Raw genomic sequence first — 46,273 nt, forward strand, 5'->3', positions numbered from 1 at the left:
ATAACTCCGCCCGGGGTCAGGGGAAGCTCCCCCTCAATTCATTTGTGCAACAGAGCCGTTTCCGCCCCCGGGGCGAATCAAGCTTCCCGCGGGTCTCCCGCGCGCTCGAGCGCGCTCAGCAAGTCCTGCGGGTGCAGCATCGCCTCGCGCACGCTTCGCGCCGTTTCGTACTGGTGCAGCACCGGGTGCATTCGCGAAGCGGTCGAGAGCGCCTCCCACACCGGGGCGAGCGCCTCGGGGTCCTGTGGGCCGCTGCGCAGGGATTCCCGGGCGAACGCGACGCTCGCGGGTTCGGCGAGCAGCATGGCCTTGCCGGCGGGGCTCAGCAGCGGCACCTGCGGTTCGGGCGGCGCCGTGCAGCAGTAGCCGACCGCTGGCGGCAGCGAATCGCCCGCCCGGGGCTGCAGCCTGCGGAGCGAGGCGCCGGAAAGGTGCACCACGCCCTCCGGGGACGCGAAGGCGTACTCCGCATCGGCATGCGCTTGCGCGAGCCGGTGCAGGCCGCGGACCAGGCGCGGGAAGTCGGACGCGGCGGCCGCCGGGGAGGCCTTGACCTCGGCGAGAAGCACGATCTCGGCCGCGCCGCCCGCCTGCGGCTGCCGCACGATCGCGGCATCCCACTCCTCCTTCGCCTTGTCCGTCGCGCCGGGGAAGCCGCCCGGGGTGCGCAAGCCCTGCACGACGCGGTAGCGGACCGGTACCGACTGCCGGCGGCCCAGCAGCTCGGCCATGGCCTGGAAGGCCTGCACGGTGCATGTCTCGGCGTCGGCGCCCAGCCGGGCTGCGGCGCGTCCCCTGGCGGCGGCGGCCTCGCTGCCCGCGAGCGGTCCGCGGCGCGCGCAGAGCGCGCGGTAGCGCTGCACCGCCTCGCGCGCGAGCAGGGCCTGCCCCCGCTCCAGCCGCTCGAGGCCCGGGCTGGCCCGGAGCGCCTCCAGCGCGGCGCGCAAGCACGCGTCCTCGAGCGACTCCTGCTGCGCAGTCAGCTGTCCGAGCGCCCGCTTCAGCCCGCTCCACGAGCCGGCTGCGGCGAGGGCGTGCAGGCGCGACAGCGCCTCCCGCATGGCGCCAGGCGCCATGCGGTGCAACTTGCCGGGATGGGCGATTGCGTCGATCGCCAGGCGGACGGCGCGCAGGTCGGCGGCGGCCTGCGCGGCCAGCCGTACATGCTCGTCGACCTCGGCCTCCTGCGCCCTCAGCACCAGCGCCTGGAAGGCCGGGTCGCCGCCCGAGGGGCGCAGCGCCGCGCCGATCAGCTGCGCGAGGGCCGCGATGAACAGTTGCCTCACTTCCGCGCCGGCCGGCGCCGCCTGCTGCCGTGCGACGCGCGCGGCCTCGATCGCGAAGGCGAGCGCGGTCTCCGCGTCGCGCGAGCCGGCCGCGCCGATGTCGACGGGCAGGGGCGGCATCCGGTAGCGGCGCGGTGCGGCACGCAGGGCCGCGAGAAGGAGGAGGTCGTCGTGCTGCAAGCCGGTGCGAAGGGATTCGGGAATGCGGTGGAGCGTCCGGCAGATGATAGGCCGGAGCCGCTCCTGCGGGGCAGCGCGGCTCCGGGGGCGAGCCGCCCGGGCGCCATGGCGTCGTCGGCGCCGCCACGGGCGCCGGACCGGCCTGCGGGTCCTCAGGCCACCAGCTTCCTCAGCGCCTCGACGAGGGCGGCCGCCTCGTCGGCCGCGGACGCGTCGATCTCGGACGCGAGCCGGCCCGAGAGGCCGGCGCGGCGGTAGCTCGCCCGGTGGCACAGCATCCCGAGGACGGGGAGCTCGTAGGCGGCCAGCGCCTCCCGCAGCATCGCCTCGTCCTCCCCGGCGTCGATGTCGCAGCCGACGAAGGCCGCGCGCGCCGGGCTGTTGGACTTCACGAAGCGCACGGTGGCCTGCAGGTTGACCAGGTCGCAGAAGGACGCCCTCACGGGAATCACGATCGCGTCGGCTGCAGCGAGCGTGGGCAGGATCGAGGGCTCGATCCCCGGCGGGCAGTCTGCCACCCAGTCCAGGCCGTCGTGCCGGGCAAGCGAATGCAGGGGCTGGCGGCGCCCGAGCCACTGCGTGGCGGTGGCCAGCGGATCGAGGTCGCGCAGCGGGACGCCGAGCAGCACCGAGAGCATCACCGCGACCGTCGTCTTGCCGGCGCCGCCCTTTTCGTTGTAGACCGCGATTCTCATTGCTGCTCCACAGGCCGACCGTGACCTTGGAGGCATTATCCGGCCGCCGCATGGCGATGCCGATCGGGCGTGCCGGGCTCTGCCAGGGGCCTTGCAGAGGGGAGGGGCCCGGAGCCGCCGCGGGGCCTCGCGTGCGTGGCCGAGCCTGCGGCGCGCTGTCGCCGGGCGCCTCAGCCCAGCAGCACGGCGTGCCGCCCGCGCAGCAGGGCAGCCATCTCGGGCGCCGGCACCGGCCGGCCGAACAGGTAGCCCTGGGCCTCGTCGCAGCCCATGGCGCGCAGCATCGCGGCCTGGCCCGGGGTCTCCACGCCCTCGGCCACCACGCTCAGCCCGAGCGCCTGTCCCATCGAGATGATGGCGCGCGCGATCGCCGCGTCGTCGGCGTCCTCCGCGAGGTCGCGCACGAAGGAGCGGTCGATCTTGAGGATGCTGACCGGGAAACGCTTGAGGTAGGCGAGGCTCGAGTAGCCGGTGCCGAAGTCGTCGATCGCGAGGCGCACGCCCATGCCGCGCAGCGCGGCGAGCGTGTCGCGCATCTGCCCGGGGTCCTGCATCATCACGCTCTCCGTGAACTCGATCTCCAGCCGGCGGCCGCTCAGCCCGCGGGACGCCAGGCAGTGGCGCACGTGCGCCAGCAGCCGCGCGGCGTCGCGCATCTGGCGGCCCGAAACGTTGACGGCCACCGGCACCGGCGGCAGCCCGGCGTCCTGCCAGGACCGCGCCTGCCGGCAGGCCTCGGCGATCACCCATTCGCCGATCGGCACGATGAGCCCGTTCTCCTCGGCCGCCGGGATGAAGCGGGCCGGCGGCACGAGTCCCTGCGACGGGGAGCGCCAGCGCAGCAGCGCCTCCATGCCGACGATCTCGCCGGAGGCCAGCGCCAGCCGCGGCTGGTAGTGCAGCTCGAACTCGCCCCGCTCCAGCGCGAGCCGCAGCGCGCCGGCGAGCGCGAGCTGCGTCCGCGCGTGCTCGCTCATGCTGCAGGCGTAGTGGCGGGACAGGTTGCCGCCCTCGTCCTTGGCGCGGTACATCGCGGTGTCGGCGTTCTTCAGCAGGCTGGCGAGGTCCTCGCCGTCGCGCGGGAAGAGGGCGACGCCGACGCTCGCGTTGACGAACAGCGTGTGCCCGTCGACGGTCACCGGCTGCTCGACGCAGCGCAGGATCTTGTCCGCGACGCGGTCCACGTCGGCCGGCCGCTTCAGCCCGCCCAGCAGCACGACGAACTCGTCGCCGCCGAGGCGGGTGACGGTGTCGGTTTCCCGCACCGTGCGGAGCAGCCGTGCCGCGACGACCTTGAGCAGCTCGTCGCCGAGGCCGTGGCCGAAGCTGTCGTTGATGTGCTTGAAGCGGTCGAGGTCGAGGAAGAGCAGGGCCAGCAGTTCGCCCGCGCGACGCGATTGCGCCGCCATGTGCTGCACCTTCTCGGCCAGCAGCACCCGGTTGGGCAGGCCGGTGAGCGCGTCGTGCGTGGCGAGGAACTCGATGCGCGCGGTGTGCTCCTCCAGGCGCTCGCGGTACTCGATGCTCGCCATCGCCTGCCGCGTGAGCGGCGCGAAGCGCTCCAGCGTGGCGACATGGTGCTTGTCGAAGAACGCGCGCCGCGAGTGGGTGAACACCAGCACGGAGCAGCGCGCGCCGGCGTGCAGCGGCACGTGCAGCGCCGAGCGCGGGCGCTGGTCCCCCGCGAGCGGCTGCGCCTGCCATTCCGGCACCGCGGCGACGTCGAACACGGCCACGGTCTTGCCGGACAGCACCCGCTGCAGCATCGCGGCCGGCTGCCAGCGCGTGCCGTCGAAGGCCGGGTGGGTGGACTCGGTGACCTCGAGCCCGCCCCCGGGGCACTCCTGCATTAGGAAGGCCTCCTCGAAGGGCGCGAAGCGCTGCAGCACGGCGGTGAGCGCCGCGAACACCTGGCGCTTGTTCTGCGCCTGCGTGAGCACGCGCAGGCCCTCGAGCAGCGTCTCGGTCTGCAGCCGCATCTGCCGCTCGTGATCGCGGGCGCGGCCGAGGTCGATCAGCGCCTCGCGCAGCTCCTCGGCGGAGCGGTTCTCGCCGGCGAAGGCGCCGCTCATCGCGCCCCCCGCGAGAACACCAGCGAGGAGATCATCAGGTTGCCGTGCACGCTCTGCCGCGAGGCCACGCTGCCCTGCTCGCCGAAGGTGAAGGTGCCGAGGAAGGGCCGACCGTCCAGCGACCGGTTCAGCCCCTCGACGACCCGGGCCATGTCGTCCCGCACGGTCAGCATGCAGCCGCCGCAGTACACCACCAGCGCGCCCTCGAGGTCGCCGCGCGGCAGGCTCTCGAACTCGAGCGCCGCGTCGGTGACCCGTGCGGCGCGCGTCAGCAGGCTGGCCGGCGAGCCCTGCATCAGCACCACCTCCTCGCCCGCCTCGACGCGGGTGAACAGGCTGAGTGCGCCGCCGGGAAGCACGGCGTCCGGGTGCGAGAGCTTGTAGACCGGGATGTGGCCCACGGTGCCCGCGACCCGCCCGAGCGGATACAGCGAGGTCGAGGGCAGGATGACGCCGCCGGCCAGTGCGTCGCGGATCAGGCCGCCGGTCCACTCGTCGTACACCTCGGCCGCGGGCCGCCCGTCGATGCGGTGCAGCACGCGGCCCTGCGCCTCGGTGATGCGGCCGCTGCAGTGCGTCGGCGAGTAGCCGCTCTGGAAGGAGGAGGCGCAGCGCAGTCCGGTGTAGAGGACCGTCACCACCACGCCGCTGCGCAGCCAGGCGTCGCGCGTCAGCAGGCTCCAGCGGCCGGCCACGCCGTTGTCGGCGCAAGTGCCGCCGAGCACCGGCACCGCGTCGCCGAGCACCTGGCGCAGGCCCTCCAGCACCTCCTCCTCCTGTCCCGGCGAGGCGCTGATCCACACCAGGTCCGGCAACTCCCCCGGCCGCCCGGCCTGCGCCAGGGCACGGTCGAGCGCGCCGATCGCGGCCTGCCGGGCGTCGGGCAGCAGCGGCCCGATCCCGACCCCGACCGAGGCCTCGGCATCGGCATCGGCCAGGCCCCACAGGCCGAGCGCGCGGCCGTCGTCGCCGTGGTAGCCCTCCTCGGTCATCACGCCGAGGCAGCTCGAGGCGCCGTGCACGCGCACCGACGCCGGCAAGGCCTCCAGGGCTGCGAGCAAGGCGTCGGGTTCGTAGGCCTCGGTGTGGCAGACGAGCAGCAGGGACGGGTCGGTGCCCAGCCGGGCACGAAGCCGCGCGTAGGCGCCGGCGAAGGCCGGCAGGGCCTGCTCATTGGTGCTCCACGCAGTGGCGATCCTCATCACGCTGTGTCGCGCCGGGCGGGCGCGTCCTTTTTCGTACGACTGATCGGATTTCGGCCCTGCAGATGCCAACTTGAATTTCAGGCACGAGTTTCCAGAATGCGGAATTGATGGATGAATCCGCTAGGGTTTGGCGGGAGGCGTGGTAAAAAAACTGAAATCTAGGAGATTAAGCAGAAAATAATGTGGTTAATGCTTAGGTTTGATTTCTGTCAATGAGGGAATAACCTGAAAGGATCAAGGCTCCGGTTCCCCGCTGAGGCCCGGCTCCATCTCTCCCGAGGGGACGCGTGCGGCTGCCGCCCTGACGCTGCTCGCCCCGCACGACGCGACCCGGCCCGATACTGGGCGTTCCGGGGCGTACCCGGGGGTGCAGCGGGGGTGAATCGATGGAAGCAGTGAAACCGGGTCCGGAGGCCGGCCGCAGGGCGGGCGAAGGAAAGGGGCTCCGTCCGACCGGGCCGCGAGGCCGTGACCCGGTGGCCGGCCATCCCCGGCCGTGCGCTGCGCGCGGCTGCCGGTAAGGCGGCTCGCCAAGCGTCCGATGGTCGCCGGGTTCTCAGTGCGCTTCGCCGGGCCTGCCGACGCCGCACCGATCGCGCGGATGTCCCGCGACTACATCGAGCACGGCCTGCCATGGGGATGGACGCGAGGACGCGTCATGCACGCGATCCGGGATCCGGACACGAACGTGGTGCTCGTCGAGGCGCAGGGGACGGTGGCGGGCTTCGGGATCATGAGCTACCGCGACGAGGAAGCGCACCTGCTGCTGCTCGCCGTGCGCCCGGAATGCCGTCGCCAGGGCATCGCAAGCGCCATCCTCGCCTGGCTCGAGCAGGCGGCGCGCGCCGCCGGTGCGGTGCGGATCCGCGTCGAGGCCCGGTGGCACAACGATGCCGCGCGCAGCTTCTACAGCGAGCACGGCTACCACGAGCGGGCCATCGGCAAGGGGATGTACGGCGCTGCCGTGGACGGCGTGCTGTTGGAGAAGTGGCTGCGCGTCGAGGGCTGAGCCGCTTGCCGGGCGACATTCTTGCTGCCCGGCTGGCAAGCGGCCCGCGGCGGGCCGCACGCGCAAGGAGCGGCAGAACTTGAACGATCACGTCCACGAGCAAGGCGGGGCAGCGCGGCAGCCGGAGGCCGGCCGATGAGCCCCCTGCGGCAGCTGCTGGGCATCGGGCGGCGCGGCGGCGTGCAGGTCTCTCCCTCCGGCGGCGCGGCGCCCGCCGGGGTGGTGCAGGTCTCGGGCATGCGGCTGGAGAGCGTCGAGGATGGACGACTGCGGCTGACGCTGGAGCAGCTCACGCTGCGCAACCTGCGGCTGCATGCCGGCGTCGCCGAGGTCGGCGTCGCGCAGCTCGTGCTTCACGAGGCCGTGGTCACGCTCGCGATGGCCGAGGCCGGCGCCGGCTTCGAGCTGCTCGGCCTCGTGGCCCGGGAAATCCGGCTGCAAGGCCTGCAGGCGGCGCTGTCGAGCGCGGCCGGCTGCCGGGTGCCGGCCGCCGGCGACTGGCGGCTCGACGCGCTCGGCGGCATGGAGGGCCGGCTGCACGCCTTCATCACCGACGCGGCCTGGATCATCGACGCCGGCGTCAACGTGCCGGTGCAGCAGGGGCAGGTGGACTTCAACCGCGTCACCGTCGAGCATGTCGGCCCCGACTCGTCGATGGGCGTGAGCCCGGCCGGCCTCTACGTCGACGCGCGGCACGGCGGCCGCAGCTTCCTGTTCCTTTTCACCGATGGGAAGGTTCCCGGCGCGAGCTTCGAGAAGCGCGCGGGCGGCCGCCCGCGCGGCGCCGTCACCGACCGGGGCCGGATCGACCTGCGGGCCTTCGCCGAGGGCCTGCTCGCCCGCGGCGGGGTGAAGTCGATCGGACGCAGCGCCGACCGGCACGTCGAGTCGACCGTCGACCGCACCCGCCTCGACGGCGAGCTGCGGCTCGGCGACGGCATGCTCGGCGCGGGGCCGCACCACCTGAGGCTGGAAGGGCAGGCGCAGGGCCGCAACCGCGTGCGGCTCTCCGCGGCGGTGCTCGGGCACAAGCTGATGCTGCACATGCCGGAGCTGGCGGCGGCCGACGCGGCCTTCGAGCTGCTCGGCATGGCGGCCCGCACCGGCGCGATCTCGGCCTGCGTCGAAGTGGAGGCGACCGAGCTGCGGGCGGATCCCGGGGCCGGCTGCGGACCGGCACTGCGCATCGACGTGGACGAGCTCACGGTGCGGGACGTGGTGCTCGGCGAGCCGCCGCAAGCGGCCTCCGGGGGATGAGGCGCGGGCCCGGGCGGACCGCGCGAGCGCGCGGTCTAATACCGGCTTTTCGCCGCAGGAGTCTTGCATGTTTCGCCGTTCGTCCCGTTCGCCGCTCCCCCGCTCGTGCGGCGCGGCGCGCTGCCTGGCCTTCGTCGCCGCTGCCGTGCTGGCACAGCCCGCCTCGGCAGGCCGCCCTCTGGTCACCGACGACGCCGGAGTCGTTCCGGCCGGCGCCTGCCAGCTCGAGCTGTTCTCGGAGCGGCTCCGGGACGAGCGCGCGAACTGGGCGGTGCCGGCCTGCAATCCCTTCGGGAACACCGAGATCGGCGTCGGCATCGGGCGCGGGCGGGACGAGGCGGGCGAGAGCCGCCGGCTGAGTTCCTGGCAGCTGAAGACCGTGCTGCGCGAGCACGAGGGCGAGCGCGCCGGGTTCGGGCTGATGCTGCTCGACCGGCGCGACCGCGCGGTTCACCGGGGCCGGCTGGGGGACACCGAGCTGAAGGGGCTCGCGACGCTGCCGCTGCGCGGCGAGGACCTTCTCGTCCATGCCAACCTGGGCTGGCTGCGCGAGCGCGACGGCGAAGCCGCCTCCCGCGGCAATGCCGCCACCTGGGCCACGGCGCTCGACTGGCAGATCGTTCCCGGTGTCCGCGGCTCGCTCGAAGGCTACGGCAGCAGCGGGGAGCGGCCCTCGGCGCAGTTCGGGCTCCGCCACGAGCTCGTTCCCGGTCATGTCCAGATCGATGCCAGCGTCGGTGCCCAATTCGGGCGCAGCCGCGAGAGCCGCTTCCTGACGATCGGCCTGGTGTTCGTCACGCCGTCCTTGCTGCGCTGAAGCAGGAAGGGCGGCGTGCCGCGCTGCGCCGCTGTCTCAGGAGACCTGGCCGGCGCCGCCCGCCTTCTGCGCCGCCTGCACGACGCGGCGCTCGCGCAGCGCGGTGCGCCGGCGCAGCTCGTACTCGTGGTCGACCTGCAGGCTGCCGAGCCCGTCCTCGGGCAGGATGCCGCAGCCGCAGTGCGGACAGGCGGGCGCGAGCTTGCGTCCGCGCCACAGCTGCTCGACCTTGCGCGTCGCCGACAACTGCAGCTCCGCCTCGCGCGCCTTGGCCAGCGCGGCGCGCTCCTGCTCCAGCCCGGCGAGCGCGCGGTTGTACTGCTCCGACAGCATCTCCAGCGCCCAGAACGCGGAGAGCTGGTCGCCGCACTTGACGCACCGCACGACATGGCCGTTGGCGTCGAGGCTGATCTCCGTGTGGTCGCACGCCTTCGGCGCCCTCGCGGTGTTCCTGGCCTGGCGCCGGACGGTCCATTCGCCGATTTGGATGATGTTGCTCATAGAGGTACGTCGGTCTGGTGGAAAGACAAGCGATCTCCTGCGCCGCGGCCCGTCGCGAACCGGTTCCCGCGCGCAGATGCAGTATCGGCGCCGCGCCATGCGCCGCGGCATTGCAGGCACGGTGGCGGCGACAACTACTGTATATCCATACAGTGTACGGCACGCCGGGGCGGCCTGCTTGCGGAAATTGGCGGGGCGCAGAGTCGCCAAGGTAGGTTCGGGTGCACAAATGCAGGCGTAATGTAACCGCCTGAAACCCATGATCGAGGGGGTTCGGCGGACAAAGCGAATACCTTGATCTGGCGCAATCCGGTTCGATTTTCTTGCCGGGGAGGCGCGGATCGTCCGCGCGTCTCCCGGCGCCGCCGGCGCCTCCGCAGCAACGCAGGACGTGCCTCAGTAGTTCTCCCAGAGCCCGGGTGTCGCCAGTTCCACGAGGTGCTGGTCCGGATCGCGGAAGTAGAGGCTGTGACCGCCCTTGGGCCAGCGCACCTCGCCCTCGATCGCGATGCCGTGTGCCGCGAGCCGCGCACGCCAGGGCTCGAGCTGCACGGCGGCGATGGCGAAGGCGTAGTGCAGCCGTCCCGGGCCGTCGTGCGGCGGGATCGTTCCGCCGGGCAGCGGGGCCGGCACCTCCGTCGTGCCGCGCTGGAACAGCAGCAGCACGCTCGCCGGCCCCACCGGATAGGCGGCGAGCCGCGCATCGACGAACATCGGCCGCAGGCCGAGCACGCGCTCGTAGAAGGCGCGCGCGCGCTCCATGTCGTCGACATAGAGCCCGGTCTCCAGGATGCCGCCGAGCGGCGGCGCAGGGGCATCGCTCATGGTCCCGACCTCCATCACGGGCAGGGGACTCGCACCGGGGCGAGCCCGCAGCCGATGGTGCGCCTCGTGCGCCGAGGCGGCAGCCGCGGGGCGAGTTCCCGTCTTCCCGCAAGGGTTCTGTTGACAGCGGCGCCGGGGCAGGGAAAAAGGGATCGATGGACAGTAAAAAGACGCCAGGCCGCCGGCCTTTCCACCTCCCGGGCGCACTTGCCCTTGCGGCGGCACGCCGCCCCGCCGGCTGGGGCCCGCCGTGCGCGCGGGTGCTGCTGCTTGCCGCGGCCCTGCACGCCTGCGGCGCCGCGGCGCAGCCGGGCGGGGAGGAGCTGGTGCGGCGCATCAACGACTACCGCGAGGCGCCGCAGCGCTGCGAGGGCCGGCAGCGCGAGGCGGTGGGCCCGCTCACGGCTGCGCCGCTGCTCTCCCAGGTGGACGCAGACTCGGCCGCGCAGCTCCAGGCGGCCTTGAAGCAGCGCGGCTACCTCGCCTCGCAGCTGCAGGTGGTGCGCCTGTCGGGCCCGGCGGACGCGGCCTCGGTGATGGCGATGCTGGAGGAGCGGCACTGTCGCCTGCTGTCGAGCCCGGCCTTCTCCGAGGTCGGCGTGGCGCGCTCGGGTCGCAGCTGGCGCGTGGTGTTCGCTCAGCCGCTGCTGGCCGCCGAGATCGGCGAGTGGGAGCAGGCCGGACGCCGGGTGCTGGAACTGGTGAACGCGGCGCGCGCCAAGCCGCGCCGCTGCGGTGGCGAAAGCTTCGCCGCGGCGAAGCCGCTCGCCTGGAACGCGCGGCTCGGCGCGGCGGCCCTCGCGCACAGCCGCGACATGGCGCAGAAGAGCTACCTCGGCCACCGCGGCTCCGACGGCAGCCAGGTCGGCGTCCGGGCCGAGCGCCAAGGCTATCGCTGGGGCCGCATCGGCGAGAACGTGGCGTCGGGGCAGGGCGACGCGGAGAAGGCCGTGTCGGGCTGGCTCGCGAGCCCGCCGCACTGCCGCAACATCATGGAACCCGGCTTCACCGAGATGGGCGCAGCCTACGCGGTGAACCCGCGCAGCGACCAGTCGATCTACTGGACCCAGGTGTTCGGCGCCCCGCTCTGACCCTTGGGCCGCGACGCCGAGGGCGCGGGCCGGGCGCGCCTTGCGGCTTGTGCATCCCGAATACCGGCACAGGCTGAAGCCCGGGAGCCTCCGGACTCGTCAGCAATGCACCCGGGGGGCGGCCTCGACCGGCTCCGGCGCGGCCGCGTGCATCGGCAGCGGGGCGTAGATGCGTTCGAGATAGCGCCTGAGGATGGCCTGCTCGGTGCGGACCCTCAGGTTCGGTTCGCAGGTGAAGCGCAGAACCAGGGACGCGCTCTTCGCATCGTTCAGTTCGTACAGCACGCGTGGCCGGGCCGAGGGCAGGTCGACGTGCTCGGACAGCTCCACGGCCTCGAACTGCCGGCTCGCCTCCTCGATCCAGGAGGCGCATTCGGCCTCGGCGGCCTCGAGCAGTTGCCGGGAGTGCTCGAGAACCTCCTCGACCCGGGGAACCTGCACGCGCACGAGGAACATCGAGAAGCGGCCGGTCGCGCTCAGGTTCCGGACAGGCGTGGTCAGGAAGGTGGCGTTCGGTACCGCGGTCAGCCGACCGGTGATCTGGTTGGCTTCCCCGCTTTGCGCGATCACCACCGTGAACGGGTTGATGCCGACGACCTGTCCCCGCAGCCCGCCGTCACCCACCTCGATGAAGTCCCCGATGTTGATGTGCCGGGTCAGGGTCAGGTAGACGGCGCCGAGCAGGCAGCCGACCAGCTCCTTGGACACCACCAGGATGGCGGCCGCGATCGCCGCCACGGACAGCGCGAAGCTCGCGAGCTTGCTGGCCCACAGCGAGAACACCAGCGTGGCGCCCACGGTCCAGCACAGGTTCTTGGCCCAGGCCGACCAGACACGCCGCTGCGGCAGCGACTCCCCGCGCTTCTGGATCTGCCGCTGCAGCAGGAGATTGGTGCCCGTGGCGGCCAGCACCAGGACCAGGGTCAGGAAGACGCGTTCCAGTTCGTTCTCGAGCGAGGCGGGAAGGGAGACAAGGGAATGGAGATCCATCGCCGGTGGGTGGCAGGTTGAAGCGGTTGATCCTGTCGGGAGGCCGGGGCCCCGGGCAGCCGACCTCGGAGCGCGCGTGACGAAGGCCCGCCTCCCGGGTTCGGGCGGCCGGCGAGGGTTGGCCATTCCCGGCATGCGGCAAGGCGCGGCAGCGAGGCCGCGAGCCGGGCTCCCCGGCCGCCGCAGTCGCCGGCACGCTAGTGTACGTAGTGTGCCGGCAAGGGCCTCGGTCGCCACGGCCGGGCTTCGGCCGTGCGCTCATCCCGGAGCCGGAGCCGGAGCCGGGGCAGGAGGTCGTGGGTCCGGGGCAAGGCCCCGGGCCTGCCTGCTTCGGTCCTGAACGGGGTGGCGAAATCCGCCCCACCGCCGCGGCAGGTGCCGCAACAGGGCCTGCGCTCAGGCAGCGTTGGCTACCTTGGCCGGCAGCACGGTCGCAGCGCATTCGCCGAAGCCAATGCGCTTCGCTCCCGGGCGCTCGCACCAGGCGCGCAGGATCAGCGTGTCGCCGTCCTCGATGAAGGTGCGCATCTCGCCGTTGGGCAGCGGGATCGGCTGCTTGCCGCCCTGGCTGAGCTCGAGCAGCGAGCCGCCTTGGCTGGCGTCGGGGCCCGACTGCGTGCCCGAGCCGAGCAGGTCGCCCGGCTGCAGGTTGCAGCCGTTGACGCTGTGGTGCGTGACCATCTGCGCCAGCGTCCAGTAGGCGTCGCGGAAGTTCGAGCTCATCAGCTTGACCGCCTGCTCGCCGGCCTCGCGCATCCTCGCGGTCTGGATCCACACCTCCAGCGTGATCTCCACGCCGCCGTGCGAGCTGTTCTCCGGCGAGCTGAGATAGGGCAGCGGCTGCGGGTCGCCCTCGGGATGCGCGAAGGGCGCGCGGAAGGGCGCGAGCGCCTCCATCGTCACCACCCAGGGCGAGATGGTCGTCGCGAAGTTCTTCGCCAGGAAGGGACCGAGCGGCTGGTACTCCCAGGCCTGCAGGTCGCGCGCCGACCAGTCGTTGAGCAGCGTCACGCCGAAGAGGTGCTCCTCGGCCCGCTCCATCGGGATCGGCTCGCCGAGCTCGTTGCCTGGGCCGACGAAGACGCCCAGCTCCAGCTCGTGATCGAGCCGCTTGCTCGGGCCGAACTCGGGCGTGTCGCCCGCGCCCTTGGTCTGGCCGACCGGGCGGCGGAAGCCGTGACCGCTGACGCGGATCGAGGAGCTGCGGCCGTGGTAGCCGATCGGCACCCACTTGTAGTTCGGCAGCAGCGGGTTGTCGGGGCGGAACAGCTTGCCCACCGTCGTCGCGTGGTGGATGCCGGTGTAGAAATCGGTGTAGTCGCCGATGCGGCAGGGCAGGGCGTATTCGACCTGCGACTGCGGCACGAGGCAGGACTGCAGCGCGGCCTGGGCGGCGCTGCCGCTGCGCAGCGCTTCCGACAGTGCCCGGCGCAGCGCGACGCGGGCGCTGCGGCCCTTGCCCATCAGCGCGTTGAGCGTGCCGTCCCCGGTGCCCTCGAGCGCCGCGGCGGCCTCGCCCGCGAGCACGCCGGCTTCGCGCGCGGCCAGCAGGTCCACCACCTGGTCGCCGATGGCCGCTCCGGGGCGGAAGGCCTCGCTGCTGCCGGCCCGCCTAAAGATGGCCAGCGGCAGGTTCTGGATCGGGAACTCGCTGCCCGGCTCGTTGGCCGAGGCGACCCAGCTCGTCAGCGCGGCGTCGTGGCTGTCGTCGATGCGTGCAAAGGATGCGCTGCTCATGTTCATGCCTTCTTGTTGTTGAAGCGGTCCTGCAGATCCTGCCAGCAGTCGGCGTATTGGGTGTCGAGCGTGCCGCAGCCGAGCGCGAACTCGGTCGGGAGGAAACGGTAGCGGCTCTCGAACATGAAGGCCAGCGTGTTGTCGAGCTTGTGCGGTGCGAGCGGCGCGTTCGTCGCGCGCTCGAAGGCCTCGGCGTCCGGTCCGTGCGGCACCATGCAGTTGTGCAGCGAGGCGCCGCCGGGCTTGAAGCCCTCCGGCTTGGCGTCGTACTGGCCGTAGACGAGCCCCATGAACTCGCTCATCAGGTTGCGGTGGTACCAGGGCGGACGGAAGGTGTCCTCGGCCACCATCCAGCGCGGCGGGAAGATCACGAAGTCGCAGTTCGCCGTCCCCGGCGTGTCGCTCGGCGCGGTCAGCACCGTGAAGATCGACGGATCGGGATGGTCGAAGCTGATCGAGCCGATCGTCATGAAGTGGGCGGTGTCGTACTTGTACGGCGCGAGGTTGCCGTGCCAGGCGACGACGTTGAAGGGCGTCTGCCGTGCCGGCGCGATCCAAAGGCGGCCGCCGTACTTCTTCACCAGCTCGTACTCGCCGGCGTTGGTCTCGTAGGCGGCCACCGGTGCCTGGAAGTCGCGCGCATTGGCGAGACCGTTGGAGCCGATCGGACCCAGCTCGGGCAGGCGGAACATCGCGCCGTAGTTCTCGCAGACGTAGCCGCGCGAGGCGCCGTCGGGCAGCGCGACCTTGAACGCGATGCCGCGCGGCAGCAGCACGAACTCGCCCGGCTTAACGTCGAGCACGCCCATCTCGGTCGTGACGACCAGCCGCCCCTGCTGCGGCAGCACCAGCATCTCGCCGTCGGCGTTGATGAAGGCACGCCGTTCCATCGAGCGGTTGGCCACAAACACGTGTGCGGCCATGCCGGTCTGCGCCTCGGGGTCGCCGTTGACGACCACGGTGCGCAGGCCCTCGACGAAGTCGGTCGGCTCGGTCGGAATCGGGAAGGGGTTCCAGCGCAGCGGCTCGGGCGCCGTGCCGGCCACGCCCTCGCGGGCCCCGGTGCACAGCAGCGGCTGCTCGAGCGGGCGGTAGGCGCCGGCCACGACCGAGGGCCGGGCGCGGTAGAGCCAGCAGCGGCGGTTCTCGGCGCGCGGCGCGGTGAAGGCGGTGCCCGACAGCAGCTCGGGGTAGAGGTCGAGCGGGGCGCGCTGCGGGCTGTTGCGGCCCTGCGGCAAGGCGCCTGCGACGGCCTCGGTCACGTGCTCGTTGCCGAAGCCGCTCATGTAGCGGCGGGGGGTGTCGGTCATGGCAATGGGCTCCTCGGGAATCAGGCGGTGACGGGGCGCAGCGTGGCGGTGTGCAGCGTGTTGGCGCGCGCCAGCTCCAGCGCCTCCTGCAGCACGGCCTGGCGGCCGATGTGATTGGCCAGCAGCAGCACGAGCTTGGCGTTGAGCTCGTGGCTCTGCGCGGTGCTCAGCTCGCGGTGCGCCTCGATCAGCGCCTCGTAGAAGTCGTCGCCGGCCTCGAAGTTCGGCGCAGTGATCAGGGTGGATGGGGTGCTCATGCGCTCACCTTTTCAGTCAGTTCGTGGCCGAGCGCGCGGGCGAGTGCCGTGCGCAGCTCGTCGGCGGTGGGGGCGCGCCAGCGCGCGCAGACATGCTGGTCCGGGCGCAGCAGCACGACCGTGCCGGGCGTGGCGTCGTAGCGCTGCGCGAGCAGGCCCTCCACGTCCTCGAGGACGGTGACGCCGTCGGGCGCCGGGCCGGTCTCTCCGGCAGCGCGCACCAGCAGCGCCTCGACAGGCACCGGGCTGCCGCCTTGCAGCGCAGCCAGCCGTTCGGGCGTCTGCGGGCCGTCGAAGATCACGGCCTGGAAGCGGTTGCCGGTGTGGCGCAGGAACCAGCCGGTGCGGCCCTGCGCGTCACGCACCGGCGCGTCGGCCGCCGGGGCGCCGGGCACCATCAGGCCTTTGAACGCGTCGCGCTCGGGCGTGTTGAGCATCGAGCCGTGCAGGGTCGACGGCACCGACAGGCGCCCGCTGTTGACCAGGCGCCGTGCGAAGTCGAAGTCGCGCGCCAGGTCGAGCGTCGCGTCGCGGAACAGGCGCGAGATCTCGCTCTTCGGCGTGATGAAGTCGGTGGCGCGGGTCGAGTTGCGGATGTTCTCGTCGGCGGCGTACTCGCGCTCGCGGGCATAAGAGTCGATCAGCGCGTCCGGCGCCTGGCCGCGCAGCACCGCGAGCAGCTTCCAGCCGAGGTTGTCGGAATCCTGCACGCCGGAGTTGGCGCCGCGCGCGCCGAAGGGCGAGACGCCGTGCGCCGAGTCGCCGGCGAACAGCACCCGGCCGTGGCGGAAGCTGTCCATGCGCAGGCAGGCAAAGGTGTAGACGCTCGCCCACTCGAGCGTGAACTCGGCGTCGCGGCCGAGCAGCGCCTTCACGCGCGGGATGATGTTCTCCGGGCGCTTCTCCACCTCGGGGTCGGCATCCCAGCCCAGTTGAAAATCGATGCGCCAGACGCCGTCGGGCTGCATGTGCAGCAGCACCGACTGGTTGGGATGGAAGGGCGGGTCGAACCAGAACCAGCGCTCGGCGGGGAAGTCGGCCTTCATCTTCACGTCGGCGATCAGGAAGCGGTCGCGGAAGATGCGGCCCTTGCTCTCCTGGCCGATGAAGTTGCGCACCGGCGAGCGGGCGCCGTCGCAGGCGACGAGCCAGTCGGCGCGCAGCTGGTAGGGACCCTCGGGCGTGTCGATGCTCAGCAGCACGCCGTCGCCGTCCTGCGTCACGCCGCTGACCGCGTTGCGCCAGCGCAGGTCGATGTTCGGCAGCTCCATCGCGCGCTCGGCGAGGTAGCCCTCGGCGTAGTACTGCTGCAGGTTGATGAAGGCCGGGCGCTCGTGGCCGCGCTCGGGCAGCAGGTCGAAGCGGTAGACGAGCTGGTCCTTGAAGTGGACCTTGCCGACCTGCCAGGACACGCCCTTGGCGACGGCGCGCTCGCCGATGCCGAGGCGGTCCCAGATCTCGAGCGTGCGCTTGGCGAAGCAGATCGCGCGCGAGCCGGTCGAGAGCCGGCAGTCGTTGTCGAGCAGCACCACGCGCTGGCCCTGCTGTGCGAGGTCGATCGCGAGGCTCAGGCCGACCGGGCCGGCGCCGACGATCACGACCGGGTGGCGCGCCGGCCCGGCGGCGTCCTGGTCGGGATGGCGGGTGTAGGGGAATTCGATGGCCTGGTAATCGCGATCGGGGTTCGCGCGGTCGGGCGCCGCGCCGGCGGGAAGGTCGCTGGGTTTCATCTGCTCATGTCTCCTGATGGCTGGACTGCTGCCATCCCGGCAACGCTGGGCACCCGGCCGACGGGCCGGGGCTGCCCTGTTCTTTGAGGGCCGCGGTGCCGATGAACACCGCGGCTTGTGCTCCGGCCCCGCCGTCGTCAGCGCGGGTCCGGGCGGGCGGGGCGGCTCAGCCCTCCAGCGCATCCCACATCTGGCGGTCGCGCTCGGCGGTCCAGATGCGCGGGTCCGGGTACTGCGTCGCCTCGTCGTAGGCACGCGTCACGTCGAAGGGCATGCAGTGGTTGAAGATCACCCACTGGCCGTACTTCGGCTGCAGCGTCTTGAAGGTTTCCTCATAGACGGCGCGCAGCTCCTTGCCCTCGGCGGCGCCCTTCTTGACGCTCTCGAACAGCTCGCTCACGAACGCCTTCGTGCCGGCCAGGCCCTCCGCGACCTGCTCCGCACCCTGAAGCGCGGGGCCGCGCCCCGGCACCAGGGCCTGGGGCTTGAGCGCGGCGATGTTGTCCAGCGTCTGCGGCCAGTCCTGGAAGTAGGCGTCGCCGGCGTAGGGCGTGGCGTCGAACTCGACCAGGTCGCCCGAGAACAGCACCTTGTCCTGCGGCAGCCACACGACGGTGTCGCCCTTGGTGTGGCCGCGGCCGAGCTGGATCAGCTGGACCTCGAGCTTGCCGAGCCACAGCGTCATCTTGCCGGTGAAGGTGAGGGTGGGCCAGGTGAGGCCGGGCGGCACCGACTCGACGTTGCGGAACAGGCGCGGGAAGCGGCCGATCTCGCTGGCCTTGTCCTGCTCGCCGCGCTCGACGATCAGGTCGTAGGTGTCCTGGCTGGCGATGATGTGCTCCGGCTGGTAGGCCGAGGCGCCGAGCACGCGCACCGCGTGGTAGTGGCTGAGCGTGACGTACTTGATCGGCTTGTCGGTGACCTCGCGGATGCGGCGGATCACGTCCTGCGCCATCACGGGCGTGGCCTGCGTGTCGATCACCATCACCGCGTCGTCGCCGATCACGATGCCGGTGTTGGGGTCGCCTTCGGCGGTGTAGGCCCAGGCGTGCTCGGACAGCTGGGTGAAGCTGACCTTCTTCTCTTCGAGGTCCGCGGCGGAGGCGAAGACTTTGGGCTGCTGGCTCATGGTGGAAGCGTCCTGTCAGTGGGAAATGGATGGAGGCATTCTAGGAGCTGGGTTCGCGTCTTGCAAATTAATTAGCGTATTGCAAATCTCGGCGGAAGGGTTGTCGCCCTCTCGACAGCCGGAACCGGGGGGGGGGAGGAGGGAACTGGCGGGTGGCGGTCATCACTGCCCGGCGCTCCGGGCAGTCGACCTTCCCTCCGGCCGGACTCCTGCGAGGGTCAGGGCGCTTCCGGGGAGGTTCTTTCGCGACGAGGAGGGTGCTCCCGGGAGGGCGCAGCGCTTGTGGCCACGCGGCGGGGAGCCCGCGAATCGAAGCGGGCCGCCGGGGACGCGGCCCGGTCTCCGGGGCAGGCCGGCTGCGCCCCGGGGAATCGGGGACAGCGTTTCGATGCCGGCGAGGGGGCTTCGCTCAGAAGGCGGTGGCCAGGCGCAGCTGGACGCCCTCGGTCGCCGGGCCCGAACGAACCTGGATGTCCTTGGCGTACTGCGCCTGAATCTGCCACGCGTCCGTCATCTGCCAGGCCCAGGTCAGCATCAGGTTGGTGTCGTTCCGCGAGCGCAGGGTGACCGCGCCGTCGACCGTCTCTTTCATGCCGGCGGTCTGGCGCACGCTGAACGCCAGCCGGCTCGCGTCGGACAGGTGGTAGCTCAGGTGGGCGAAACCCCGCGCCATCGGCTCGCGCCTGGCGCCGGTGCTGTCGTCACGCGTGTAGGCCTCGAACTGCCCGATGAGGTCCAGGGACCAGCGGGGTGCCAGCCTGCGCACATGTCCGAACTCCAGGTCCAGCGCATAGCGGTCTTCGCTGACGAAGAGCCCCTCGGCCTGCTTGCGTCCGCTGGGCAGCGACAGGTAGGCGGCGACGCCGGTGTGGACGCCGCTTGCGTCGTCGGACTGCGGCCACAGCGTGGCGCCCAGTGCGAGGTTGCCGATGCCGGATTCCCGATAGGCGGCGGAGCTCACGCGCTGGCGGCCGGACGGAACGATGAGTTCGAGGTCCGCAGGCATGCCGTTCCAGCGGAAGTAATGCATGCCGCGCAGCACCGCCACGTCGAGACGCAGCCCCAGGTCGTCCTGCACCCGCTCATTGCCGTCGTAGACCTTGTCGCCCTTGAAGTGCTGGGCATAGAGGGCCAGCACGGTGGTGCCGGCTGGCGCGGGGATGTAGTCGCCCGGGTCCGGCATCCCGGCGGCGTGGCTCAGGGCGGCGGTGGTGAGGGCTGCTGCGGCGGTCGCGATGCGCAGCCAGGCAATGGAGTGGTGGGTGTTCATGGAGGCAGAAAGGAGAAGCGCATGAAGGGGGAGGCGGCGGACGCCGGGGGGCGGCCTTCCCTGCGATTTCCGCCGGGTCGTGCCGGCCCCCCGGTCGGAACCCGCATCGGTTCCATGGAGCCTGCCCGGCGCGCTGCGGCGAGCAGCGCGCCGGGCACTCGGCAGGGGACTCAGTCGCCCATCGGGACCCGGCGCAGCGAAGGCGTCGAGTCGAAGAAGTTCCAGGGCTTGAGCAGCACGTGGACCCATTCCGTGGGCATGATCGGCCACTCCTCGGCACGGGCCACGTGCGTGGTGCCGGTCGTCAGCCACACCACGTTGTCGACGTTGACGATCGACTGGTCGTCCTGCGTGAACTGCCCGAGGCCCGTGTCCTTGCTGGAGCGGTTCGGGTACTTGCCCTCGGGGAACTGCTCCTCGGCGTTGTAGCGGGTGACCCAGAGCTGGCGGTCCATGAAGCTCAGCCGGTTGTAGATCCACTCGTCCTTGCTGAAGTTGGCCCCCTTGGCGATCGGGTGCGTGCCTCCGGCATACGGGATGACTTGGTAGGACACCGGGTTGCCCATCCGGTTGAGCTTGCTCGGATTGCTCAGCAGCCGGATCGTCGAGGGGTCGAACTTCTGGGCCGCCTGCTTCTCCGTCTTCACCGTGCGCTCCACCGTCTGCATGGTGCTGGTGCGGGGGCCGCCGCGGGTGTTGGGCGCCACCACCGGGTCGATCTCGGTCAGCGAGTTCGCCTCGCCGTCGACGTCGAGGTCGAGCCGGAAGTTGTAGATGTGCTGGTGCGTGGTGCCGACGATGTTGTGGTCGATCAGCGTGCCGTAGCGGGTGTCCTCGGCCGCCGTGGCGTCCTGCATCGTGCGCGTCTTCACGCCCTTGACCGCCTCGATCCCGGTGGCGCCGGCGTTGATGCCGATGGTGCCGTTCTCCGAGAACACCCAGTCGAAGATGTAGTCGTAGTTGCCGACGGTGCTGATCCAGCGCACCACCAATTCCCGCCGCTCGGTGCTGACGTTGGGCTTGCCCATCTCCTGGTGCTTGTACTCGGGCCCGGCGTAGCGCTCGAACACCGCGATCGCGTTCGGGATCTTCGTCGGCTTGCCGGCGTAGTCGGCGAGCACCGCGTCCAGCATCACCGCGTTCGCCGGCGCGTCCGTCCCGCGCTCGATGGGGGAGGTCAGCGTTCCCATGCCGTACTCGCCGGAGTCGAGATAGGCCTTGAAGTACCAGCCCGCGTCGGGGTCGCCGTAGGGAACGATCATGCCGCCCAGAGAGCCTTCGTACATTACCTTGCGCTTCGTGCCCTTGTCGTTGTAGGTGACGGTGGACAGGACCAGGCCGACGCGCGAGTCGAGCCTCAGGTGGAAGTTCCAGTGGCCCCAGCGCAGGGTGTTGCCGCTGATCGTGTAGTTCTTGCCCTCCGGTTCGCTGATCTCCAGCGGCTTGGGCGCCGGGCGCTCGGCCAGCTCGCGCCCGTCGTAGGAATTGGGCTTCATCGGGATCGGGACCACGCCGTGATCCTCGACGCGGACGACCTTCTTCTGCACCAGGTCGACCACCGCGACCAGGTTCTCGATCGGGTGCGCCCAGTAGCTGCCGTCGCCGACGTCGAGGTAGCTCACCACCTTCAGCAGGCGGTCCTCCTGGCGCAGCTCGTCCTTGCCGTCGAAGTAGCCGACGGTCAGCGGCGTGGCGACCACCTTCCTGACGTCGGTGATGCCGCGCTTGGCCAGCGCGCCCGCGAACTCGGGGCTCGCCTCGATGGCCTCCTGCACCGAGGCGAAGTCGTCCACGAGCACCATGCCGTGCGCGCCCTCGATCGCCTTCCAGCTGGCGACGGTGCGGGTCCCGAGGTCCACCGTGCCCTCGACGACCGACTTGCCGTCGAGGATGACGAAGGAGGCCTGCCGGGGGGCCGCGACCGGCTGCCCGGTCATGGCGAAGTTCCAGACCTGTTCCTTGGGCGGCGTCTTCAGCGAGATCTCGGTGAAGCGGTAGCCCGGCCGGTAGCGGCCGCTGGCCTTGAGCACGTCCACCGTGGCCTGGATCTCCTCGGCGGTGAGGGGGTTCAGGGGACTGGGCGTGCGCTCGATGACGAAGGTCTTGTCCAGTCCGGACTGGAAGACCTGGTTGATGAACTGCTCGGACACGAAGGGCTGGCCGCTGCGCATCGTCACCGGGACGTCGAGTTGCAGCGGCTGGCCGTTGACCAGCGCGGACCGGGAGCCGGGCTTCACGCGCACCAGCGTGCTGTTGCGCGAGATCGTGTAGACCTGCGAGAAGGCGTCCCAGCGCAGGCTGGCGCCGAAGTCCTCCAGTGTCTTCTTCATCGGCACCATCTTCGCGGGCGCCCCGTGCGCCAGGGCGGCAGGAGCGGTCAAGCCGAGGGCGGCACCGACGGCGAGGGCCAGGGCGGTGTTGCGGAGGCGCTGCGCGGAGCGCCGGGTACGGGGAGTCTTCGGGGACATCGGATCTCTCGGTGGATGAGGCGGGAAGCGGTGGGGTATGGGTTTCCGGATGCCGGGCAGGCCCTGCCTGCGCCGTGATCTGGAAGCCTGCAAACCTTGCGGAGTTGCTGCGGGTGCGGCCGGTCTCAGGCCTTCTTCACGCTGATGACCTGGGGGCGGGTGACGGCCTTGAGCCCGTCGATGCCGAACTCCAGGCCCCAGCCCGAGCCCTTGACGCCGCCGAAGGGCACCATCGGATGGATGGCTCCGTGCTGGTTGATCCACACCGTGCCGGCCTGGATCCGCGTGGCGACGGCGCGTGCCGCCTCCACGTCGCTGCCCCACACGGAAGCGCCCAGCCCGGTGTCGAGCCGGTTGGCGGCCGCGATGGCCTCCTCGACCTCGCGGTAGCGGACGATCGGCAGCACCGGGCCGAACTGCTCCTCGTCGACCAGCGATGCGCCGTCCCGGATGTCCGTCACCAGCGTGACCGGGTAGAAGTGGCCCGGGCCGCCGGGGGGCGTGCCGCCGCAGACGATCGTCGCGCCTGCCGCGCGGGCCTCGTCGACCAGCCGGCGGACCTTGTCGAACTGCATGCGGTTCTGGATCGGGCCCATGACCGTGCCGGGCTGCATGCCGTCGCCCATCGGCATGGCCTCGGCCAGCGCCTTGAGCTCGGCCACGACCGCGTCGTGCAGGGCGTCCGGCACGTACAGCCGCTTGGCGCAGGCGCAGGTCTGGCCCATGTTGAGGAAAGCACCCCAGAACAGGCCCATGGCGATTGCCTTGGGATCCGCATCGGGCAGCACGATCGCGGCGTCGTTGCCCCCCAGCTCCATCGTCGTGGGCGTCAGGTGACGGGCCGCCGTGGCGGCGATGCGCGCGCCGGTGGTGCTCGACCCGGTGAAGCTGATCTTGTCCACCCGCGGGTCGTCCACCAGCCAGCCGCCCACCTCGCCGCCACCGCTGACGGTGTTGAGCACTCCGGGCGGCAGGATCTCGGCGATCAGGCGCACCATCTCCAGCGTCCCGATGCTGGTGTATTCGGAAGGCTTGAGCACCACCGTGTTGCCCACGCGCAGGGACGGGATGATCTTCCAGATGGCGATCAGCAGCGGCCAGTTCCAGGGCGTGATCGCCGCCACGACGCCGCAGGGCCGGCGGTGCACCTCGTCGCGGCGCGTCTCGTCCTCGAAGGCGAGCTCGACGGGCAGGTCCAGGCTCGCGGGCACCCGCGTCCAGACCTCGCAGCCCCAGAGCTCGAAGCGCGAGCCCGGCACCTGGTCCGGCCCGATGCCGCCCAGCGGCTTGCCCTGCTCGCGCGTGACCCAGGTGGCCAGGTACTCGGCGTTGGCCTTGAGCACGTCGGCCACCTGCATCAGCAAGTCCTTGCGCTCGGCGTCCGGCCGTGCCGCCCATGCGGGCTGGGCGGCCTTCGCTGCAGCGACGGCCCGGGCCACCTCCTCGGCGCTGGAGTTCGGCACCCGGCCCAGCACTTCGCCGGTGGCCGGGTTGCGGGACTCGAAGCTGGTGGCCGACGACACGGCGCGGCCGTCGCAGGTGTTGGTGAAGGTCTGCATCGCGAGAGTCTCCTGACGGGTTCTGGAAGGGAGATGCCGCAGCGGTGAATGCCTCGCCCCCGGCCTTCGGCGGCGGGGGACGGCGTGCGGCAGTGAACGCAATCTAGGAGGGCTGCAGGGCGGACCGTTATCCGGATTCTGCAAATCGTCGCGAGGCCTGCAGGCGTCGGTGGGGGCATGACGCGAGCGGTCCGACCGCCGCGGTCTCTCGACTCAATTGATCAGGGTTAACTCGCTGGCATGCCACGCGTGGTAGCGGCATGCTGCGACGCCGTCGTGGCATGGAAGGTGCATCCGGGCCGCGGCTCCGTCTCCGCAGACGTTTTCTGCCCATGTTCACCCCCCTCTTCGACGAACTGAACTCCAACCCGGGGCGCCAAGGCTCGTGTGTGGTGCGCTACACGCGCACCGGCGACCTCGAGGAGCACACCCAGCAGCTGCTCGACTGGCAGCTCGAGTACGACCAACTCGATTGCGGCCGCTTCGAGGGCGACTTTCTCGACGTCCGGCTGCCTGGCATGCAGTTGTTCATGGAGCGCACCAGCCGCTGCCTGCTCCAGCATGGCGTGCTCGGCGCGGGTTCGGTGGGCATGGCGGTCATGCTGGGCGGGCAGGGCAGCCTGATCATCAACGGCGTGCGTCCCGGGCATCACGGCCTGGCCGCCGTCTACGATGGCGAGCTGGTGATGACGACGCCCGCGCAGTGCTCGCTCGCTGGCGTGGTCCTGGACGAGCAGCTGTTGCAGGAGGCGGCGCACGAGCTGCTGGGCCGGCCGCTGGACATCCGCCGCGGTCAGGTGACGGGACTGCTGGCCGACGGCGAGCATGTGGAACGGATGCTGGCGACGCTGCGTTCCGGCATCCTGCAGGCCCTCACGCGGCCGGACGCGTTCGAGGTCGACGTCCAGGCGCGTTCCGACATGCGCGACGAGCTGCTGGCGCACCTGGTGGGCATGCTCGCCGACGCCCGGGACACCGATGCCGAAGGTCGCGCCAGCCAGCGCAAGTGGCTGGTGGACCGGGCCTGCGCGCTGATGATGTCCCGCCCCCACGAGCCGCCCTCGCTCGAGGAGGTCTGCACCGAGATCGGCGTGAGCCTTCGCAAGCTCAACTATTGCTTCCAGGACGTGCTGGGCCTGTCCCCCCATCGCTACGCCCGCACGGTCCGGCTCAATGCGGCGCGGCGCGAGCTGCGCCGCTGCGGGGACGAGCGCCGCAGCGTTCATGACGTTGCGGCCCGCTGGGGCTTCTGGCATCTGGGGCACTTCTCCACCGACTACAAGCGCCACTTCTGCGAGCTGCCGTCGCAAAGCCTGGATCGTGCACGCATGACGTCGCGGGCGGCGCAAGCTCGGCACATGAGCGTGCCGGGAGAGGCGCTGCTTTCATAGGAGGTGGACCGCGCGCGTTCCGTCACGCGCTCGCCGCCTGGGGACCCCCCGTCGAGCGGCGGCGGATCCTTCCTCGCTTCGCCCGGCCTGCGGGCCCGCTGCCGGGAATCCTGGGTTGAACGCTCCGGGCCTGCTGCTGTTAGCATGCGCGCCATGATTTCCCTGTCCCGCGCTTGCCAGTATTACGCCTACCGCACCTCGCGGCGGTAGGGCTTGCGCGCAACCCGGTCCGCCTGAGGCGGACCGGCTCACCTGTTCCGGCGGTCACCTCGGGCGTTCCTCACATCGAAGGAGACCCCGATGTCCCAGTCCCATGTGTCCGACCTCCTCCACCTGCTGGAAGAGCGAGGCTTCGTCCATCAATGCACCGACCCCGATGGCCTGCGCCAGGCACTGGCCGCCGGGGCGCTGACGGCCTACCTCGGCTTCGACGCGACCGCTGACAGCCTGCATGTCGGCCATCTGCAAGGGCTGATGCTGATGCGCTGGCTCCAGCGCGCGGGCCACCGGCCGCTGCTGCTGATCGGGGGCGCGACCACCCGCATCGGCGACCCGAGCTTCCGCGACAGCAGCCGGCCCGTGCTCGACCAGGGGACGATCGACGCGAACATCGCCGGCATCCGCAGCGCGTTCGACCGCTACCTCGGCAGCGGCGAGCACGGCCCGGCGGCCCTGGTGGTCGACAACGCGCAGTGGCTGGACGGTCTCGGCTACCTGGAGTTCCTCGACCGCGTCGGCCGCCATTTCAGCGTCAAGCGGCTGCTGACCTACGACGCGATCCGCACCCGGCTCGAGCATTCGCTGTCCTTCCTGGAGTTCGGCTACACGCTGCTGCAGGCCTTCGACTTCGTCGAGCTCGCGCGCCGACACGGCTGCACGCTGCAGGTCGGCGGCGCCGACCAGTGGGCCAACATCATCAACGGGGTGGATCTGGGGCGCCGGGAGGGATCGCAACTCTTCGGCCTGACGATGCCGCTGCTGGCCACCAGCGACGGACGCAAGATGGGCAAGTCGGCCTCCGGGGCCGTGTGGCTGAACGCCGACCGGCTCGCGCCCTTCGACTTCTGGCAGTTCTGGCGCAACGTGGACGACCGCGACGTGGGGCGCTTTCTCGCGCTGTTCACCGAGCTGCCCATGGAGGAGATTCGCCGCCTGGACGCGCTCGAAGGGGCGGAGCGCAACGAGGCCAAGCAAGTTCTCGCGCACGAGGCGACCCGCCTCGCCCATGGAGAAGAGGCCGCCCGCATGGCTGCGCAGGCGGCGCGGGGCCTCTTCGGCAGCGAAGGCCATACCGATGCGCTGCCTGCGTTCATGCTGAGCAACGAGCGTCTTCTCGCCGGCGTCACCCTTGCGGAACTCGCCGTGGAGTGCGGGCTGGCGACGTCCCGCAGTGCCGCTCGCCGACTGGCGCAGGGCGGCGGGCTGCGACTCGACGGCAAGCCGGTGGACACAGCGGACCAGCCGCTGCCGGCCGGCGCGGGCGAGTGGTTGCTGTCGGCGGGGCGCAAGCAGCATGCGCGGATTGCCTTGGCCGATCCGGAGGGACGGGGCTGAGGAAGCCGGGAAGGGCGGGACGGCGAAGCCGCGGTTCCTGTGACGCCGGATGCCTTGCGGGAGCGCGGCCGGCAAGGCAGCGAAAGCCCGAACGGGTCCTTCCTTCGTCACGGCGCCCGGTCGGAGCGGGCGCCGGCACCGGGGAGAATGCCGGGTGTAAGTTCGCATAAGGCGAATTGGTTAGCAAAGTGCAAACCGGCGGCCCCGGATCTCGTCCCCTGTTAAGCTCCGCCGACTCCACTGCCCTTCGCTGCCATGTCCGTCTCCCGCCCCGATCCTGCAACGACCGTTGCCCCGAACGAAGACCGCGCGCAGCGCGCGATCCAGTCCGTCGAGGTGGGCGGGCGGCTGCTGCTGGTGCTCGGCGAGCGCTCGGCGCCGATGACGCTGAAGGACCTGGCCGAGGCGGCGGGCCTGCCGGCTTCGCGTGCGCACCCCTACCTGGTGAGCTTCGGGCGTCTCGGGCTCGTCGCCCAGGACCCCGGCACCGGGCGCTACGCGCTGGGCCCGGCGGCGCTGCAACTGGGGCTCGCCTGCCTGCGCCAGCTCGATCCGCTGAAGGTGGCGTCCCCGATTGCCGAGGCGCTGGCCGAGCGCATCGACCAGACGGTGGCGCTCGCCGTGTGGGCCAACTTCGGCCCGACGGTGGTGCGCATCATCGAGTCGACCCAGCCGGTGCACGTCAACATGCGCGTCGGCACCGTGATGGACCTGGAGAAGACGGCCACCGGCCAGGTCTTCGCCGCCTTCCTGCCGGCGCGCAAGCTCGTGCAGCTCGCGGCCGGGCCGCTGGGCGGGCAGGGCGGGGCGCTCCTGCCGGGCGCGGTCGGCATGCCGGACGAGGAGCGGGCCGCCGCGCTGGAAGAGGTGCGCCAGCGCGGCCTCGCGCGCGCGGTCGGGCAGCCGATCCCCGGCGTCAACGCCTTCTCCGCGCCGGTGTTCGACCATGCGGGCGACGTGGAGCTGGTGCTGACCGCGCTGGGACCAGCGGTCAACTTCCCGTCGGCGTGGAATTCTCCGATCGCGAGGGCGGTCGGCGACGCGGCGCGCAGCATCTCGGAAAGGCTCGGCTGGCGGGCCTGATCGCCACGCCGCGCGGGCGGCCGGCTCCCTGACGCCGGCCAAGCCCGGCGCGTTTCAGCCTGCCGGACCCTCCGGCAGGCCGGCGGCGCGCTCCGCCTGTCGCTGCTGCTGGAAGCGTTCCAGCACCGGGCCCCAGGCGTGGCGCAGCACGATGCGGTCCAACCCGTCGAGCCGCAGCAGTCCGGCGCGGCGCTGCACCTCGGTGGGCGCGACGCCCTGCTCGATCCAGGCCAGCAGCGCGGTGTTGCGCAGCAGGCTCGGGCCGTGCTCGGCCGGCATCGTGCGCAGGTGCCCGGCGTCGACGGCGTCCCTGATCGCGGCGCGCACGATGCGGAAGGCCGCATGCCGACCCAGCGGCATCGTCCAGCGCCTGCTGCGCAGGTCGGTCAGCAGCGGCTGCTCGTGCGGGCGCGCGAGCTCCATCGCGCCGGCCGCCGCGCGCAGCCAGGCCTGCAGCGCGGCGACGGTGCGCGCATCGAGCTCCAGCTCGCGCGTCTGGTTGCGGCGCTCGCCGCGGACCGAGAGGCGTTCCGGCTGCTGCGGCGAGGGCAGCACGTCGGCGAGCGTCAGCGCGATCGTCTCCGCGACGCTCAGCCCCTCGAGGACCAGCAGCAGCAGCAGGGCACGGTCGCGCAGCGGCCCCGGCTCGCTGCCGGCGGGCAGGCCGGCGACGAAGCGGTCGCGCTCGTCGATGTGCAGTGCCGCGGACTGGGGCTGCTCGTGCTGGGGCAGGCCGGGCTGCGGTGCGGCCGGGTTCTGCGCGATCCACTCCATGCGCAGCGCATGGGCGTAGACCTCGTCGAGCACGCGCCTGTAGCGGGCCTGCGTCACCGGCCGCAGCCCGCCGGCAAGGAAGGCAGCGACATGGCGCGGCTCGGCGTCGTTCCAGCGCAGCTCGATGCCGGCCAGATGGCGCCCCCAGCTCAGCCAGTAGCTTTCGTACAGAGCCACCGATTCGTCGTTCAAGGGCCGGCGTTGCAGGGCGCGCCACGTCGCCCAGCCGTCGAAGGCGGACTGCAGATCGGGAGGGGAAGCTTCGGTTTTCATGTTAGTCAACATACATGAAAGCAGTTAAAACCACAACCGAAACGCTCCCTCCTCTCCACATCAAACCCACCTTACATCCCCTTGAACCCCAGGGCGCCGAGGAAAACGCCAGCGGCCCGCCGAGCGCAGCACAGGAGGGGAGAGACGAGAATCGATGCCATTCCACCTGCCCCCTGTATGTTGAGGATGGATCGGCTGCTCGAGCCCTCTCCTGCCGACTCCGCCTCCCCGCCCGCGTGAGCACCGCCTTGCCGGAACCGCCGGGCAGCGGCGACACGGTCGGGCGGCGCACCGCGGTCCCTCCTGCCGACCGCCCCCGGGAACCGGTGCGAAGCCGCACCCGTGGGCGACGGGTCGACTCAAGCGCCGACGAGCTCAGCCGCGGGCGGCCTCGGTGTCCGGCTCGATCAGGCCGAGGAAGTGATCGAGGACATGGAAATGGTCGTCGAGAAAGCGGTCCTCCAGCGCCGCCAGCTCCTGCAGCGGCACCCACAGGGCCGCGGCGGCGTCGTCGCCGCCCTGCACCTCGGGCAGCGGCCGATCGCCCAGATCGAGGTAGTGCGCATGCGTGATCGTGCGCCCGCGCTGGCTGCGGTCCGGGTGGTCGAACACCTGCGCGCGCCGCAGCGCCTGCTGCAGCACCTCGTCGGGCAGCACGAGCTGCGTCTCCTCGCGCAACTCGCGCAGTGCCGACTGCCAAGCGGTCTCACGCTGCTCGATGAAGCCGCCCGGCAGGGCCAGCAGCCCCTTGCCCGGCGCCCGGCCCCGCTTCACGAGCAGCACGTGGTCCGCGCAGCGCAGCACCGTGTCCACCGTGACGAACACCGGCGGGTAGGGCGCGGCCGCCCATTCCTCGCGGTAGCGCTTGAGCATGCGCCACTCCTGCACCAGCTCGGCATGGAAGGGCAGCGCGGCCCAGGCGCGCAGGAAGCCGCGCGTGCTCGCGGGCACTTGGTCAACCAGCGCCGCGAGCACCGCGTCGATATCCGCCGCGCCCTGGAACAGCACGTCGCGCAGCCGCGTCCCGTCCGCGCCGGGCACCTGCTCGACCGCGCAGCCGCTCCAGCCGGCGGCGCGGCGAAGCTCGTTCCAGCCCTCGTCCTCCGGCCGGCCGACCAGCACCCGGGTCGCCTCCGGCGCCAGGCCCTCGTCCGCAAGGCACGCCGCGACGCCATGGCGCACCGCTCGGCTCCAGCGCGACAGCTCGTAGTGGTCGCGCACCGGCACGAAGCGCAGCCTCTCGCGCTCCTTCGGCGGCAGCGCGAGGCCGATCATCTCGGCGCGCTCGCGCCAGGTGAAGGGGTTGCGCGGCGTGCGGGCCTGCTGGGCCGAGCCGAGCACGACGATGCAGCGCGGCGCGAGCGACAGCGCATGGCGCAGCAGCGCCAGGTGGCCGTTGTGGAAGGGCTGGAAGCGGCCGATGCAGACCGCGGCGTCGGGAGTGGCGGGAAGGGTCATCGCGGAAGACTCGAAGGTGGGATGCGGGCCGTCGGCCTTGCCCGCCGGCGCGGTCACGCCGGACGCTCGGGGAGACAGGCCGGGAAGCCCGTATCGTCGCAGATCGTCCCGCCGGGCGGCCGCAGCGCCCGGCCCCCGGCAGGGCCGCACGCAAGCGGCACGACAGGCCGTCCGCGAAACCGGCAGCCGCCCGGTCGGGACCCGAAGCCGGCCCGGTTCAGCGGCGGGCCGAAAGCGCGTTGTCGGGCGCGGTCGGCCAGAGGCCGCGTTCGACGACGCGGCCCTGCTGGAACCGAAGCCAGCTCTCCCCTGCGTAGTGGGGCAGGGGACGGATCAGCGACTCGAGCGCCCCGGGGTCCTGCGCCGCCACCACGACCGTCGGCGCATGGGCCCCGGGCGCTGCCCAGACGACGGCGGATGCCGTCCCCGGCGGCCATTGCGGGGCCGGCAGGCCGAGCGCGGCAGCGACCGCCTGCGGCGTGCCGATGCCGATCGCGAGGGCCGGCGACTCCCGCTGCCAGGCATCGACGGGAACCGGCGCCGCTGCGGACTGCAGCAGTTGCCGCGCAAGCCGGCGGGCCGGCTCGCCGGCCTCCTGCGGCAGCTCGACGAGAACGGTCTGCGCTTGCGGCAGCAGGGTCAGGTCGCGCAGGACCGGCACCGTCTCGCCGGCGACCAGGCGCCGGAAAAGATGGTGCTCCGGATCGACCTGGAGCCCCACCGGCCTCGCCGAGGTTCGCAGCTGCACCGATCGTGCCGCCTCGGCGAGCTCGAGGACTCGCGTTTCACGCCCCTGCGCCGTGTCGATCGCGACCGGAACCCGCAGCCGATAGGGCGCTCCTTTCTGGACAAGCGTCAGGCGCACCCCATCCTCCTCGAAGGCGACTTCCCCCAGAGCCAGCTCGGCCGCCCCCGCCCGGTCGACCCATTGCCCGAAGAAGCCCTCCAGCCTCTCGCCGACGGCCTCCTCGAAGGCCCGCCGCAAGTCGTCCCAGCCCGCGGCCTGGCCGCGTCGGGAGGCGTAGAAGCGCCGGAGGCCGGACTCGAACGCGCGCTCGCCGAGCCGCTGCTCCAGCATGTGGAAGACGAAAGCCCCCTTGCCGTAGCCGACGACCTGGTCGCGCGCATGGAGCTTGCCGACGAAGCGCGACAGCGCCTGGTCGTCCGCCGCGGGCAAGGCCGCGTGGTCGCGCAGCCATTCGCGGCGCATGCGCTCGCGCTCCGCCGGGCCGGACAGCCGGTAGTCGCTCATGTAGGTCGTCAGGCCCTCGGCCCAGTTGCCGCTGCCCCCGGCGACACGCACCGCGTTGCCCCACCAGGCATGCAGGATCTCGTGGGGCAGCGAGCGGGCGCGCATGAAGGGCAGGGGCAGGATCTTTCGCGACACGTAGGTCAGCCCGGGATAGCCGAGGCCGACCGGGTGCGGGGCCGAGACCACCGCGAAGCCCCGGTAGGGGTAGGGGCCGATGATCGAGGCGAAGCGGTCGACGTGGACCGCGACATCGTCGAGGTAGGCCGGCGCCAGCCGGCGCTCCTCCTCGTGGAAGTAGGCGCGCAGGCGCAGGCCGCGGTGGATGCGCTCCTCCACGACATAGGGGCCGGCGAAGAGCGACGGCGGCTCGTCGGGATAGGCGCGGAAGGTCGCGCGCACACCGTCCTCGCCGATGCGCTCGTGCACCAGCTCGCCGGTGAGCACCGGCAGCTGCCCGCGGGGCGCGAGCACGGTGACCTCGAGCCGGTCGGCCTCGCCGAACCTCGGATACCACGCGAACTCGCCCGGCAGCCAGCTGCCTTCGGGTTTCAGCCGCGGCGGCTCGGAACCGTCGAGCCGCCCCCCGTAGTGCAGCTCCAGCCGCGTCGCGCCCGCGGGCAGCTCCACGCTCAGCCGCTCGCCCTCGCGCATGAAGCGCAGCGGAGCCCCGTTCGCGGTGAGGCGCTCGACCTGCAGGCCCTCGCCCAGCTCGAGCTGCACCCGGCCGCGCTGGCCCGGGGGCAGCACGATGCGGTCCCTCCCGTGCAGATCGCCCCGCTGCGGGTCGATCGTCAGCAGCAGCTCGTGCGTGGCCGGGGCGGCATGCGCCGCGGCAGCCAGGAGCAGCGCGGCAAGAACGAGGATGAGCCGTGGCAGCCGATGGATCACCGTGTCTCCTTGCTGTGCGTCACGTGCGCCGGGCGGCAAGCCGGCGGCCGGGAAACCGCGCCGGGCGCGTCGCGGCACGCCCGCGGCCCATGCTCCCAGCCGCGGCCCCGGATTGTCAACGCCCCTCGGCTCCCCCGCCCGCGCTACGATGGGGCCGGTCTTCAGGAGGAATCCGTGGACGGCTCGACCGCACCGCCCCCCACGATCGCCCCGCACTTGCACCGCGCCCGCATCCTCGACATCGCGCTCGAACTGGGGGAGCTGCGCGGCTGGGATGCGGTGCATCTGCACGACGTCGCGAGGGCAATGGGCGTCACCTTGAGCGACATCCATCGTCATTACCTCCAGAAGGACGCCCTTGCGGAGGCCTGGTTCGACCGTGCCGACCGGGCCTTGCTCGAGGCCTGCGAGGCGCCGGGCTGGGGTGCGCTGGACGTCCGGGAGCGCCTGCACGGCGCCCTGTTCGCGTGGCTGGACGCGCTGGCGCCCCACCGCAGGCTCACGAGCGAGATGCTGCGCTACAAGCTGCAGCCGGAGCACCTGCACCTGCAGGCCCTCGGCGCGCTGCGGGTCAGCCGCACCGTGCAGTGGTGGCGGGAGGCGGCATGGCTGCCCTCCACCGGCTGGCGCCGCGAACTGGAAGAGGCGGCGCTGACGGTGACGTACCTGTCCACGTTCGCCTCCTGGCTTCGCGACGAGACCCGCGGCGCCGAGCGGACCCGGGCCCGGCTGCATCGACAGTTGACGGTGGCGGAGTGGGCCGCGGTGCGGCTTGCGTTTCGCCGCTGAGCCTCGTGGACCTGTTCACCCATGCCTTGCTGGGCGCGAAGCTGGCCCATGTCGCCGCGCCGGCACGTCCTTGCCTGACGACGCGCGAGCGTCTGCTGCTCGCAGCGGTGGCGGCGGCCTTTCCCGACATCGACTTCGCCTGCTTCCTGATCGACCCACTGGTTTTCCTGGCTGACTGGCATCAGGGCCCGACGCACTCGGTGCTGCTGCTGCCCCTGTGGGCGGCACTGATCGCGATCCTGTTCGCGGGGTGGGTGAAGCGAAGGAATGTCCTTTCCGAGGCGGTGCTGGTCAGCGGCCTCGGCCTGGCATCGCACATCGCCGCCGACCTGCTCACGGTGTACGGCACGATGGTGCTGTACCCGCTGTCGCGCCGGCGGATGAGCCTCGGCACCACCTTCGTCATCGACCCGGTCTTCACCGGCATCGTCCTGGCGGGACTGGCCGGCAGCCTGTGGAGCGGGCATCGCCGGGTGGCCGCTGCCGGCCTGGTGCTCCTGGCCGGCTACGTGGCAGCCCAGATGGGACTGCAGCAGCGCGCGCTGGAGGTTGCCCGGGTCTCGCTGCGGGCAAGCGGGCTCGAGGCAACAAGGCTGTCTGCGCTGCCGCAACCCTTCTCGCCCTTCAACTGGAAGCTCATCGCCAGCGACGAGACGCTGCACCGGCAAGCCTACGTGAATCTCGTCGGTCATCCGCCCTTGCTGCCGTCGATGCCGGGGCTGCAGCGCTTGCACGACATCGCCGCCGCCTTCCAGCCGCCGCAAGGGCTGGACTGGCACGTCCGCCACCGCCACGGAAGCCGCCCGGAACTGCAGCCGGCCATCAGGCAGCTTTGGGACGACCCGCGTTTCGCACCCTTCCGGCGCTTCGCCACCCACCCGAGCGTCTCCGGCGTCGAGCAGGGGGGTGGCGAGACCTGCGTCTGGTTCACCGACCTGCGCTACGACCTGCCGGCCTTGCCCGACACCTTCCGCTACGGATTCTGTCGCGACGGCACCCGCGGGCCCTGGCGGCTGTATCGCTTGAGGTACTTCTCGGCGCAGGACAGGCAGCGGCTCGGGTGAGCCCCGAACGAGGGGCGTCCGCGTCGCCGGCTCCGCGCCGGACCCTGCCCGCCCCGCGCTCCCGTCGTGCCGGATGCCGCGCGCCGCACGCGCCTTCCTGCAGGTGCAGCCCGGAAGCCGGCGCTGCATGGTCGGGCGCACCGGGCGCCGGCAGCGTTCTGTCCTGAAGCAAGCCGTGACGGCATTCCGCTTCCCTGCGTGACGAAGGCCACGAAACCCGCCGCCACCCCTGTCGGCCGCCGTGCCTTGCGGTGGTAGATTGAAACTCCATGCAACCGCAAACCGGGCGAAAGCCCGGGACGCAAAGCCTCCGGCCTACAGCGCCTCATGCGCGCCACGGTAGCGGGGCTGCCGGTGAAGGGGCCGTCCTCCCCTTGCCGGCCTCTCATGAAACGACAGAGGCCTTCCATGTTCCTTCTCACGCCGACCCGCGCCAGCCGACGCTCCCTCTTCAGGTTCTCCGGCGTGTGCGCTGCCACCGTGCTGGCCCTTGCCGCCTGCGGCGGCGGCGGGAGCACGGCCGAGGGCAGCGCGACCGGTTCGCTTCAGCTCGGCGGCGTCGTCATCGACGGTCCGATCGAGGGGGCCCGCGTCTTCCTCGACCTGAACCACAACCAGACCCACGACAGCGGCGAGCCGATCTCCGCGCCCACCGATGCCGCCGGCGCCTTCACGCTGGTGACCGAGCGCCTCACCCGGGCCCAGGCGGCGACGGCGATGCTCGTCACCCATGTGCCGGACACGGCGAAGGACTCGGACGACGGGGGCCTGACGCTCGCGGCCGCCGGGCGCCGCGGCTTCGCGCTGATGACGCCCGTCACGGCCTACCTGCAGGTGGCCGAGGGCGGCGCCAACTCGGCGCAGCCCGCCGTCCTCAGCCCGCTGACGACGCTGGTGGCCGGCGAGATGGCCTTCAACGGCCTCACGCTCGCAGAGGCCAAGGCCACGGTGCAGGAGCGCCTCGCGCTGCAGGGCAAGGACCCGCTGGGCAACTTCGTGGCCGCCCGGGACCGGGGCCTGGGCGATCTGGCGCGCGCTGCGGCCATCGCGCTCGGCGAGGCGGGCCGCTCGATCGCCGAGGCCGCCCGGCAGGGCGAGGGCCTGGCGGTGCACGAGCAGGTCGAGGCCGCCGTGCGGACCGTGACGGAGCAGCTCCCCGCGCTGGCGACCGACCTCGCGCTGGCCGGCTCCGGAGCGGGCGGCCTGCCGGTCTCCGCCGTGGTCGCCGAGCTGGAGAAGCCGGCCGCCGTCGCCGCGCTGCGGAAGGCGGTGCAGGGCAAGGGCGGCAGCGCCCAGACCTTCCGCGACTACGTCGTCGTGTTCCGCCCGAACGTCGGCAACCCGGCCACGGAAGCGGCCAACCTGGCGCGCGGCCATGCCGGCCAGGTCCGCTTCACCTATTCCACCGCGCTCAAGGGCTTCGCGGTGCGCTTGCCCGACGCGGCCGCCGATGCCTTCCTGGCCGCCATGGCGCGCAACCCGAACGTCGACCGCGTCGAGGTCGACCAGCCGATCACGCTGTCGCAGACGACCCAGTCGAGCGCGACCTGGGGCCTGGACCGCTCCGACCAGCGCGATCTGCCGCTGTCGGGCAGCTACAGCTATTCGACCAACGGCACCAGCGTGCGCGCCTACGTCGTCGACTCCGGCATCCTGGCCGGCCACGCGGATTTCGGCGGCCGCGTGAGCGGCGGCTACACCGCGATCAACGACGGCTACGGCACGAGCGACTGCAACGGCCACGGCACCCATGTCGCGGGCACGATCGGCGGCGGCACCTGGGGCATTGCCAAGGGCGTGTCGCTGGTCCCGGTGCGGGTGCTCGACTGCGCGGGCTCCGGCACGCTCAGCGGCGTCATCGCCGGCCTCGACTGGATCGCGGCCAACGCCACGCGCCCGGCCGTCGTCAACATGTCGCTCGGCGGCGGGGCCTCGTCCACGCTGGACGCGGCGGTCGCGAACACAGTGGCCCGGGGCATCGCGGTGGTGGTGGCTGCCGGCAACGACGGCGCCAACGCCTGCAACTACTCGCCGGCGCGCGAGCCCTCCGCGCTGACGGTGGGCGCCACGACCAGCAGCGACGCGCGGGCCTCCTACTCGAACTTCGGCACCTGCCTGGACCTGTTCGCGCCGGGCAGCTCGATCAAGTCGGCCTGGTACACCTCGACCACGGCCACCGCCACGAGCAGCGGCACGTCGATGGCCGCGCCCCACGTGGCCGGCCTCGCGGCGCAACTGCTGCAGGCGACGCCGAGCGCCACCCCCGCGCAGCTCGCCGACACGATCAAGTCGGCCGCGACGACCGGCAAGGTGACGAGTGCCGGCTCGGGCTCGCCCAACCTGCTGATCTACACGGGCGCCGCCTCGGCCAGCCAGCCCCCTGCGTCGAGCTCGACCCTGGTCTCGGTGGCCGCGCTGAGCGGCAGCGCGGCATTGGTGCGCAATGGCTGGCGTGCGACGGTCACGATCGCCGTCAAGGACGCCAACGGCGCGCCGGTCCCCGGCGCCGTCGTCAGCGGCGGCTTCACGTTCGGCGGCTCGTCGGTCAACTGCACCACGGCGTCGAACGGCAACTGCAGCATCGGCAGCGGCAACCTGTCGAAGTCCACCCTGGAGACGAAGTTCACCGTCAGCGGCATCACCGGCACCAACATGAGCTACGACCCGGGCAAGAACGCCGCGAGCTCGATCACCGTGAGGAAGCCCTGATCCGGCAGTCCCCAGACGAGCGACGACCCATGAAAACCTCAAGACTTGCGTTCATCTGCACGGGCAGCCTGCTCGTCCTGGCCGGCTGCGGCGGAGGATCCCCGCACGGCGCCGCCGACCTGGAGGCGGCGCGCTCGAACAGGGTCACGGAACGGGTTGCCTTCGAGAGCATCAAGGCCACCAGCACCACTTCCTTCGTTGATGAAATGCTTTCCTTCGACTCCTCCCGATGGCAGGCGGCCCACTGGAACAACGGCGGCTACTTCCTGAACGGCTGGCACCCGAACCAGCTCTCGTTCCAGGACGGGCATCTGAGAATCACGCTGGAAGCGGACTCGCAGAACCTCACGGGCAAGAGTTGCGTCTCGGGCGAATACCGCACCCAGGACTCCTACGGATACGGCTTGTACAAGGCCCGGCTCATCGCCTCCAACGTGCCGGGCACCATCACCGCCTTCTTCACCTACACCGGTCCGGCAGAAGGCACGCGGCATGACGAGATCGATGTCGAGATCAAGGGGGACGACCCGCGCAAGCTGAGCGTGAACTACTGGACGGATGGCGTCGAGCACCCGACCGTCATCGACCTCGGCTTCGACGCCTCCGCCGATTACCACGACTACGCCTTCCGCTGGACGCCGAGCTCCATCCAATGGTTCGTCGACGACAGGCTCGTCCACGAGGAAAAGGGCGCACGGGGGCCGCTGCCGGAGGTCCCGGGGCGCATCATGCTCAGCCTCTGGGGCGCGACGGGCGCCGAGCCCTGGAGCAGCACCTATCAGGTGACGGGCACACCTTCCCTGGCATCGGCGGAGCGGGTCGGGTTCAGCGCCGAGGAAGCCTCGCCGCAGAGGCCGGTTTCCGTCGCCGCACTCTCGGGAAGCTCCCACACCTCGGGGAAGGGCTGGCGCGCGGTCGCGACCATCACGGTGCGCGATGCGAACGGCCTGGCGGTGCCCGACGCGGTCGTCACCGGTGGGTTCACGGTAGGCGGCTCTCCATTGAACTGCACCACCGGCAGCAGCGGCGTCTGCAGCATCACCAGCGGCACCATCGCCAGGACGAGAAGCAGCACCAGCTTCTCCGTGAGCGGCATCTCCGGGACGAACCTGAGCTACAACGCAGCTGCGAACCTGGTGGAATCGGTCGCGATCGCGCGGCCCTGAAGGACAGCAGGCCCGGAGGCACCGCGCGCGGTGCTGCCGGGCCTGCTGGGGCCTGCGCCGCCGATCAGGGCTCCACGCCTGCCTCGCCGAAACGCAGCCGGCGCGTGCCGAGCGCGTCCGCGATGCCCTCGTCGTGGGTGACGAGCAGCAATGCCGCCTCCGTCGCCTCGACCGCGTCCAGCAGCGCGGCCAGCGCCTCCTGCTGCGTCAGGGGGTCGAGCCGCGAGGTCGGCTCGTCGGCGAACAGCAGCGCGGGCCGCACCGTCAGCACCCGCGCGAGCGCCACGCGCTGCAACTCGCCGCCCGAGACCTCGCCGGGCCGGCGCGCGAGCAGCGCCTCGGGCACGCGCAGCCGCGCGAGCACCTCCTGCACCTCGCGCCACGCGCCGCGGTGCAGGCGCACCACGTCGCGCAGCGAACGCTCCAGCGGGACGTGCGGCGCGAACGAGGCCACCGGGTCCTGGTAGAGCTTCTGCAGCGCCTGCGGCCCGAGCTCCCGCGCCCGCCGGAGCTCGCCCCGGTCGGCCGGCAGCAGGCCGAGCAGCACGTTGCCGAGCGTGCTCTTGCCGCTGCCGCTCGGGCCCTGCAGCACGAGCCGCTCGCCGCGCCGCACGTCGAGATCCAGCCCCTCGAACAGCGTGCGTCCGCCGAAGCCCTTGCTCAGGCCGCGCGCCTGCAGCAGCGGCGGGCCGGCGGGCGCCGGCACGGCCTCGCGGCGCGGCCATCGCGAGGGCTCGGCGGCGATCAGCCGGCGCGTGAAGTCGTGGCGCGGCGCGGCCAGCACCTGCGCGGTGTCGCCCTGCTCGACCACCTCGCCGTCGCGCAGCACGATCAGCCGCCCGCCGAGCGCCTGCGCGACGCGCAGGTCGTGCGTGATCGTCACGACGCAGCCCCCTTCGCGCAGCACCGCCTGCAGCATCGCGACGATGCGCCCGCACCAGCGGGCGTCCAGTCCCTTGGTCGGCTCGTCCACCAGCAGCACCCTCGCGCCGCCGGCCAGTGCGATCGTCGCCGCGGCGCGCTGCGCCATGCCGCCCGAGATCTGCCAGGGATACTGGCGTACCGCGGCCGACAGGCCCACGCCGTCGAGTTCCCGCAGCGCGGCGGCGCCGGCCTCGGCCGGGGGCACGCCACCCACCAGGGCATGCACTTCGGCGAGTTGCGGCGCGACGCGCCGCAGCGGATCCAGCGCCAGCGCCGGCTCCTGCGGCAGCAGCGCCAGCCCGCTGCCCCATAGCGGGCGTCGTGCGCGCGCATCGTCGGCGCGGCTCGCACGGCCGGCCACCGTCACACTGCCGCCCGCACGCAGCGCCGGGGACAGGTTGCCCATCACCGCTTGCGCCAGCAGCGACTTGCCGGCGCCACTCTCGCCCAGCAGCGTCAGGGCCTCGCCGGCGCGAAGCGCGAAGGACAGTTCGCGCAGCAGCGGTCGCGAACCGACGTGCACGGCGAGGCCGTCCACGCCGAGCAGGATGTCGTCGCTCATGTTTCCTCCCGGTCGCCGGCGATCAGCATCATGCCCAGCACCACCAGCATCAGCAGCACGACGGGCGCCGCGATCAGCCAGGGCGCTTCCTCGTAGTGCGGCAGGAACTCGGTCATCATCAGGCCGAGCTCGGGCGTCGGCGGCTGCAGCCCGACGCCGATGAAGCCCAGCGCCGCCAGCGCCAGCACCGCCTGTGCCGCACTGAACGCGAGCAGCGTGCCGAGCAGGGGCGCGAGCGCGGGCAGCAGGTGGCGGCGCAGCAGGTAGCCGGGCCCGAAGCCGAGCAGCCGCGAGGCCTGCACCGCGTCGCCCGCCAGCACCGGACGGCTCGCCGCACGGCTGACGCGGAAGTACTCCACCCACAGCGACAGCGACAGCCCGATGTAGAGCGCCCAGTGCCCGCCCTGCGCCAGCGCGGCGAACAGCAGCACCAGCAGCAGCCCCGGCAGCGACATCACCGCATCGGACAGCAGCACCAGCGCGCGCTCGGTGCGGCCGCCGCGCCAGGCCGCGGCGATGCCGAGCAGCACGCCCGGCACCGCCGCGGTGACGGCCGCCAGCAGCGCGAGCCCGAGCGACAGTTGCGCCGCGTGCGCCAGACGGGCGAGCACGCTGCGCCCCAGCAGGTCGGTGCCGAGCCAGTGCGTGGCGCCCGGCGGCTGCAGGCTCGCGTAGAGATCCTGCCGTGCGGGGTCGATGCCGATCAGCGCCGGCCCGAGCAGCGCGAAGGCCGCCACGAGCAGCAGCAGCGCAAGACCGACGTGGCGCGGCGCGGACGCGCGGCGCCGCGCCGCGATGGCAAGTGGAAGCGGCGTGCTCATCGTGCCTCCTCCGTCGCCCGTCGCGGGTCGAGCGCCATGCAGGCGGCGTCGACCCCGAGGTTGAAGGCCACGAACAGCAGGCCCATGCACAGCGCGGTGCCCTGGATCATCGGCACGTCGCGGCCGAACACCGCATGCACCAGCGCGTGCCCGATGCCCGGCCAGGCGAACAGCGTCTCGACCACCAGCGCGCCCTCGGCGAGGAAGACGGTCTGCACGCCGAGCCAGGCGACCACGGGCAGCGCGGCATGGCGCAGGCCGTGGCGCAGCAGCGCCTGCCAGTCGCTCAGGCCCTTGGTGCGCGCGAACTCGTGCGAGGGCGACTGCACCGCCTCGCGCATCGCGTGACGCGCCACGCGCGCCAGGCCCGCGGCCAGCGGCAGCGCCAGCGTGAGCGCCGGCAGCAGCAGGCCGCCGTCATGCGCGTCGCCGGCCACCGGCAGCATGCCGAGCTGCACCGCGACGAGCAGCATCAGCAGCAACGCGAGCAGGAAGGGCGGCATCGCGCGCAGCAGCACCGCGAGCGCGAGCGTGAGGCGGTCGCAGCCGCCGCCCGGGCGCAGCCCGGCGCGGATGCCCAGCGGCAGCCCGATCAGCGCCGCCAGGCCCACCGAGGCGAGCGCGAGGTCGATCGTGTGGCCGAGCTGGTGGGCCACCTCCTGCCAGACCGGCACGCCGGTCACGAGCGAGGTGCCGAGGTCGCCGCGCGCGATCTCGCCCCACCACTGCAGCAGCGCGAGGCCGAGCGGGCGGTCCAGCCCCAGCTCGGCGCGCACCGCGTCGGCCGCGGCATTGCTGACGAGGTCGTAGCCGTAGCGGCCGGCGGCGATGCGCGTGGCGAGGTCGCCCGGCAGCGCGCGCGCCATGAAGAAGCAGACGGTGCCGACGAACAGCGCGAGCGCGAGCGCCTGCACCGCACGCCGGGCCAGCAGCCCGCCCCAGGCGGAAGAGGGACCCATCATGCCTGCCACCTCATCTGCGTGAGGCGGTAGGAGCGCTCCAGCGGGTCGAGGCTCACGCCCGAGACGCGCGCGCTCACCGCGACCTGCTGCCGGTACCAGGCGATCGGGATCACCGGCAGCTCGGCCTGCAGCACGCCCGCCACCTGCCGGCGCTGCTGCACGAGGCGCCCGGGCGGCAGGCCGCCGCGGGAGAGCTCGGCCAGCGCCGCCTCGAGCATGGCGCTGCGCCAGCCCATCGCGCCCCAGTCGCCGCCCTGCGGCCCGAAGTCCTGCGCCAGCGTGCCTGTCGGGTCGGGCACGGTGGCGTAGTTGCGCGCGGCCAGCCCCAGCTGCAGGCTGCCGTCGCGGTGCCCGAGCGGAATGTCGCCGGAGTTGCCGATGTTCACCTTCACCGCGATGCCGGCCAGGCGCCACTGCTCCTGCAGCACGGTGGCGATGATCGGCAGCTCGGGCCGGTCGGGGAAGGTGCGCAGCGCGAGCGTCAGGGGCCGGCCCTGCGGGTCGCGCAGCCCGTCGGCGGCGCGGCGCCAGCCGGCCTCGGCGAGCAGCCGCGCGGCGGCTTCCGGGTCGTGGCCGAGCGGCGGCAGACCCTCGTCGTGCCAGCCGCGCAGCGTCGGCGGGAAGAGCTGCGTCGCGGCGAGCTCCGGGTCGCGCAGCACCGCCAGGGCGATGCCCTTGCGGTCGATCGCGAGGCTGAGCGCGCGGCGCACGCGCAGATCGCCCAGCGCCGGCAGCCCGGCGTTGAGCTTGACGATCACGGTGCGCGGCAGCGTCACCGTCTCGACCGGGACCTTGCCGCGGCGGCGCAGGCGCTGCAGGCTCGCCGGGTCGAGCCCGTAGGCGAGGTCGGACTGGCCGCTCTCGGCCATCAGCGCGCGCGTCTCGGGCCGGCTCGCGACGAGGTAGCGCACCCGCCCGATCGCCGGCCGCGGGCCGTCGTAGTGCTCGAAGGCCACCGCCTCGACCTGCTGCGGCGGCGCGAGCAGCGAGACCCGGTAGGGACCGCTGCCGACGATCGCCTGCACGCTGCCGTCGGCGCGGTAGCTCGACGGCGCGAGCACCAGCGTGCTGCTGTGCGCCAGCAGTGCGGGCAGTCCGCCGAAGGGCGCCGACAGGCGGATGAGCACGACCGCCGCGCCCTCCGCCTCGATCGAGCGGACGGGCGCCGCGCTCAGCAGCGCCGGCGGGGTGCGCGCGGCCTCGAGGCAGCGCACCACGGCTGCCGCCGTGACCGGGGTGCCGTCATGGAAGCGGGCGGCAGGCCGCAGCTCGAAGCGCCAGGCGAGGCCGTCGGCCGAGACGCTCCAGCGCCGTGCGAGCGCCGCTTGCGGCGTGCCGTCGTCGAGCGCGTCGAGCAGCGTCTCGGCGATCTGCATGCGGGTGAAGACATAGCCGCTGGCCGCCGGCGCGAGGCCGCCGATCTCCCAGGGGCCGACGATCTGGAGCGGCCCCCGCGAGGGCTGGGCGCGGAGGGCGAGCGGTGCCGCGCCGGCCGCGAGCCCGGCGGCGCCGAGCCGCAGCAGGTCCCGGCGCGTGAAGTCGGGGAAAAGTGTCATGGCAGCCGCCCTCAGAACTTGGCCTGCAGGCCGGCGGTCAGGCTGCGCGGGGTGCCCGGCGCGACCCACAGGCGGCTGTAGGAGCTGGTGTAGTGGGTGCGGTCGAACAGGTTGTCGACGTCGAGCGACAGGCGCAGCACCGGGCTCAGGCGCCAGTAGGCGACGAGCTTGGCGGTGGTGTAGCCGGGCAGCTCGAAGGCCGGCGTGCCGAGCCGGGCCTCGTCCTGCGTGCGCGCCTGCTGGCCCAGGCGCGTGCCGACGTGCGTGAAGCCGCCGCCCAGGCCCCAGCGCTGGCCGTTCGCGAGCGCGTCCTCGTAGACCGCGAGCGCACTGCCGTTGACGCGCGGGACGTTGCTCAGCCGCCCACCCACCTGCAGCGTGTTGTCGCGCGTGACCTCGACGTCGTTGAGCACCAGGCTCGCGTTGACGCGCCAGTGCGTGCCGAGCTGCCCGGACAGGTCGAGCTCCAGCCCGCGGCTGCGCACCGCGCCAGCGGCGACCATGAAGTTCTCGGCGGACGCGTTGGCGGGGTCGGCGGTCAGCACGTTGCGCTTGCGGATGTCGAACAGCGTGGTGGTCGCGCCGAAACGGCGGTCCGCGCTTTCCCACTTGCTTCCCGCCTCGAAGGCCTGCCCACGCTCCGGCTCGAAGGCATTGCCGCTCCGATCGAGACCGGAATTGGGCCGGAAGGACTGGCCGGCATTGGCGTAGACGGTCCACTGCGCGGTGGGCAGCCAGCTCAGCCCGATGCGCGGCGAGGTGGCCGTGGGCTCTTGCCGCTGGCGGACCGGGCGGCGGTTGGCGACGCCCTCCACCTGCTGCTCGTGGCGGTCGACGCGCACTCCGGCGAGCAGCCGCCACCGGGGCGCCAGGTGCAGGACGTCCTGCAGGTAGAGCGCGGTGCCGCGCTGGCGCTCGCGGGTGTCCGTGTTGGGCCCGGGCACCGGCTGCGGCTGGCCGTAGACCGGCTCGTGGATGTCGATCGCGTAGGGAGCGCCCGCGCTCGGGTTGGCGCGCAGCATCAGCGAATCCATGCGGAAGCGATAGGTCTCGACGCCGAGCAGCAGGTCGTGGCCGAGGCCGCCGGTGTCGAGCGTGCCCTGCAGCTCGGCCTGCAAGGCGGCATCCCGGGAGTCGTAGTCGCGGAAGCGGCGCTGGCGCCACAGCGTGCGCTGGTCGGCCTGCAGCGAGCCCGACTCGGTGGAGAAGCCCTCCAGCGCCGTCTCGCGCAGCGACAGCCCGAGCCGGCTGCGCCATGCGGAGCTCCACTCCTGCGACAGCACGAGCTGGTGCGCGCGGTTGTCCACCGTCATGTCGCCGTCGGCCGGCTCGCCGAGGAAGCGGCTGCGCGGGACGGCGCCGAGCCGGTTGTCCACCGCCACCACGCCGCGGTCCAGCGGCGCCGCATGGCGCAGGAACTCGCCGCGGTAGTCGAGCAGCGTGTCGGCGCCCAGCCGCCAGCTGAAGGCGGGCGCGAGCACCTGGCGCTCGGAGCCCGCATGGTCGCGCCAGCCCTCGCGCTCCTCGGCGGCGACGTTGAGCCGGTAGGCGAAGTCCTCGCCGAGCGGGCCGGTGCTGTCGAGCGCGGCGCGCCTGAAGCCGTGGCTGCCGGCGTAGGCCTCGGCCGAGTGCGCGGCCTTCCAGCCCGGGCGCTTGCTGACGATGTTGAGCGTGCCGCCGGGCTCGCTGCTGCCGTACAGCGCCGCGGCGGGGCCCTTGAGGAACTCGATGCGCTCCACGCCCGCGAGGTCGCGCGGCGCATTGAAGCCGCGGTTGCCGGCGAAGCCGTTGAGCAGCGTCGCCATGTTGACGTTCTCGTTGCCCGGCAGGCCGCGGATCACGACGTTGTCCCACAGGCCGCCGAAGTTGTGCTGGCGCGAGACGCCGCCGACGTAGTCGAGCACCTCGTCGAGCCGCGTGGCGCCGAGGTCGTCGATCGCCTGGCGGGTGATGACGCGCACCGACTGCGGCAGCTCGCGCAGCGGCAGATCGGTCTTGGCGCCCGTGGCCTCGGCGGCATGGTAGGCGCCGGACTGGCTGCGGCCGACCACCTCGACGGTGGACAGCTCGATCGCGGCTTGCGCCGCGGCGTCCGTCGCGGTCTGGGCAGCGGCGACGGGGACGAACAGCGCCGCGGCGGCCAGCGCGAGCGGAGCGGGGGTCGGATGAAGGGAACGAGGGCGGGTCATCATGGATACGGATCTCGGCATGGGAGCGCCCGGCCGCGCCATGTGCGCAGCGCGGCGATCGGGGCCCGAATGAAGGCAGGCGCACGCCCCGGCCGGGGGGCTGGAGGGCGTGCGGTGCAGGAGCGCCAGGGGGCTGGCGCGGCGGTTCAGCCGGGATGAGGCGGAGGATCGCGCGCCGCGAAGGGCCAGCGGTGGGCGTGGGGCGGGAGGGTCGCCGATCGCGACAGGCTCGGTGCGGCACTGCCGGACAGCGGAGCCGCAAGCACCGCCGGGGGCGCTCCGCCCGGCGCATAGTGCGCCTGCGTCAGGCACCAGACGCAGATAGGATGAAGCTGCTCGTCAGGCTCGCCGTCAGGGGAGGGAGCCTCTGCGCCGCCGGCCACGGCAGGGGGCCGGGTGCCCGACTCGGCCAGGTGCAGCGATTCGTGCAGCCAGGCGCCGAGGGTCGTGTTGAGGAACACGACCAGCAGCATCAGACGGATCACGGCGTGGCGGGCGGGCATGAGCGAGGGCGAAACCGCGCATCATAGTGGCAGCGCCGGCGGCTCGCCGGGGGCGAGCGCCTCAGGTGCGCACGTCAAAGACGCTGCGCAGGTAGGCCAGGAAGGTCTCGTCGACGCAGATCGTCTTGCCGGGCGAGTCCGAGAGCTTGGCCACCGGGCGGCCGTTGCACGACACGAGCTTCATCACGATCTGCAGCGCCGGGCTGGCAGGGCCCATGTCGTTGCTCAGGTGGGTGCCGATGCCAAAGCCCGTCTGCACGCGCCCGGCGAAGTGCCGCCACAGCTCGATGGACTTGTCGACGGTCAGGGCGTCGGAGAACACGAGGCGCTTGGTATGCGGGTCGATGCGCAGCTTCGCGTAGTGGGCGAGCGCCTTCTCGCCCCACTCGACGGGGTCGCCCGAATCGTGGCGCAGCCCGTCGAACCAACGGCGAATGGCAGAACCATGGACATGGCTGAATCTCCGATGGCGCCTGGGAACCAGGCCTAAAAGCCCTTGTCCATGGTGTCCATAGCGTTTCTGACCAGTTTTGTGAGTTCATGTCCATAGCCTAGTCTCTGTTTGACACCGTCCCGAGGGCCGGTCCTACGGCCCTTGTTGAAGCTCGATTTCATAGAGAGCTGCAGGGAGAGTCGACCCTCTGCAGACGCAATCGAAAACCCTGTCAAGCAGACCCTAGAGGCAGCAACGGCGCCAAGAACGCCTCACAGACGGGAGGTAGTGCCAAGGTTGAGGTTCCGGCAGGATGAAGAGGCAATCGCAGTGGTCGCGGTTGCTGCTCTTAGTCCTTTGCCCAGCTGGCGTGTTGTTTCTGCTGCTGCCCGACTTCCTCCCTCACCTGCTCTGATGCGGCAGCGGAAGTCAGCTCGGGTTTTTTTCCACATCCATCGCTAGGGCAACTGGAACGACACCTTGTACATTTTTTCCAAGGCATGGGGGATCGCTTCAGGTCCTGCCTTGTTGATC

The 46,273-nt window shown here is 72.1% G+C and carries 35 protein-coding genes, 1 pseudogene and 1 riboswitch; of the genes and pseudogenes, 11 read left to right on the forward strand and 25 right to left on the reverse strand.

What is annotated here, in order from left to right; all coding sequences use genetic code 11:
* Nucleotides 1-77 precede the first annotated feature (77 nt).
* From D3A59_RS01700 to D3A59_RS01715, 4 genes are all read right to left on the reverse strand, one after another.
* Complete coding sequence (locus D3A59_RS01700; RefSeq protein ID WP_240635887.1) at nucleotides 78-1,406, reverse strand: hypothetical protein; 1,329 nt, start codon at nucleotides 1,404-1,406, stop codon at nucleotides 78-80.
* Nucleotides 1,407-1,618: 212 nt separating this feature from the next.
* Nucleotides 1,619-2,161, reverse strand: coding sequence for a nucleotide-binding protein (locus D3A59_RS01705; RefSeq protein WP_119153210.1), 543 nt, complete (start codon nucleotides 2,159-2,161; stop codon nucleotides 1,619-1,621).
* 170 nt (nucleotides 2,162-2,331) lie between these two features.
* Nucleotides 2,332-4,233, reverse strand: a complete 1,902-nt coding sequence (locus D3A59_RS01710) for a putative bifunctional diguanylate cyclase/phosphodiesterase (RefSeq protein WP_119153211.1) — start codon at nucleotides 4,231-4,233, stop codon at nucleotides 2,332-2,334.
* The gene (locus D3A59_RS01715) at nucleotides 4,230-5,435 is read right to left on the reverse strand and encodes an FIST signal transduction protein (protein ID WP_119153212.1); all 1,206 of its coding nucleotides are present in this window, start codon (nucleotides 5,433-5,435) and stop codon (nucleotides 4,230-4,232) included. Before D3A59_RS01715 ends, D3A59_RS01710 begins: the two co-directional genes overlap by 4 nt.
* Nucleotides 5,436-6,039: 604 nt before the next feature.
* Here D3A59_RS01715 and D3A59_RS01720 point away from each other — a divergent pair.
* The 3 genes from D3A59_RS01720 (at nucleotide 6,040) to D3A59_RS01730 (ending at nucleotide 8,521) form a co-directional block, all read left to right on the forward strand.
* Nucleotides 6,040-6,447: a GNAT family N-acetyltransferase gene (locus tag D3A59_RS01720; RefSeq protein ID WP_157991349.1), complete on the forward strand. Its 408-nt coding sequence runs from the start codon at nucleotides 6,040-6,042 to the stop codon at nucleotides 6,445-6,447.
* Nucleotides 6,448-6,582: 135 nt separating this feature from the next.
* Nucleotides 6,583-7,704: a hypothetical protein gene (locus tag D3A59_RS01725; RefSeq protein WP_119153214.1), complete on the forward strand. Its 1,122-nt coding sequence runs from the start codon at nucleotides 6,583-6,585 to the stop codon at nucleotides 7,702-7,704.
* Between the two features lie 67 nt (nucleotides 7,705-7,771).
* A complete protein-coding gene (locus tag D3A59_RS01730; RefSeq protein WP_119153215.1) occupies nucleotides 7,772-8,521 on the forward strand; it encodes a hypothetical protein in 750 nt (249 codons plus the stop codon).
* 36 nt (nucleotides 8,522-8,557) lie between these two features.
* Here the strand turns inward: D3A59_RS01730 and D3A59_RS01735 are convergent, their stop codons facing one another.
* Complete coding sequence (locus tag D3A59_RS01735) at nucleotides 8,558-9,022, reverse strand: hypothetical protein (RefSeq protein ID WP_119153216.1); 465 nt, start codon at nucleotides 9,020-9,022, stop codon at nucleotides 8,558-8,560.
* 396 nt (nucleotides 9,023-9,418) lie between these two features.
* Complete coding sequence (locus tag D3A59_RS01740; protein WP_119153217.1) at nucleotides 9,419-9,847, reverse strand: VOC family protein; 429 nt, start codon at nucleotides 9,845-9,847, stop codon at nucleotides 9,419-9,421.
* 260 nt (nucleotides 9,848-10,107) lie between these two features.
* On the opposite strand from D3A59_RS01740, the gene D3A59_RS01745 reads away from it, so the two are divergent.
* Entirely contained in the window at nucleotides 10,108-10,938 is an 831-nt protein-coding gene (locus tag D3A59_RS01745) for a CAP domain-containing protein (RefSeq protein ID WP_205665073.1), read from the forward strand.
* Nucleotides 10,939-11,037: 99 nt separating this feature from the next.
* Here the strand turns inward: D3A59_RS01745 and D3A59_RS01750 are convergent, their stop codons facing one another.
* The 9 genes from D3A59_RS01750 to D3A59_RS01790 form a co-directional block, all read right to left on the reverse strand.
* Nucleotides 11,038-11,928: a mechanosensitive ion channel family protein gene (locus tag D3A59_RS01750; protein ID WP_157991350.1), complete on the reverse strand. Its 891-nt coding sequence runs from the start codon at nucleotides 11,926-11,928 to the stop codon at nucleotides 11,038-11,040.
* Between the two features lie 396 nt (nucleotides 11,929-12,324).
* The gene (gene fahA / locus D3A59_RS01755) at nucleotides 12,325-13,665 is read right to left on the reverse strand and encodes a fumarylacetoacetase (protein ID WP_119153220.1); all 1,341 of its coding nucleotides are present in this window, start codon (nucleotides 13,663-13,665) and stop codon (nucleotides 12,325-12,327) included.
* Nucleotides 13,666-13,667: 2 nt separating this feature from the next.
* Nucleotides 13,668-14,975, reverse strand: coding sequence for a homogentisate 1,2-dioxygenase (gene hmgA / locus D3A59_RS01760; RefSeq protein WP_119153221.1), 1,308 nt, complete (start codon nucleotides 14,973-14,975; stop codon nucleotides 13,668-13,670).
* Nucleotides 14,976-14,995: 20 nt separating this feature from the next.
* Complete coding sequence (locus D3A59_RS01765; RefSeq protein ID WP_119153222.1) at nucleotides 14,996-15,232, reverse strand: DUF2783 domain-containing protein; 237 nt, start codon at nucleotides 15,230-15,232, stop codon at nucleotides 14,996-14,998.
* The gene (locus D3A59_RS01770; RefSeq protein WP_119153223.1) at nucleotides 15,229-16,962 is read right to left on the reverse strand and encodes an FAD-dependent oxidoreductase; all 1,734 of its coding nucleotides are present in this window, start codon (nucleotides 16,960-16,962) and stop codon (nucleotides 15,229-15,231) included. Before D3A59_RS01770 ends, D3A59_RS01765 begins: the two co-directional genes overlap by 4 nt.
* Before the next feature lie 166 nt (nucleotides 16,963-17,128).
* The gene (locus D3A59_RS01775; protein ID WP_119153224.1) at nucleotides 17,129-18,091 is read right to left on the reverse strand and encodes an MBL fold metallo-hydrolase; all 963 of its coding nucleotides are present in this window, start codon (nucleotides 18,089-18,091) and stop codon (nucleotides 17,129-17,131) included.
* Between the two features lie 409 nt (nucleotides 18,092-18,500).
* A complete protein-coding gene (locus tag D3A59_RS01780; protein ID WP_157991351.1) occupies nucleotides 18,501-19,361 on the reverse strand; it encodes a transporter in 861 nt (286 codons plus the stop codon).
* 170 nt (nucleotides 19,362-19,531) lie between these two features.
* Nucleotides 19,532-21,829, reverse strand: coding sequence for a primary-amine oxidase (gene tynA, locus D3A59_RS01785; RefSeq protein ID WP_119153226.1), 2,298 nt, complete (start codon nucleotides 21,827-21,829; stop codon nucleotides 19,532-19,534).
* Between the two features lie 125 nt (nucleotides 21,830-21,954).
* Nucleotides 21,955-23,388, reverse strand: coding sequence for an aldehyde dehydrogenase family protein (locus tag D3A59_RS01790; RefSeq protein WP_119153227.1), 1,434 nt, complete (start codon nucleotides 23,386-23,388; stop codon nucleotides 21,955-21,957).
* A gap of 332 nt (nucleotides 23,389-23,720) precedes the next feature.
* Between D3A59_RS01790 and D3A59_RS01795 the strand changes: the two genes are divergently transcribed.
* The 3 genes from D3A59_RS01795 to D3A59_RS01805 all read left to right on the forward strand — a co-directional run bounded on the left by D3A59_RS01795 (nucleotide 23,721) and on the right by D3A59_RS01805 (nucleotide 27,416).
* Nucleotides 23,721-24,779 carry a helix-turn-helix domain-containing protein gene (locus D3A59_RS01795; RefSeq protein ID WP_157991352.1) on the forward strand — a complete coding sequence of 353 codons (1,059 nt, stop codon included), beginning with the start codon at nucleotides 23,721-23,723 and terminating at the stop codon, nucleotides 24,777-24,779.
* A gap of 300 nt (nucleotides 24,780-25,079) precedes the next feature.
* On the forward strand, nucleotides 25,080-26,333 hold the full coding sequence (gene tyrS / locus D3A59_RS01800; RefSeq protein ID WP_119153229.1) for a tyrosine--tRNA ligase: 1,254 nt from the start codon (nucleotides 25,080-25,082) through the stop codon (nucleotides 26,331-26,333).
* Between the two features lie 255 nt (nucleotides 26,334-26,588).
* The gene (locus D3A59_RS01805) at nucleotides 26,589-27,416 is read left to right on the forward strand and encodes an IclR family transcriptional regulator (protein WP_119153230.1); all 828 of its coding nucleotides are present in this window, start codon (nucleotides 26,589-26,591) and stop codon (nucleotides 27,414-27,416) included.
* A gap of 54 nt (nucleotides 27,417-27,470) precedes the next feature.
* Here D3A59_RS01805 and D3A59_RS01810 read toward each other — a convergent pair whose 3' ends face one another.
* From D3A59_RS01810 to D3A59_RS01820, 3 genes are all read right to left on the reverse strand, one after another.
* Nucleotides 27,471-28,463, reverse strand: coding sequence for a hypothetical protein (locus tag D3A59_RS01810; protein ID WP_157991353.1), 993 nt, complete (start codon nucleotides 28,461-28,463; stop codon nucleotides 27,471-27,473).
* Between the two features lie 375 nt (nucleotides 28,464-28,838).
* Nucleotides 28,839-29,921, reverse strand: coding sequence for a bifunctional nicotinamide-nucleotide adenylyltransferase/Nudix hydroxylase (locus D3A59_RS01815; protein WP_119153264.1), 1,083 nt, complete (start codon nucleotides 29,919-29,921; stop codon nucleotides 28,839-28,841).
* Between the two features lie 217 nt (nucleotides 29,922-30,138).
* Nucleotides 30,139-32,061 (reverse strand): M1 family metallopeptidase, encoded by a 1,923-nt coding sequence (locus D3A59_RS01820; RefSeq protein WP_119153232.1) that lies wholly within the window; start codon nucleotides 32,059-32,061, stop codon nucleotides 30,139-30,141.
* Between the two features lie 174 nt (nucleotides 32,062-32,235).
* Between D3A59_RS01820 and D3A59_RS01825 the strand changes: the two genes are divergently transcribed.
* From D3A59_RS01825 to D3A59_RS01840, 4 genes are all read left to right on the forward strand, one after another.
* Nucleotides 32,236-32,850, forward strand: coding sequence for a TetR/AcrR family transcriptional regulator (locus D3A59_RS01825; RefSeq protein WP_240635888.1), 615 nt, complete (start codon nucleotides 32,236-32,238; stop codon nucleotides 32,848-32,850).
* 5 nt (nucleotides 32,851-32,855) lie between these two features.
* Entirely contained in the window at nucleotides 32,856-33,914 is a 1,059-nt protein-coding gene (locus D3A59_RS01830; protein WP_119153233.1) for a metal-dependent hydrolase, read from the forward strand.
* Nucleotides 33,915-34,180: 266 nt separating this feature from the next.
* Nucleotides 34,181-34,270: riboswitch (cyclic di-GMP riboswitch) on the forward strand.
* A 52-nt stretch (nucleotides 34,271-34,322) separates the two neighbouring features.
* Nucleotides 34,323-36,623 carry a S8 family peptidase gene (locus D3A59_RS01835; RefSeq protein WP_205665074.1) on the forward strand — a complete coding sequence of 767 codons (2,301 nt, stop codon included), beginning with the start codon at nucleotides 34,323-34,325 and terminating at the stop codon, nucleotides 36,621-36,623.
* 29 nt (nucleotides 36,624-36,652) lie between these two features.
* Nucleotides 36,653-37,789 carry a family 16 glycosylhydrolase gene (locus tag D3A59_RS01840; RefSeq protein WP_119153234.1) on the forward strand — a complete coding sequence of 379 codons (1,137 nt, stop codon included), beginning with the start codon at nucleotides 36,653-36,655 and terminating at the stop codon, nucleotides 37,787-37,789.
* A 64-nt stretch (nucleotides 37,790-37,853) separates the two neighbouring features.
* Here D3A59_RS01840 and D3A59_RS01845 read toward each other — a convergent pair whose 3' ends face one another.
* The 7 genes and pseudogenes from D3A59_RS01845 to D3A59_RS01875 all read right to left on the reverse strand — a co-directional run.
* Entirely contained in the window at nucleotides 37,854-39,275 is a 1,422-nt protein-coding gene (locus tag D3A59_RS01845) for an ABC transporter ATP-binding protein (RefSeq protein WP_119153235.1), read from the reverse strand.
* Nucleotides 39,272-40,096 carry an ABC transporter permease gene (locus D3A59_RS01850; RefSeq protein ID WP_119153236.1) on the reverse strand — a complete coding sequence of 275 codons (825 nt, stop codon included), beginning with the start codon at nucleotides 40,094-40,096 and terminating at the stop codon, nucleotides 39,272-39,274. The genes D3A59_RS01845 and D3A59_RS01850 overlap by 4 nt, the downstream gene beginning before the upstream one ends.
* Nucleotides 40,093-41,058 (reverse strand): ABC transporter permease, encoded by a 966-nt coding sequence (locus D3A59_RS01855; RefSeq protein WP_119153237.1) that lies wholly within the window; start codon nucleotides 41,056-41,058, stop codon nucleotides 40,093-40,095. The genes D3A59_RS01850 and D3A59_RS01855 overlap by 4 nt, the downstream gene beginning before the upstream one ends.
* Nucleotides 41,055-42,614 (reverse strand): ABC transporter substrate-binding protein, encoded by a 1,560-nt coding sequence (locus tag D3A59_RS01860; protein ID WP_119153238.1) that lies wholly within the window; start codon nucleotides 42,612-42,614, stop codon nucleotides 41,055-41,057. Before D3A59_RS01860 ends, D3A59_RS01855 begins: the two co-directional genes overlap by 4 nt.
* A gap of 11 nt (nucleotides 42,615-42,625) precedes the next feature.
* A complete protein-coding gene (locus tag D3A59_RS01865) occupies nucleotides 42,626-44,806 on the reverse strand; it encodes a TonB-dependent siderophore receptor (protein ID WP_119153239.1) in 2,181 nt (726 codons plus the stop codon).
* 143 nt (nucleotides 44,807-44,949) lie between these two features.
* Entirely contained in the window at nucleotides 44,950-45,276 is a 327-nt protein-coding gene (locus D3A59_RS01870) for a hypothetical protein (protein ID WP_157991354.1), read from the reverse strand.
* A gap of 91 nt (nucleotides 45,277-45,367) precedes the next feature.
* Nucleotides 45,368-45,730 (reverse strand): annotated as a pseudogene (locus D3A59_RS01875) (nicotinate phosphoribosyltransferase); the annotation flags it as partial.
* Nucleotides 45,731-46,273: the final 543 nt, after the last annotated feature.

The sequence above is a fragment of the Caldimonas tepidiphila genome (genome assembly GCF_003569765.1).
Lineage (GTDB): Bacteria > Pseudomonadota > Gammaproteobacteria > Burkholderiales > Burkholderiaceae_C > Caldimonas > Caldimonas tepidiphila.

What these genes read in the sequence shown, in the direction of transcription:
- D3A59_RS01860 (WP_119153238.1), bottom strand. Translation starts at nt 42,614, where the DNA reads ATGACACTTTTCCCCGACTTCACGCGCCGGGACCTGCTGCGGCTCGGC.
- D3A59_RS01720 (WP_157991349.1), top strand. Translation starts at nt 6,040, where the DNA reads ATGTCCCGCGACTACATCGAGCACGGCCTGCCATGGGGATGGACGCGA.
- D3A59_RS01790 (WP_119153227.1), bottom strand. Translation starts at nt 23,388, where the DNA reads ATGCAGACCTTCACCAACACCTGCGACGGCCGCGCCGTGTCGTCGGCC.
- D3A59_RS01845 (WP_119153235.1), bottom strand. Translation starts at nt 39,275, where the DNA reads ATGAGCGACGACATCCTGCTCGGCGTGGACGGCCTCGCCGTGCACGTC.
- D3A59_RS01735 (WP_119153216.1), bottom strand. Translation starts at nt 9,022, where the DNA reads ATGAGCAACATCATCCAAATCGGCGAATGGACCGTCCGGCGCCAGGCC.
- D3A59_RS01810 (WP_157991353.1), bottom strand. Translation starts at nt 28,463, where the DNA reads ATGAAAACCGAAGCTTCCCCTCCCGATCTGCAGTCCGCCTTCGACGGC.
- D3A59_RS01815 (WP_119153264.1), bottom strand. Translation starts at nt 29,921, where the DNA reads ATGACCCTTCCCGCCACTCCCGACGCCGCGGTCTGCATCGGCCGCTTC.
- D3A59_RS01715 (WP_119153212.1), bottom strand. Translation starts at nt 5,435, where the DNA reads ATGAGGATCGCCACTGCGTGGAGCACCAATGAGCAGGCCCTGCCGGCC.
- D3A59_RS01730 (WP_119153215.1), top strand. Translation starts at nt 7,772, where the DNA reads ATGTTTCGCCGTTCGTCCCGTTCGCCGCTCCCCCGCTCGTGCGGCGCG.
- D3A59_RS01700 (WP_240635887.1), bottom strand. Translation starts at nt 1,406, where the DNA reads ATGCCGCCCCTGCCCGTCGACATCGGCGCGGCCGGCTCGCGCGACGCG.
- D3A59_RS01770 (WP_119153223.1), bottom strand. Translation starts at nt 16,962, where the DNA reads ATGAAACCCAGCGACCTTCCCGCCGGCGCGGCGCCCGACCGCGCGAAC.
- D3A59_RS01705 (WP_119153210.1), bottom strand. Translation starts at nt 2,161, where the DNA reads ATGAGAATCGCGGTCTACAACGAAAAGGGCGGCGCCGGCAAGACGACG.
- hmgA (WP_119153221.1), bottom strand. Translation starts at nt 14,975, where the DNA reads ATGACCGACACCCCCCGCCGCTACATGAGCGGCTTCGGCAACGAGCAC.
- D3A59_RS01850 (WP_119153236.1), bottom strand. Translation starts at nt 40,096, where the DNA reads ATGAGCACGCCGCTTCCACTTGCCATCGCGGCGCGGCGCCGCGCGTCC.
- D3A59_RS01840 (WP_119153234.1), top strand. Translation starts at nt 36,653, where the DNA reads ATGAAAACCTCAAGACTTGCGTTCATCTGCACGGGCAGCCTGCTCGTC.
- D3A59_RS01740 (WP_119153217.1), bottom strand. Translation starts at nt 9,847, where the DNA reads ATGAGCGATGCCCCTGCGCCGCCGCTCGGCGGCATCCTGGAGACCGGG.
- D3A59_RS01725 (WP_119153214.1), top strand. Translation starts at nt 6,583, where the DNA reads ATGAGCCCCCTGCGGCAGCTGCTGGGCATCGGGCGGCGCGGCGGCGTG.
- fahA (WP_119153220.1), bottom strand. Translation starts at nt 13,665, where the DNA reads ATGAGCAGCGCATCCTTTGCACGCATCGACGACAGCCACGACGCCGCG.
- D3A59_RS01750 (WP_157991350.1), bottom strand. Translation starts at nt 11,928, where the DNA reads ATGGATCTCCATTCCCTTGTCTCCCTTCCCGCCTCGCTCGAGAACGAA.
- D3A59_RS01855 (WP_119153237.1), bottom strand. Translation starts at nt 41,058, where the DNA reads ATGATGGGTCCCTCTTCCGCCTGGGGCGGGCTGCTGGCCCGGCGTGCG.
- tynA (WP_119153226.1), bottom strand. Translation starts at nt 21,829, where the DNA reads ATGTCCCCGAAGACTCCCCGTACCCGGCGCTCCGCGCAGCGCCTCCGC.
- D3A59_RS01805 (WP_119153230.1), top strand. Translation starts at nt 26,589, where the DNA reads ATGTCCGTCTCCCGCCCCGATCCTGCAACGACCGTTGCCCCGAACGAA.
- D3A59_RS01870 (WP_157991354.1), bottom strand. Translation starts at nt 45,276, where the DNA reads ATGCTGCTGGTCGTGTTCCTCAACACGACCCTCGGCGCCTGGCTGCAC.
- D3A59_RS01865 (WP_119153239.1), bottom strand. Translation starts at nt 44,806, where the DNA reads ATGATGACCCGCCCTCGTTCCCTTCATCCGACCCCCGCTCCGCTCGCG.
- D3A59_RS01835 (WP_205665074.1), top strand. Translation starts at nt 34,323, where the DNA reads ATGTTCCTTCTCACGCCGACCCGCGCCAGCCGACGCTCCCTCTTCAGG.
- D3A59_RS01795 (WP_157991352.1), top strand. Translation starts at nt 23,721, where the DNA reads ATGTTCACCCCCCTCTTCGACGAACTGAACTCCAACCCGGGGCGCCAA.
- D3A59_RS01780 (WP_157991351.1), bottom strand. Translation starts at nt 19,361, where the DNA reads ATGAACACCCACCACTCCATTGCCTGGCTGCGCATCGCGACCGCCGCA.
- tyrS (WP_119153229.1), top strand. Translation starts at nt 25,080, where the DNA reads ATGTCCCAGTCCCATGTGTCCGACCTCCTCCACCTGCTGGAAGAGCGA.
- D3A59_RS01775 (WP_119153224.1), bottom strand. Translation starts at nt 18,091, where the DNA reads ATGAGCCAGCAGCCCAAAGTCTTCGCCTCCGCCGCGGACCTCGAAGAG.
- D3A59_RS01710 (WP_119153211.1), bottom strand. Translation starts at nt 4,233, where the DNA reads ATGAGCGGCGCCTTCGCCGGCGAGAACCGCTCCGCCGAGGAGCTGCGC.
- D3A59_RS01765 (WP_119153222.1), bottom strand. Translation starts at nt 15,232, where the DNA reads ATGAGCACCCCATCCACCCTGATCACTGCGCCGAACTTCGAGGCCGGC.